Raw genomic sequence first — 57,671 nt, 5'->3', positions numbered from 1 at the left:
GCATCAAAGATGTTCCGGCCTATTTGGCATGATGGCTGCTTCCATGTTCTATAGACAGAAAGCTGCCATAGATAGGAAAGTTGCTATAGATCGAAAGCAATATTGCATTGATGTAATAAGTTAACGGAACAAAAAAGCAAAGGGGATTTATCAGTCTGAGCCCTTTGCTTTAGGTCATCACAATTGAGCGGTATGTTGCCCGGGCATTACCATTGTAAGCGGTCAGATACAGAGCCGTGATTTGGGTGACGATAGAAAAAAAAGCCAGCAAGATGCTGGCTTTTCTATATGGTGGAGGGGGACGGATTCGAACCATCGAAGGCAGTGCCGGCAGATTTACAGTCTGCTCCCTTTGGCCACTCGGGAACCCCTCCAGAGTTTTGTTCATGGTTGAATTATTTAATCAGACCATTGCATGGAATCAAATAATTCAACCATGTTGAATATGGTGGAGGGGGACGGATTCGAACCATCGAAGGCGGAGCCGGCAGATTTACAGTCTGCTCCCTTTGGCCACTCGGGAACCCCTCCAGGGTGTGCACTTTATTGTGAAGAAATATTCCCGATTCATCTCTTCGGTGCGGGGCGCATCATAGCAAACCTATGCAGCCTGTAAAGCCTTTTCTAATAATTTATGACTGAATGATGTCTTTTTGGACAAATGTGCTATTTCTTGTTCAACATCCGGTTATGTAAGACAAAATCCACCGCGCTGTGTCATTTATGGTGAACCGTATAAGTAACAGAATATCGGGATGGTTTATGATTCATCGCCAGAACAATGTTAAGTACGGCTGCGCTGAGGATTGAAACAGCAATGATCTCCGGGGATAAATAAAATAATGATGCACAGACAATTGAGGTATCAATACATAGTTGTGTTTTACCGACAGAAATCCCGCATTTATCCTGAATAAACAGACAGAAGACATTGAATCCCCCTAAGCTTGAACGATGACGGAAAAGGATCAGCATTCCCAGCCCCATGAAGAGCCCTCCTGTGATTGCACCGTAAGTCTCATTGACGTGTGTTAACTGAATGAAGTGTGAGAATAGATCGGTAAACAGGGAGACCAGTAATCCGGAAATCAAACTGTTCAGCGCGAACCAGCGACCAAACCGTTTCCAGGCGAGCCAATAAAAAGGGGCATTACATAGCAGGTATAACACGCCAAAAGAATAGGGGGTGAACTGATTGAGTAATAATGCTAATCCTGCCGTCCCACCGGTAATGGCATGTGCTGCTTGCAGAAACATAATTCCCTGAGCAACCAAAAAAGTTCCGGTAATCATGGCTATGAGGTCTTCCTGAAAAGTGTGCTTTTCCATCGATCATTAAAGTATTGGGATAATTTGCGGAGATACTAAAGAAAAGGTGACGTTTCCGGTAGCTAGAAGCAGCAAATTCAGGTAAACCTATGTCTTAAGTAATTTACATCATGTAAACCTGAAAGTTGACACTTGTGATTGCTATCGTGGTGTGACTTTTCGGTATCATGAAAAAACTGCATGATATTTTGTATATTTGGGCTTTATGACATAAGTCAATTTAGGTAGAATACGCGCCAAATTAAGTGACGAAAACGTTTGCGTTAAGTCAAAATGTAGTTTTATTAAACTTTCCAGTCAATCTGAGTCAGGAGATACAGATGCTTAAGCGTGATATGAATATCGCTGATTATGATGCGGATCTTTTCGCAGCCATTCAAGAAGAAACTCTTCGTCAGGAAGAACACATTGAACTTATTGCTTCAGAAAACTACACCAGCCCACGCGTCATGGAAGCTCAAGGTTCTCAGCTGACCAATAAGTATGCTGAAGGCTATCCCGGTAAGCGCTATTATGGTGGTTGCGAGTATGTCGATAAAGTTGAAACATTAGCGATTGAACGCGCATGTAAACTGTTTAACTGTGAATACGCAAACGTTCAGCCTCACTCAGGTTCTCAGGCGAACAGTGCGGTATACATGGCATTGTTGAATCCCGGTGATACCGTTTTAGGGATGAGTCTGGCTCATGGTGGTCACTTAACTCACGGTTCTCCGGTCAATTTCTCTGGTAAACACTATCATGTGATTCCTTATGGGATTGATGAAAGTGGCCAGATTAACTACGACGAAATGGAATCTCTGGCTGTCGAACATAAACCGAAAATGATTATCGGTGGATTCTCTGCTTATTCTCAGGTTGTGGATTGGGCGCGGATGCGTGAAATCGCTGATAAAGTCGGTGCTTACCTGTTTGTCGATATGGCACATGTAGCCGGTTTGATTGCTGCCGGTGTTTATCCGACACCTGTTCCTCATGCGCATGTCGTGACAACAACAACGCACAAAACATTGGCTGGCCCTCGTGGCGGTTTGATTTTGTCAAACGCGGGTGAAGAGATGTACAAAAAACTGAACTCTGCGGTATTCCCCGGTGGTCAGGGTGGTCCTCTGATGCATGTGATTGCGGCAAAAGCGGTAGCGTTCAAAGAAGCGATGGAGCCTGAATTTAAATCTTATCAGGAACGTGTGGTGCAAAATGCCAAAGCGATGGTTGCTCAGTTTCAGGCGCGTGGATATCAAATTGTTTCTAACAGTACCGAAAACCACCTTTTCTTGGTTGATCTGATCGACAAAGATATCACAGGTAAAGAAGCGGATGCAGCTCTCGGTGCAGCGAATATTACCGTGAATAAGAACTCTGTGCCAAATGACCCGCGTAGTCCGTTTGTGACTTCAGGGATTCGTGTCGGCACGCCTGCGATTACTCGACGTGGTTTCACTGCTGAAGATGCAAAAGAGTTGGCTAACTGGATGTGTGATGTGCTGGATAACATCAATGACCCAAGCGTGATTGACGCGACGAAAGCAAAAGTTCTTGAAGTTTGTAAGCGTCTGCCTGTCTACGCATAAGCTATCTTATCTGCATTGCGATGATAAAAATAAACCCGCTTTTAAGCGGGTTTGTTGTTTTGAGATAAGGTGCATTCACAACCAAGCAAGAGATTCAAAAGTGCTAGTGAAACAGTAAAGTGCCAGAAAATATCACATCATCTCAAACGCGGGGATTAATCTTTAGAGATACTTAGTGTGGTACCTGACTTACATTTGAATAGGTAGTAGCTTTCACTCTCAGTAAACTTACCTAACCCTTCACCGTCACAGTAGTCAATATTGATCCCACGCATCACTTCGAGTGTGTCTTCTGATTTGAGTGCAAATTTAGAGCCGTCAGCACAAACGATACGAACGCGTCCCGCATTATCCAGTGAGTAGACTTTCACGTCGGTATTACAAAGTTCGAAAGATGCTTCACGGTAGTTATCTTCTTTGGTATTCGAAGCACAGCCTGCGAGTGTGACCGAGAGTCCGATAATGCCCCAGATAGTGGCCGTTTTCATCATATATATCCTTACATCGACAGTGAGTTCAAGTTGTTCTCTAGCCTATAGAACAACCATCATAGATTCAATATTACAACTCAAATTATGGCAATTGTTTCACATTTGCTATCGGGAGAGGGGAGCCAAAGCATTGATATGAGAGATAGTGCCGCAGAGCTGAATCAGGCCGGTGCAATGCACCGGCAATCCGGGTTATTTTACTTCAACGCCTTTAGCCTGCAGATCGGCATGATAGGATGAACGAACAAACGGCCCACATGCGGCATGGGTGAAGCCTAGCTCAAGCGCAATATCTTTCAGTTCATCAAATTCTTCCGGTGGCACATACCGTTCAACGGGCAGGTGATGACGACTCGGTGCCAGATATTGGCCCAAAGTCAGCATGGTGACACCATGTGCTCGTAGATCTTTAAGCACTTCGACAATCTCTTCTTTGGTTTCACCCAGTCCCATCATCAGGCCTGATTTGGTTGGGATATCCGGGTGTTGCTGCTTGAATTTTTGGAGCAATTCAAGCGACCATTTGTAGTTTGCTCCGGGTCTGACTTTTCGGTACAGACGAGGGGCGGTTTCCAGATTGTGATTAAACACATCTGGCGGGTTATCTTTCAGGATATCCAGAGCTGTATCCATCCGGCCTCTAAAATCAGGCACCAGCGTTTCGATACGAATATCAGGGTTGAGTGCCCGGATCTCCCGGTTACAGTCCACAAAATGTTGAGCGCCGCCATCACGTAAATCATCCCGGTCAACTGATGTGATGACCACATATCTGAGCTTCATGTCCCGGATAGTCTGGGCAAGTTTGTGGGGTTCTTGCGCATCCGGTGTTAAAGGACGCCCATGAGCAACATCACAGAACGGGCAGCGACGGGTACAGATGGCTCCCAGAATCATGAAAGTCGCGGTGCCATGATTAAAACATTCTGCCAGATTCGGGCAGGATGCTTCTTCACAGACCGAGTGCAGATTATTCTTACGCATGGCGGATTTTATATCCTGAATGCGCTGGCTATCTGCCGGCAGCTTAATCTTCATCCACTCGGGTTTACGCAGTTGCTCTTTCTGTTCGGTCGGCATATTTTTGACCGGAATCAGCGCCATTTTGTCAGCGTCACGGTATTTGACGCCTTTTTCCATTTGAATTGGTTTGCTCATGATATTGCTTCTGTCTTGAATTCTGTATGCTCGTAACCCAGTGTTGTTACAAGCGTTTTGATAAGTTGTTCTTCGACGGTGTGGATATCGGACGGACCACCGAGCTCGCTGACCTGAACCATCTCCATACCTTGATAACCACAAGGATTAATTCTTAAAAATGGTGATAAATCCATATTGACATTCAGGGCCAGCCCATGAAAAGAGCAGCCTCTGCGAATCCGCAGACCCAGAGAACAGATTTTTTTATTTTCGACATACACTCCGGGCGCATCAGCTCTGGCCTGTGACTGAATCTCAAATGCATTCAGGGTTTCGATGACGATATTTTCAATGTGTGTGACGAGTTCTCTGACGCCAAGCTTTTTCCGTTTTAAATCGAGCAGGAAATAAACGACCAGTTGTCCGGGACCATGATAGGTGACTTGTCCGCCGCGGTCACTTTGAAAGACGGGGATGTCACCCGGGTTGAGAATATGTTCTGCTTTTCCGGCTTGACCCTGAGTAAAAACAGGATTGTGTTCAACCAGCCAGACTTCATCACAGGTTTCATTCGTTCGCTGGTCGGTAAAATCGTGCATCGCTTGCCAGATAGGCTGATAGTCTTGTTGACCGAGTCGTTTAATAACGAGTTGGTTCTTCATAGGTATGACTCATCCGCGATAAATAAAGTATTTGGATTATAAACTGCTTCGAGCTATGGAACTACTGAATGATGATAAAAAATGGCCCCACCTTCGGGGAAGCCATTTTAACGATTTGATTAATAAGGAAAGATTATCGTTGTTATCTTTCAAAAAAAATTGAATTTATCAAAATTTTATAGAATTTGGGGTGATGCCGTTATTTGTACCGTTTACAGAACCATGCGTACAATATCGATCTCACCGAGCTCTTTGTAGAGTGTCTCGACCTGTTCGATCGATGTTGCGGTGATATTGACGGAAACTGAATGATAGTTTCCTTTGGCGCTGGGTTTCACGGTCGGGCTGTAATCACCGGGAGCATGACGCTGAATGACCTCAAGAACCAGCTCTGGTAATTCCGGTTTCGCATGGCCCATAACCTTGTAAGTAAATGAACAAGGAAATTCAAGCAAGTCTTTCAATTTAGCATCTGAGTTTATTGTCAACATAAGCGCAACTCCGGCTGAGGTCGGTAGATAGGGGGGCATAATACTGATTAATGACACGGATCTCAAGATACACTTTCATGCACAAATTGTGTGCATTTGTGTGGTTTATCGCAAACTTTAGCGGTTTATTGAATGATTTTAGTTATATAAAGTGAGTTGATATTCTTATTATGAATTTACCTGAATGGTGTATGTGTGAAGGGAGTGGTTCTGGAGAAAAAATAAATGTATAAAGATTAATATGTTAGTGAAATGCCATGCAGATGAGGGTGTTCGAGCGCGGTAAGTTTTATATTGAGCATATCGTTTATGCAACTGATTGGTATATGCTGAAACTGCATCTTGGGGTTATTCTGGTAGAGATGACATTGATTTTGTCGTGAGTTTAGTAGGTTAAGAAATAATGCAGCAGGTTGCTAAAAACGCTCATCGTAAAAGATTTCGGATTAAAGAAACGTGGAAGTTTGTTCTGTTCAGTTGTGTGTATGTGATTTCCTGTATTTCTTTTGTGGCATATCTTTATGTACAAGCAAAGCAGTCGATTGAAGATGATCTGAACAATCGGCTCTATCATGGTGCTCTGGTTGCCTCTGCGGTGTTGGGAGAGCATTACCATGATGGATTAGTCGATAAGCACTCCAAAACAGAAGCGGAAGATTGGCATGCTATCGAGCGATTAACCGAATATAGCAGAAAGATGGATCTGACTTATATTTATACGGTGATTGAGCGACATGGGCAGGCGGTACTCGTTTCATCCAGTGCGTCCGAAGATGAGTTGAAAAATAATACTTATGTCCGCTTCTTCGATCCCTATCCTGATGCCAGTCATCAATTACTGACTGCATTACACGAAAATCGAATTATATGGGCGGATTATGATGACCATTGGGGCGATTTTCGCGCTGTTTTCGTCCCGATGCGTTCTGCTGATGGTTCGCGTTATATTGCGGCAGCCGAGATGTCGATGCGAGAGTATTACGCACACCAGAAAGAAGAGGAAGGAGAGACCCGACTTCGGTTGGCCGGATTTTCTATTTTCCTCTTTATCAATTTCAGTATTCTGGTGGGTGTTTATTTAACCTACATCCGACATAATTTAATGCAGTTACGCCGCAGTACTGCTGCGCTTCAGGCCGCCAGAAAAGCTGCGGAGTCCGCCAATCGGGCCAAAAGTAAGTTTGTCGCGGTGATGAGTCATGAAATAAGAACACCACTGAATGGTATTCTCGGTGCAACCGAGTTGTTGAGTCACTCTCGTCTGGATGCGAAGCAGCAGGAGTTTCTCAATATTATTGAGTCTGGTGGGAGTTCATTACTGGCGATTGTCAATGATATCCTTGATCTGTCGAAAATCGAGGCGGATAAAATTACCTTTGAGCCTGACAATTTCGAGCTTCGTCCACTGATATCGACGGTGATTGATTTAATTCGTCCGCAACTGAAATCTCCGGAGATTCAACTGAGCTACGATATTGGTGATGATGTTCCCCAATACATCCGCAGTGATCCCAAAAAATTGCAGCAGATTTTGATCAATTTGTTAGGCAATGCCGCCAAGTTCACTTATCACGGTGAAATTCACCTCATTGTTAGTTTAGCGTGCGATGCCAGCGATCCCCGCCTTGTGTTTAAGATTAAAGATTCAGGGGTTGGCATCGAACAGGAACACCTGAAACGTCTTTTTCAACCATTTATGCAAGTTGGATCCCATGTCGGAGGCACAGGGTTAGGACTTTCGATTTGTAAGAGTTTTGTTGAAATGATGGGGGGAGATATTCAGGTTGAGAGTATGCCCGGGTTCGGTGCAACATTTTGGTTTGAGATTCCCTATCAGGTTGTCGAGCCGGTCAGTGACCCATCCGGTAACGACGGACAGCCGATTCGGCATTGTACGCCACTGAATATTCTGGTGGTTGATGATAGTTCACTGAATCAATCATTAGCACGGTTCATGCTGGAAAAGTTAGGTCACCGGGTTTACACCATCGAAGACGGCACTTTGGTGTTGAAGACCGTACAAAACAGTCATTACGATGTGATCTTAATGGACATCTACATGAGTAAGATGAATGGTATGGAAGCAACCCGTGAAATTCGCCGTCAGACGGAGATGAAGCAGCCTTATATCGTTGCTTATACGGCTAATACCAGTGAGGACGATATTGAGCAGTACAAAATATGCGGCATGGATGATGTACTGCCCAAACCTGCGCAGCTTAAAGATATCGAAAGAGTTTTGCGTCGTGAGTCATTACTCTGGCCAAAACGGTTGTCCGCGCGGGGTGAGCAATCAACAACCAGTATATAGCTTTGGGGGAAATTGCTCGATAGAACGGAGATGCGGATGGTACCAAAATGAAAAAGTCCGCCAAAATAAAAAGCCTGATATTAAATCAGGCTTTTTATTGGCAGTGAATGCTACATCACATGATGAACCGGATTAGAATAATCCTTTAAATAACAAGATGATATAGTCCCATAAGCGACTGAAAATACCACCTTTCTGGACATCTTCCAGTGCGATTAACGGATATTGAGCCACATCTTTACCTTCGAGCTGATAGTAAAGCTTACCGACGACATCACCTTTTTTAATCGGTGCTTCCAGCTCTTTCTCTAAAACGAAACTGGCTTTCAGGTTTTTCGCTTGTCCTCTTGGTAACGTGACATAAGTATCTTTATCAACACCGAGGGCGACCGTGTCTTTGTTACCCATCCAGATACGTTCGTTAATGAAAGTTTCTCCGGCTTTATGCGGTGCGACAGTTTCAAAGAAGCGGAAGCCGTAGCTCAGCAGTTTTTTACTTTCGGATTTACGTGCATTGGCACTTTTGGTGCCCATTACTACAGCAATCAAACGCATGTTGCCTTCGGTTGCTGAACTCACGAGGCTGTAGCCTGCATGGCTGGTGTGGCCTGTTTTGATGCCATCAACATTCATGCTCTTATCCCAGAGCAAGCCATTCCGGTTATATTGGGTAATCCCGTTATAGGTAAATTTCTTTTCAGAATATAGTTTATATTCGTTCGGCACATCGCGAATCAGTGCTTGCGCCAAAATTGCCATATCATAAGGGGTTGAATAGTGATTGCCGTGATCCAGCCCATGCACGTTTTCAAAATGGGTATTCTTCATACCGATGGTGTTGGCCCAGGCATTCATCAAATCGACAAACGCATCCTCAGACCCTGCAACATGTTCAGCCATCGCAACACAAGCATCATTGCCGGATTGGATAATGATACCGCGGTTCAGGTCTTTCACTTTGACGGTTGTCCCGACTTCAATGAACATTTTGGAGGAGTCCGGGAAGTTTTTCGCCCAGGCGTTTTTACTGATAACCACATCGTCATCAGGGGAGATGTTGCCACGAGCCAGCTCTTGGCCGATGACATAACTGGTCATCATTTTAGTCAAGCTGGCTGGCGGCAGCTTGGTGTTCATCTCTTTTTCTGCAAGGACTTTACCTGAATGATAATCCATCAGAACATAGCCTCTGGCTGCAATTTGAGGTGCATCCGGAACCACAATAGGAGAGGCTGAAGCAGTGAATGTAAATATCGCCGCTAAGGCAATAAAAGGAGTAGAAATCGACTTCAAAAATATTTTTTTATTCATGATAAATGCAGAATTTTACAATTAGTTATGTATATCTTAACAGAAACTCATTTTCTCAAGCCAGACCCAAAGGGCGATTCGGCCAGATTTTCCGGTTTTTATTGTGTCTGCCGGTGTTTCCTGATAAAGGCGGTGCTGTAGCCAAGTTGTTTTACCTGTTCCAGAGTCTGTTGAGTCTGGGAGTAGTCATGAAACGGGCCAAGAAAAACCCGATGGCTACCGTTTAGGCTATCGATATAACTGGTTACAGATAACTTCTGACTCAAATCTTGCGATAAAGTTCGGGTTCTTTCCAAATGTGCTGAAGAAGAAACTTGAATGACGTAGTCAGATTGATGCTTTTTCGGGGGAGCCGCCACCGTCACGGTTGGGCGGTCATAAGTGAGTACCTCTATTTTTACTGGGGCTGTACCGGTTCGGATGACGTCAAGCTTGTATGCTGCGGCATAGCTTAAATCAATAATTCTCCCGGTGTGGAAAGGTCCGCGGTCATTGACACGCACAATCGCTGTCTTACCATTATTGGTGTTTGTGACCCTGACATAACTGGGAATGGGTAAGGTTTTATGCGCTGCGGTCATGGAATACATGTCATAAATCTCACCATTGGAGGTTTGATGACCATGGAATTTTTTGCCATACCATGAGGCAAGCCCTTGTTCCCGGAATCCTTTGGGATTTTTGATGATATGATATTTCTTGCCTCGCACGGTATAGTCTTTGTTTCCGCCAAGACTATACGGTTCGTACTTTGGATGGGCATCCTCGATATTATCAACGGAGATGGGTTGTCTGGGGGCCACATCATCACGAATATCATAACGGCCGGAAGAGCTACAGCCAGCCATGGATAAAAGGATTGCGCTATAATAAAGAAGCAGTCGAATGCTCATCAGATTGCCTTTGAAAATGCTTTTCGGTGAGTATGAATTGACATCAGAATGCCAAAGCCTGCCATGAGAGTAACCATGGATGTCCCACCATAACTGATTAATGGCAGCGGAACGCCAACAACAGGTAAAATTCCACTCACCATACCAATATTGACAAACACATAGACAAAAAAGCTGAGTACGATACTGCCCGCCATCATTTTTCCGAAAGCGGTTTGGGCATTACTGGCGAGATAGAGACCACGACCGATAATAAACAGATAAACGGACAGCAAAGCAACAATGCCAATCAGTCCCCACTCTTCAGCGATAACGGCAAAGATGAAGTCGGTATGGCGCTCCGGTAAAAATTCAAGCTGTGACTGGGTGCCGTGTAACCAGCCTTTGCCTAAAATGCCGCCTGAACCGATGGCGATCTTACTCTGGATAATGTGATAGCCGGCACCTAACGGGTCAGATTCCGGGTTGAATAATGTCCGGACACGTACTTTTTGGTACTCACGCATTAAAAAGAACCACAGGATCGGCACAAAAGCCCCTGTGGCAAAGAGGGCTGCAAAAATGATACGCCAGCTGATACCGGCGAGGAAAATCACAAAAATACCGGAAGCTGCGATGAGAATCGAGGTGCCTAAATCGGGTTGTTTGGCGATGAGAATCGTGGGTACAAAGACCATGACCAATGAAACACCGAGAGTTTTGATCGATGGGGGAAGCGGATGTTTACCGATATAGCGTGCGACCATCAAGGGCACGGCCAATTTGAGCAATTCTGACGGCTGAAACCGGATCACACCGATATCGAGCCAGCGTTGCGCACCTTTTGATACTTCACCGGCAAGCAAAACCCCGAAGAGTAATAAGACACCACAGAAAAACAGGAAAGGTGCTAAAGATTCATAACTTCGTGGGGATAGCTGAGCAAGGATAACCATAATGGTCAGCGCTAAAACCATCCGCATTGCTTGACGCTCCATCATTGCCATATTCTGGCCACTGGCACTGTACATGACGACCAGTCCAAATCCCATGACCAGCAGCAGACCGAGTAATAACGGAAGATCAATATGCAAACGTTCAAAGAATGCCCGGCTTTGGCCTGTAGATGGATCAAATTCCATTAGTCTTTCTTCTCTTGTTGGTCTTCATCTAGAATTATATGATCAAATATTTTGCGCACAACCGGAGCGCCATGACTGGAACCGCCTCCCGCATTTTCCAATACGATTGTCACAATGGCTTGCGGATGTTCGACGGGGGCAAATCCGGTAAACAGTGCATGGTCACGCAAATGTTCTGCGAGTTCGTCTGCATTATATTCTTCCCCTTCTGCGAGCCCGAAGACCTGCGCGGTTCCTGATTTTCCGGCACTTTTGTATTTAAGGTTCTTAAATGCATGACGAGCGGTTCCCCGGGGGCCATGATTAACCAGATACATCCCGTTGATTGCGATATTCCAGTATTTATCAGGTACGCCGGTGATAGGCGGATAGGTTTCAACTTCAGCTATCTGCTGTTTATCAAACGGCTCACCATTTTCAATCGTTGCCCGGAGAAAATGCGGTGCCAGCACTTTTCCGTGATGAACTAACACCGAGATCGCTTTGGAAATTTGCATTGGGGTTGCAGTCCAATAGCCCTGACCGATACCGACGGGAATTGTATCTCCCTGATACCAAGGCGTGCGGTGGCGAGCCATCTTCCACTCTCTGGTCGGCATATTGGCTTTACTTTCTTCGAAGATATCAATCCCGGTATATTCCCCGTAACCGAACCGTTTCATCCAGTGAGAGAGACGATCAATACCCATATCGTAAGCAACCTGATAGAAGAAGGTATCGACAGACTCTTCCAGTGCTTTTGTGATATTGACTTTACCGTGTCCCCATCTTAACCAATCCCGGAAAGGTTTGGTTTTGGAGTTGGGAATGCGCCAGTAGCCCGGATCATTGCGAGTCGTCGTCGGGGTGATAACGCCTTCTTGTAATGCGGAGACTGCAATTAATGGTTTGACGGTAGATGCCGGTGGGTAAATCCCTAGGGTGGCGCGATTGACCAGCGGGTGATCTTTATCATTCAGCAGTGCCTGGTAATCTTTGGTGGTGATACCATGAACAAAAGCATTGGGGTCGTAGCTGGGGCTGGAAACCATTGCCAGTACGCCATTATCTTTGGGGTCGAGGACGACAGCGGAACCTCTTTTTCCGTCAAGCAGGTGATAAACGTAACGCTGAAGGTTGATATCTATATTCAGCACCAGATCCTTGCCCGGCACCGGAGGGACATATTTAAGGGTGCGGATGACCCGTCCGCGGCTGTTGACTTCAACCTCCTGATAACCCGGCATTCCGTGCAGAATATCTTCGTAATAGCGTTCAATTCCTAATTTACCGATATCACGGGTTGCCTGATAGTTCGCTTCTTTTGCTTCGCGCTTGAGCCGTTCAATGTCCCGGTCATTGATCCGAGAGACATAGCCGATCACATGAGTCAGCATTTTACCGAAAGGATAGTAACGTTTCAGGCGTGCTGTCACTGCAACACCGGGATATTTGTACTGATTGACCGAAAATTTAGCAACTTCTTCCGGCGTCAGTTGGGTCAGAATCGGCACGGAGTTGAAACGACGGGTCTGGCGTAATTCTTTACGGAAAGATGCGACTTGTTCCGGTGAAATATCAATGATTTGTCTTAAACGCTGGATGGTCGCATTCATATCATCGACTTGTTCCGGTGTAATCTCCAAATCGAAAATCGGACGATTTTCTGCCAGCAAGACCCCATTGCGATCATAAATCAGCCCGCGGTTCGGAGCGATGGGAACAATTTTAATCCGGTTATCGTTCGAGCGGGTTCTGTAATCCTGAAATTGAACGACCTGAAGGGTATACAGGTTTGCGATTAGCACACCAACCAGAATGATAATCGCTAAAAACGAAATAATAGCCCTGTTTCGAAACAGATTGTCTTCTGACTTGTAGTCTCGGATCTGACTGCGTTTGCGAAGCATCTCTTACTATTCTCGATGATAAGGATGGTTGGTTGTGACGCTCCAGGCCCGGTATAAACTTTCAGCCATCACGATGCGGACTAGGGGATGAGGGAGCGTGAGAGGTGATAAAGACCAGCTTTGCTCTGCGGCTTGTTTACAGGCCGGTGATAATCCTTCGGGGCCACCGATCAAGATAGAGACATTGCGCCCGTCTAATTTCCAGCTTTCCATCTGCTGTGCCAATTGATGGGTATCCCAGCGCTTTCCCGGAATATCGAGTGTGACAATCCGATGTCCTTTCGGAATTGCAGCAAGCATCGCTTCCCCTTCTTTATCCAGTATTCTGGGGATATCTGCGTTTTTACCACGCTTTCCCGCGGGGATCTCAATCAGTTCTAAAGGCATATCATGCGGGAAGCGACGTTGATATTCGTTGAATCCCTGTTCAACCCATTGGGGCATTTTCGTGCCTACAGCCACTAGCTGAATCTTCACACCTTAGCTCCAGAGTTTTTCAAGCTGATAGAGCGAGCGTTGTTCTTCCTGCATGACGTGCAACATCGATGTGCCCATATCCAGAACGACCCATTCTCCCTCTGATTCACCTTCAATTCCGAGGGGGGACATGCCTAATTTTTTGGCTTCGCTGGCGACATGGTTCGCAATCGATGACACATGACGTTTTGATGTGCCGGTACAGATCACCATATAGTCCGTGACACTTGAGATCCCGGTTACATGAAGTGCGGTAATATTTTCAGCCTTCATATCATCTGCTTTATCAACTAAAAAATTTTTCAGCTCTTCGTGTTGCAATGAAATTTCCTCTCACTTGTTCTTTTTTAAACGATTTATTTTTATCGGCAGATTTGAATCACTCAAGTTTTTCAAACCTATTTAAAGTATATCATGCTTTTAATCAGGCAAAGCGGGTGTCAAACCGGCTTGGGTAAATTGCAAACTGAATGCTTGCAGTAACGGCCACGGATTGACGTCATAACGCGTTTTTACTGACAGTTCAATATGACTTAGGGTTTGGATCAGCATGTATAGTTGATCTGCACTGAGTCGGTTTAATGCATTCACATACAGCGAACGCTTATTTTTCCAGATTCGATGTTTATCCATCAGTGTATGCAGCGATGCGTCTTGCTGTTGCGCATGAAGGGTCGTCAGTAAACGCAATTCTTTCTGCACTGAACGTAACAGTAATACCGGCTCAGTCCCTTCGGCTTCGAGCTGACGCAAAATGCGCTGACACCGGTTGGATTTGCCGTCCAGTAAAGCATCCGTCCAGTTGTAGACGGTGAAATGGTTATGCCGGGACAGGGAAGCTTCGACTCGGATTAGTGTCAGCTGACCATCCGGATAGAGTAGTGCCAGTTTTTCCAGACTCTGAGCAAGCGCCAGCAGATTTCCCTCATGCCATTGTGCCAACATTTGTAAGGCTTCCGGGTCGGGAGTCAGTTTTAGCTTCCGGCAGCGTTGCATGACAAATTGCGGCAGACGGTTGAGATCAGGTGTCAGGCAGTTGACCAGACAACCTTGTGTGGCTAGTGCTTTAAACCATTTGGTATTTTCTTGTGCTTTGGTGAGTTTATTGCCGATCACTACCAGAATCGTATCCGGATGTAGCATATCTCCCAGCGCCAGCAGCTGTCCCGTTAATTGGGCGTTCATATTGCCGTCCGGGAGTGTCAACTCGACCAATTGCTGGTTTGAAAACAGACTAAACGCCTGAAAATGATCAAAGACTTGCTGCCAGTCCAGAGTACTGTCCGCCTGATAGCGGTAGATTTCAGTAAATCCTAGTGCTTTGGCTTTCTGAGCAATTGAGAGCCGGGATTCTTGCAATAATAACGGTTCATTTCCGAATAGGAGATAAACAGGCATCAATTGATGTTGAAGATGTTCCGGCAATTTTTCCGCAAATATACGCATCAAAATCTCAGTCAAACTCTATTGGCTTATCGTGTGTTGTTCCGTTGCAACCTCAGTGGTTGATACATGACTATTGCTGTGATCACTCTGCTTAGACATGTTACGTGAACGCTCTGACCGTTCAGATAATGTCAGGTCTGGTTTTAACCTTGCCATGAGGCGAATAATCTGAGATGAAGCCAGTTGACGCATCTCATCAATGAGCATCGAGCTTTCCATCGATTTCGCCAAGGCGGTTAACGGGTTGTCCAGATAACTCCGGGTGACCGTTGTAGTAAACGTCTTGGTGCCAACTTCGGGCACGGTAACCCGGAAAGTAGCATTGAGTGTCAGTTCTTTTTCCGCAGCGATGGTATTCTGATAAATCGAGAGTGTTCTCGATGAGATCGTTTCACTGACCAGATGTAAATTAGGAATGTCTTCAGCCGGTTCTACAATCTCAATCTCATTCAGTCTCAGACGGTTTTTAACCATTCGGGTAAACTGACTGTATTGGTCATAACTGGTTACAGAGAGTTTATCTAAAGCTTCCGGAACATCATAATCTCCCCGTAAATGAAAACCGCAGGCAGTCAACGAGACTGTCAGCAATGTCAGGAAAATATGGCGTAGTAATGAGGGATGAAGTGAACGCATTCGAGTCCTATTTTAATCAATTGAACAGAGATAGTTTCAGACTATCACACCACGGCGATAAACCATCGCAGATATGAAATACCCTATCCTTGAATCACCAGAGTCAGTAAACATCATCAATGTCTGTTTACTGACTCGCATTCAGTGATTTAGTTCATCACAAATGAAGATGCGGCGTTATTCTCTGAGAGCGCCCATCTCTTTGGTCATGTACAGTTATGGTAACTTAGTCGCATTTACAAAGTGCAGTGGTTAACCAGCGAATTCATTTATAACATGCAACTCGCGGTTAACCTACAGCCTGATTAGTTTGCCACAATGCTCAGTAGTTTACCCGGAACATAGATCACTTTCCGGATCGTCAAACCATCCGTAAATTTCTGTACATTTTCGTCCTGAAGTCCCAATGCTTCAACTTGTTCCTGGGGTGCGTCCGCGGCAACGGTCAGTTTGCCACGTACCTTGCCATTGACTTGCAGAACAATCAGTTTTTCATCTTCGACCAGCGCTTTGTCATCGTAAGTCGGCCAAGGGGCATGATCGAGATCTGCTCCCCCTAAAGCTTGCCACATTTCGAAGCAGATATGCGGTGTAATTGGTGACAGCATCACGACAATTGCTTTGAGTGCTTCATCCAGTATGGCGCGATCCTGAGAACTTTCCTGAGGTGCTTTGCCTAACTTATTCATCAATTCCATAATTGCGGCAATCGCGGTATTGAAAGTTTGGCGGCGCTCGACATCGTCAGTGACTTTTGCGATCGTTTTATGGACTTCCCGGCGGAGTGCTTTCTGTTCATTATTCAGAGATTGCGGCTCAACAGCAGCGGCTTCCCCCTGATTGGTGTGCTCAAGTACCAGTTTCCAGACACGCTTCAAGAAGCGGTTTGCCCCTTCAACGCCCGATTCCTGCCATTCCAGCGTCATATCAGCAGGGGAGGCAAACATCATAAACAGCCGAACCGTGTCTGCACCGTATTTATCAACCATTTCTTGAGGATCGATACCGTTGTTTTTCGATTTCGACATTTTAACCATGCCGGAGTGTTCTACCTGGCGCCCTTTGGCATCGACAGCGGAGGTGATACGGCCTTTACCGTCACGCTCAATTTTAACCTCTGTGGGTGAAACCCACTCTTTGCCGCCTTTTTCATTCTGGTAGCTGAATGCGTCAGCCAGAACCATCCCTTGGCACAACAATTTCTTAAATGGTTCATCAGAAGTGATATAACCGGCGTCACGCAACAGTTTATGGAAGAAACGCGAATAAAGCAGGTGCATACAGGCATGTTCAATCCCACCGACGTATTGATCGACAGGTAACCAATAGTTGGCTTGATCTGTATCTACAATTTGATCTGCTTGCGGTGAACAGTAACGGGCGTAATACCATGAGGATTCCATAAAGGTATCAAACGTATCGGTTTCACGGAGTGCCGGTTGACCGTTATAAGTTGTTTCAGCCCATGTTTTGTCTGCTTTAATTGGGCTGGTTACCCCATCCATCACTACATCTTCCGGGAGCAGTACGGGTAATTGATCAGCCGGTACCGGGTGAACTTCGCCGTCTTGCGTGGTGACCATCGGAATTGGAGCCCCCCAGTAACGCTGGCGAGAAACCCCCCAGTCACGTAAGCGGAAGTTAACCGTCTTATGACCTTTACCTTGTGATTCGAGTTTGGCCGCAATGGCATTCAGTGCTTGGTCGAAGTCCAGTCCGTCAAATTCACCGGAATTAAACAAAATGCCTTTTTCGGTATAGGCGGCTTCGGTCACATCAAGAGCGCTTCCGTCAGCAGGTTGAATTACCGGCTGGATATCCAGACCATATTTGGTCGCAAATTCGAAGTCACGCTGATCGTGTGCCGGAACAGCCATAACTGCCCCCGTGCCGTAATCCATCAGGACGAAATTGGCAATGTAGACGGGGACTTCACGTCCGTTGAGCGGATGAATGGCTTTGAGACCCGTGTCGATCCCTTTCTTCTCCATGGTTGCCAGCTCGGCTTCTGCAACTTTGGTGTTTTTACATTCTTCAATGAATTGTTCAATTGCCGGGTTATTCTGAGCGGCAATAGCAGCGAGCGGGTGACCAGCAGCGATACCGACATAGGTGACACCCATCAAGGTATCCGGACGAGTGGTGTAGACTTCCAGTGCACCATAGTTTGGCACATCAAACTGTAGTTCAACCCCTTCCGAGCGGCCAATCCAGTTACGCTGCATGGTTTTTACCATTTCCGGCCAGCCGTCCAGATTGTCCAGATCGTCAAGCAGTTCCTGCGCGTAAGCGGTGATTTTGATAAACCATTGCGGGATTTCTTTCTGTTCGACCGGGGTATCACAACGCCAGCAACAACCGTTCTCGACCTGCTCATTTGCCAGAACAGTCTGATCGGTCGGGCACCAGTTCACCGACGAAGTCTTTTTATATACCAAACCTTGCTCATATAGTTTGGTGAAGAATTCTTGTTCCCAGCGATAGTATTCAGGGCGGCAGGTCGCAAATTCCCGGTTCCAGTCATACCCGAATCCCAGTAATTTTAACTGGTTCTTCATGTATTCGATGTTTTCATAGGTCCATGGCGCCGGGGCGGTTTTATTCTTGACTGCTGCATTTTCAGCCGGAAGACCGAATGCGTCCCATCCGATTGGCTGCATGACATTTTTGCCTTGCAGGCGTTGAAAGCGGGAAATCACATCACCGATCGTGTAATTACGTACATGTCCCATGTGCAGTCGGCCACTTGGATACGGAAACATAGATAAACAGTAAAATTTTTCTTTGCTAGGATCTTCTGTAACAGTGAAGGTTTTGTTACTTTCCCAATACGCTTGAACTTTGGGCTCAATTTCTTGTGGATTATATTGTTCTTGCATCGATGGTGTCCGATTATCTTGGAATTTGTGAGTTCAGTTAGAACAGGTACGAATAGATCGACATAGAATACCTAAAGCGAGAGTACACAACAATAGTCAATCGAGTCTGGAAGAGGTTTGTCATGTCAAAACATAAATCGGGATATGAAACTCTGTTACAAGAAGTGGTCGAAACCGTCAAGCAGAGCCCGGAAGGGTTGCAAAATGCCATAGAAACATCGGAAAAAGTCGTCCAGGCAGCATCCGATATGACGAAAGATGAATTGGCACTGATTTCTGCCTATATGAAAGCTGATTTGCATGAATTTGCTGAGCATTACGAGGAAAGCAAAAGTGGTCCTTTTTCTGTGATGATCTCTAATTCAGTCTGGGAAGCGCTGGCATCGGTGACTGACAGAACGGCTGTTGAGTGGGCGGAGCTGCATCATGAACTGGAGCATCAGGGGACATACCAAGCCGGTGATGTGATAGGACTTGGGGTTCTGGTTTGTGATCGGTGTGGTCATAAAATGGAATACAACCACCCGACAGAAATTATCCCTTGCATGAGTTGTGGTCATGATCAATTCAGCCGCGTTTCTGTTCATTCAAAGGCGTAAATGAAGGCTGAACTATGTTCACTCGTCGCGTGAGCGGCGGGTGAGTAATCCTAAACATAAGCTCAATGCTATCCAGCCATACAGGGGCCATGAGCCCAACCGGCGGTAAGGTGTTTCCCCTTGGGTCGGTGTCAATGTTGCTTTGAGAACCCCGGCTTCAAATTGCGGCAACCGATAAGTGATCTTTCCCCGGTAGTCGGTAATGGCAGTCACGCCATTATTGGTTGAACGAATCAGGGGGATTCCCAATTCCAGAGCCCGCATTCTGGCGATTTCCATATGCTGGAGCGGACCGATAGAGCGGCCGAACCAGGCATCGTTGGATAAAGTCAGCAGAAAGTCGGTCTGATCGGTGATGTTTTCCCGGATCTGTTCATTAAATACGATTTCATAACATAATGCTGCAACGAAGAAGCGACCATTAGCCTGAATATTGGGTTGAATATACGGCCCCGGAGAAAATGAAGACATCGGCAGATTGAACAAGGGTGCCAATGGTCTTAGCCATTGTTCAAACGGAACAAACTCACCAAATGGCAGCAGGTGGTGTTTCTCATATTTAGGTCTGTTGGCGCTGGGGTATGCCGGCGTTCCCTGACCGAGTGCCAGAATACTGTTATAGAAGGTTTGCTTATCGGGGCGGGATAATATCCCTGTAAGCAGCGCTGAGTGATTTTCTCTGGCAAGTCCATCCAGAGTGCTGAGATATTCCGGTAATTCGTGCTCAAAAGCCGGAATCGCCGCTTCCGGCCAGATAATAATATCTGCATCCCAATTTTCTTGCGTGTAATCCGCATATTTCATCAGTGTCGGCCAGCGCTCGCTGGGACGCCATTTGAGGGCTTGATCGATATTGCCTTGAACAAGCGCAACGGTTGTCTGGCGAGCGGGCTGCGGTGACACCCACTGAACAGCATTGAGGCACACAGCAACCCCGTAAATTCCGAATGGAATGAGTAGGGCAAGCCATTGCCGTTGCAAGGTGAGATATGTCATTGCAGCGGAGATAACTGCAATTGCCAGTGTGACCAGTTCAACGCCACCGATGGGGGCATAATTTGCCAAAGGCGTATCAATTTGACTGTACCCCAGCCAAAGCCACGGAAATCCGGTAAACACCCAGCCCCGTAGCCATTCACTGATGAGCCACAGGGCAGGGATGACCAATAAATAGCGCTGCGCAGATGCCCGAGGAAAGTATCGGTTTAAAACGCAACCAAATAGCGCCGGATAAAGTGCCAGATAAGCAGAAAGCAATCCCATCAGCAAGATACTAACGACCTTCGGCACACCGCCAAACGTATCAATACTGACATGAATCCAGTAGACCCCGTGGCCGAAAAAACCGAGCCCCCAGAATAATCCGGTGAGAAACGCTTGTTTGGCCGAGCGTTGATGCAACAGGAGAAATAAAAAATACAGGGAGAAAAATGCTAGTGGCCACCAAGCGTAGGGCGCAAAAGAAAATGAGCCGATAGCACCAGAAAAAACGGCCATCAGCGGCCGTGTAAAACGAGAATAGTTTGAATGAGACATCAGCTTATTATTATTTTGCTCGCGGGAGAATGATTACTGATTATATTACTATTCTTGAAACTCTTCTGAAACGGTTTCAATGTCAGGAATTGTGACTTGTAGCTGGACAACACGCCGATTATCCGCACTGGTCACTTTGAACTGATAGTCAGCCAGTTGCACTACTTCTCCGCGTTCAGGGAGGTGGCCGAATGCAGTCATGACCAGCCCGCCAACGGTGTCTACTTCCTCATCACTGAAGTTTGCACCGAATGTCTGATTAAAATCTTCAATTGTCGTCAGTGCATTGATAGAGAAAGTATGCTTACTGAGTTTACGGATATCCTGCTGTTCTTCATCATCGGTTTCATCTTCGATATCTCCGACAATTTCTTCCAGTATATCTTCGATGGTCACAAGCCCGGACACGCCACCAAATTCATCGACAACAATCGCCATGTGGTAGCGTTCTTCCCGGAACTCTTTCAATAACCGGTCAACACGCTTACTTTCAGGTACGATGACTGCAGGGCGGATGACCTCATCAATATGGAATGGTGTACATGTGGAACCGAGATATTTGAGCAGATCTTTTGCCAGCAAAATACCATCGACATGGTCTTTATCTTCACTAATGATTGGATACCGTGAGTGCTGGGCATCGGTGATTAAGGTGATGAGTTTGTCGAGAGAGGCATCTCTGTCAATCGTCACCATTTGGTAGCGGGGGATCATGATATCCCGAACCCGCATTTCAGATATCTGAATGACCCCTTCCAACATTGCTTTTGTGTCGTGGTCGATCAGGTCATTGATTTCCGAATCTCGGATAACTTCTACTAATTCCTGTCGATCTTTGGGGTCGCCCTGAAAAAGCTGACCTAAACGTCCGAAAAAGGACTTCCTACTCGGACCTTCAGAATTCTGCGAATTGTCTTCGTTCATTGTTACTCTATTCAGTCACGCTATCAGACGTGTGATAGCACACATCGTAGAACAGGGGGGTGTGGATGGCCTGTTCTACTGTTTCTCTGTTAAATATGGGTCTTGATATCCCAATTTCAACATGATTTCTGTTTCGAGTGACTCCATTTCTACAGCTTCGTCATCGTCGATATGATCATAACCTAACAGATGAAGGCTACCATGTACAACCATATGCGCCCAATGAGCGGGCAACGGCTTATGCTGCTCATCGGATTCTTGTTCAACAACTTCGCGGCAAATGACCAGATCGCCTAACAGATCCAGTGTCACACCCGGTGGTGATTCAAACGGAAATGACAGTACATTGGTCGGTTTGTCTTTCCCACGATATTGATAGTTTAGCTGCTGACTTTCAGCATGGTCAACAATCCGAATTGTGACCTCTGCCTCTGTCTGAAAAGGGGAGACCGCAGCCGTGAGCCAACGGGAAAAATCCGCTTCAGAGGGAATGGTTTCCGGATGTTCTACTGCAACTTGTAAATCAAGCACAATACTCATGACTGGTCAGACTCCGGTACGGTTGGTGACGTGTTTTGTTGCTCTTCCGCTGCGCGGTTTTGTTGTGCTTCGCGACGTCTTTTTTCGTACTCTTTGCGCTCTTTCTGATCCTGTGTTTCCCATTTTTCATAAGCATTGATGATTCGGGCAACAACCGGATGACGAACCACATCATCAGCCTGGAAGAAATTAAAGCTGATTTCATTGACATCATTGAGCACTTCTACCGCATGGCGTAGCCCTGATTTGGCACCACGAGGCAAGTCAATCTGAGTGACATCTCCGGTAATGACGGCTCTTGAATTGAAACCAATACGGGTCAGAAACATTTTCATCTGTTCGATCGTGGTATTCTGACTTTCATCTAAAATAATAAATGCATCATTGAGTGTCCGACCACGCATATAAGCGAGTGGTGCAACTTCAATTACATTTCTTTCAATCAGCTTCTCGACTCGCTCAAAGCCAAGCATTTCAAACAAAGCATCGTACAATGGGCGAAGGTATGGATCGACTTTCTGGCTGAGATCCCCCGGGAGAAAACCGAGTTTTTCACCGGCTTCAACTGCTGGACGGGTGAGCAGTATACGACGAATTTCTTGTCGTTCGAGTGCATCAACGGCAGCGGCAACGGCAAGATACGTTTTTCCTGTCCCGGCCGGACCAACCCCAAAAGTAATATCATGGGTCACCATGTTCATCAGATATTGTGCCTGATTCGGTGTTCTGGGTTTGATCATTCCTTTCTTCGTCTTGACGAAGACTTCTTTCCCGTGCTCGAAGGAAGGCTCGGCATTCTGTTCTAAAATACCGGACTCTTTGATTGCCAGATGAATCTGCTCCGGCTCAATATCGGGAATGTTCCCCCTGACCGGGGCGCTATTCACATAAAGTGTCTTGAGAATCTCGATGGCTGCCGTCGTGGTATGTGGTTTACCGACGACAGTGAAATGCTGGTTGCGGTAATTGATTTCAACGCCCAAACGACGTTCAAGTTGTTTGATATTATCGTCAAACGGTCCACACAGACTTGCAAGGCGACGGTTATCGGATGGTTCCAGGCTGATTTCCAGTGTGATAATTTTATTACTCAATGTGACCTCTCATGATGCCATCCCCGGGTTTCCGATTTGGACCGGAAACCGGATGGTGAATAGTTCGAGACTAAGGGGTAAAAGTCGCAACTCCCAGTTCATTTTCCCGACGTGTCTTTTGGATCATCTCCAGCGGAGATGTCACTATACGTAGATCCATTTCCTGCTCGGTACGGATTAACTCACCGCGCAGAGAGTTCGGGAAAACATCTACAATTTTGACATCAACAAACTGACCGATGAGGTCTGCGGAGCCTTCAAAATTCACGACACGATTATTTTCTGTTCTACCCCGTAATTCCATCAAATTCTTTTTCGATGGGCCTTCGACCAGAATACGTTGCTCAGTATCTAACATCAGCCGTGAGTAGCGCATCGCCTGGCTATTAATGGTTTGTTGTAACTCATACAAGCGTTCTTTCTTCACTTCTTCACTCAGATCACAAGGGTAATCTGCTGCCGGTGTACCCGGACGGGGAGAGAAGATGAAACTGAAACTCATATCAAAGTCTACATCCCGAATCAGTTTCATTGTGTCCTGAAAGTCTTTATCTGACTCCCCGGGGAAGCCAACAATAAAGTCAGAGCTGATTTGAATGTTCGGACGTGCTTTACGCAGTTTTCGAATGATAGATTTATATTCAATCGCCGTGTGTGGACGTTTCATCATGGTCAAAATGCGATCAGAACCACTTTGCACAGGAAGGTGCAAGAAACTCACTAATTCCGGCGTATCTTCGTAAACAGCAATAATATCGTCGGTAAATTCCAACGGATGACTGGTCGTGAAGCGGATCCGGTCGATACCGTCAATTGATGCGACCAAACGCAATAGTTCTGCAAATGAACAAATTTCACCATCATGTGTTGCACCGCGATAGGCATTGACGTTCTGGCCAAGCAGATTGACTTCACGTACACCCTGGTCGGCAAGTTGCGCAATTTCATACAGGACATCATCCATCGGGCGACTGACTTCTTCACCACGCGTGTATGGCACAACACAGTAAGTGCAATATTTTGAGCAACCTTCCATGATCGAAACATAAGCGGTTGCGCCATCAGCCCTTGGTTCCGGCAGACGGTCGAATTTTTCAATTTCTGGGAATGAAATGTCCATAACGGGCGCTTCGGCAGCTTGGGACTGCTTAATCATTTCCGGCAGGCGATGCAGGGTCTGTGGCCCGAATATCACGTCAACGAATGGGGCTCGTTCACGGATATGATCCCCTTCCTGAGTTGCGACACATCCGCCAACACCAATGACAACCCCTGGCTTTTTATCTTTTAAATTTTTCCAGCGACCTAATTGATGAAATACTTTCTCTTGAGCTTTTTCTCGGATTGAACAGGTATTCAATAGTAGGACATCTGCTTCCTCTGGTTCTTCTGTTAACTCATAGCCATTTGCTGCATTGAGTAGGTCGGCCATTTTGGATGAATCATATTCATTCATTTGGCAGCCCCAGGTTTTAATTAGCAGTTTCTTACTCATCTCACTTTCGCTCGTTTTGTCTGTCTGAATGCTTTGGAGCCTATGCCCCTAGTATATACCGAAATTACCGTACTGACGGTAAGCGGCGTATTGTACTGTTTTCAAAACCTGCTGACCAGTATTTAACACTGATCACAATATACAATGAAAACAGCCCCTCGTTGTTTGGCATGATTTCTTGTTAAATCATTCGTCATATCTTGGTCTTACAGAGTGAATGAGACAAAATCAGTTCTCAAGATGATTGTGAATCCGTACAATCACAGATGTCAAAATTAGTCATAAGTAGTCAGCATTATGGAAACATATCAAGTTGCTGTTGTCGGTGGTGGCATGGTCGGTGCGGCCTTAGCCTTGGGGCTGGCAAAGCAGGGTAAAAAAGTTGTTTTACTGGAAAGCCATCAGCCACAGCCTTTTGATGCCGCTCAGCCTATGGATGTTCGTGTGTCCGCTATCTCGATGGCTTCGGTCAAATTGCTCGAATCACTGGACGTGTGGGCACACATTGAATCCATGCGGGTCTGTCCCTACCGTCGGCTTGAAACGTGGGAATCTGTAGCGTGTCGAACCTGTTTTGATGCCGGTGACATCGGATTGATGCAACTGGGATACATGGTTGAGAATCGTATCATCCAGCTTGGTATATGGCAGGCTTTTCAGCAATATCCTAACCTGACGGTACAGTGTCCGAGTCGGTTAAAGCATATTGATTTTGGTGAGCAGGCGAATGACTTACACCTTGATAATGGTCAGAAGATTCAGGCTCAGTGGGTCATCGGTGCGGATGGTGCCCATTCTCAGGTGCGTGATTTTGCTCGTATCGGAGTCACCGCATGGGATTATCGTCAACACTGTATGCTGATTCATGTCAAGACGGCACTGCCACAACAGGATATCACCTGGCAACGCTTCTATCCCTCCGGTCCTCGTTCATTTTTACCGCTGAACGGACAGCAGGCGTCGCTTGTTTGGTACGACACTCCGCAACGGATTCGTCAGTTAAGTCAGTTACCTTCCATGCAACTGGCACAGGAAATCCATGCGCATTTTCCGGAAGAACTCGGTGAGATTGAAGTGGTTCAGCATGGCTCCTTTGCTTTAACACGACGACATGCACAGCAGTATGTTGCCAGGCGGTGTGCTTTGATTGGTGATGCCGCACATACCATCCATCCGCTTGCCGGACAAGGGGTCAATCTTGGTTTTAAAGATGTCATATGTTTGCTTGAACTGCTCTCAGAATCGAGTTCACCCGACGAAAGAGCTTTTGTGCGTTACGAACAGCGCAGAAGGCCGGATAATTTACTGATGCAAACAGGAATGGATATATTCTATAAAACTTTTAGCAATAGCCATACACCAGTCAAAATCGTTAGAAATGCCGCTTTAAAACTGGCAAATCATTCCGGGATGCTTAAAAAACAAGTGTTGCGTTATGCGATAGGTCTGTCGTGACAAGCAGAATCAGATATCGAGAGACATGACATATAAAAAACGCTGCTTTTGGGGCAGCGTTTAATGAATGAACATTCTCATTATGTTGTTGAGTTTATTTGGTCACACGTAGTACTGGTGTTTCACCAACAACAACTGAACCAGAGAGTTTGTTCAGTTCTTTGATTTCATCCATGTTTGAGATCACAACAGGCGTTAGCGTTGATTTTGCTTTCTCTTCTAGCAGAGCAAGATCAAATTCAATCACAGTGTCACCCGCTTTTACAGGTTGACCTTCTTCTGCGATACGCTTGAAACCTTCGCCTTTCAGTTCAACAGTATCGATACCGAAGTGAACGAACAACTCGACACCATCTTCTGATTCAATAGAAAATGCATGATTGGTTTCGAAGATTTTACCAATTGTGCCGTTCACAGGAGCGACCATCTTATCTCCAGATGGTTTGATAGCAATGCCATCTCCAACGATTTTTTCAGCGAAAACGACATCAGGCACATCTTCAATATTTACGATTTCACCGGATAGCGGTGCAATAATTTCAATTGCGCCTGTGTCAGCACTGTCGTCAGATACTAACTTTTTAAGTTTGTCAAACAGCCCCATTGTGTCAGCTCCTAAAGTTTGAATTTATTCTTTCGGGTTATATTATACTAATGATATGCAGTAGGCGACCACTTTTGTTCGCCCACTGCAAATGCTTATATCATGATTGTGACTTTTCTGAGATAAACTTCTCTACACAAGCATCAATTTCCTCAGCAGTAGGGAGAGAAAGTGCTTCTTCCGCCATCGCTTTGACTGCTTGATAGTCTACTTCACGGATCACTTTTTTCACTTTCGGGATAGAGATTCCGCTCATTGAGAATTCATCAAGTCCCATACCCAAAAGAAGTAATGTTGCCCGTTCATCACCGGCTAGCTCACCACACATTCCCGTCCATTTGCCTTCAGCGTGAGAAGCATCAATCACTTGCTTAATCACATTCAGTACTGCCGGAGACAGAGGGTTATATAAGTGAGAAATCATTTCGTTGCCACGGTCAACGGCCAGCGTATATTGGGTCAGGTCGTTGGTACCGATGGAGAAAAATGCAACTTCTTTCGCCAGATGGTGAGCAATGGCTGCCGCAGCAGGGGTTTCAACCATCACGCCGATTTCGATCGATTCATCGAAATCATACTCTTCTTCACGTAGCTCAGCTTTATAGGTTTCAATCGCATCTTTCAGTTCGCGGATTTCTTCAACAGAAATAATCATCGGGAACATGATGCGTAGTTTACCGTGAGCGGATGCCCGCAGAATCGCACGAAGCTGATCGCGTAAAATTTCACGACGATCCAGACTGATTCGAATTGCACGCCAGCCAAGGAATGGGTTCATCTCTTTTGGCAAGTCCATATATGGCAAATCTTTGTCGCCACCGATATCCATAGTACGGATAATAACTGGCTCGCCATGCATGGATTCTGCAACTTCTTTATAGGCTTCGTACTGCTCTTGCTCGGTTGGCAGAGATGTGCGATCCATGAACAGGAATTCAGTCCGGTACAATCCGACACCTTCACCACCGTTACGTATCACACCGTCGCAGTCTTTCACTGTCCCGATGTTGCCGCAGACTTCAACGCGGTGTCCGTCGAGGGTTTCTGCAGGCAGATCTTTCAGTTTGGCCAGTTCTTCTTTTTCAGCAAAGAACTTTTCACGGACGTTTTTCGCTTCAGTCAATTCATCTTCTGAAGGATTAATGACGATCTTGTTGTTGATCGCATCGAGAATGAGCGTGTCGCCATTCTTAACATGTGTGGTGATATCATTGGTACCGACAACAGCGGGCAGTTCAAGTGAACGAGCCATGATCGATGTATGCGATGTTCTGCCACCGATGTCCGTTGCAAAACCTAACACGTAATCAAGGTTGATTTGTGCTGTTTCTGAAGGCGTCAGATCGTAGGCAACAAGGATAACTTGTTCATTGATCGCGCTCAGATTAACAATATGGATACCCAATGCATTTTTTACAAAGCGGCTACCGATATCGCGAATGTCTGTCGCTCGCTCTTTCAAATATTCGTCATCTAATGATTCCAGAGCCGTAGCCTGTTCTTCGATAACGGTATGAATTGCGTTGTCAGCATGGAGTTTATCATTTTTGATGAGGGCTAAAATTTCTTCTTCCAGCTCTTCATCTTCAAGCAGCATGATGTGGCCTTCGAAAATAGCTTCTTTTTCTTCGCCAAATGTCTCAAGCGCTTTTTGTTTAATCACTTCCAGCTGCGCTTTGGATTTATCGCGTGCGTCGTAGAATTTTTGTACCTCAGTTTCTACTTGTGCGTCTGAGATAGTGTTGGTGTTAAGGACGATTTCGTCTTCTTGAAGTAGTAATGCTTTACCGATAGCAATACCAGGAGATGCTAGGATGCCTGAAATCATAGCCATACCTTAAACTGGTCAATTTTATTGAGAGATTACAAAACTAAATGCTAACAGTATCGTTAGCATTTGTCATATATCGTGAACAAAAGCCATTCTACAATGATAGTAAAATGGCTCCAAAATTCAGTGCTTCGAATTATTCAAGGTGATCCATCAAAGCAACGAGGTGATCAACAGCTTGTTTCGCTTGAGCACCTTCAGCAGAGATGGTAACAACAGTACCTTTGACAAGGCCGAGTGTTTGTAGTTTGAATAGGCTTTTCGCACTGGCGCTTTTACCGTTTGAAGTGACTGTGATTTCAGCGTCAAATTCTTTTGCTTCTTTCACGAACTGTGCAGCAGGACGGGTGTGAAGGCCGTTTTCAGCAGTGATTTCTACTTGCTTCTCGTACATTGTATATACCCCAATTAAATTTATTTTTTTCTTAGTTTAGAACCAAATGAAGCTTAGCTGTTGTCATCTCATTCCGCTAGTTTGCGATCTGGGAGGAGTAGCCGTACTTCTTGTGTTCTTTATTTCGAACCTAAAAATAAAGCAAGTCTGATATTACCAAAGGCTGGGCAAGGATCAACAAAAAAGCCCCGATTCGGGGCTTTTTTCATAGAAAAATTGATTTCACCACATATTATTGTTGGTTCTCTTTCTCGGTAAATATCCCGGCAAATAGTGCGGTACTGAGGTAACGTTCACCAGAGCTTGGCAGAACTACAACGATAGTTTTTCCTTCAAATTCAGGAAGTTCTGCCAGACGATTAGCGGCAACAACTGCTGCACCGGAAGAGATTCCTGCAAGAATTCCTTCTTCTTCCATCAGGCGACGCGCCATGTCGATTGCATCTTCAGACGTAACGCGTTCAACACGGTCAATCAGCGATAAATCGAGGTTACCCGGAATAAAACCAGCCCCGATACCCTGAATTTTATGCGGTGCCGGTTTGATTTCTTCGCCGGCTAACGCCTGAGTAATTACGGGTGACTCTTCAGGTTCAACCGCAACGGAGATAATAGCTTTACCTTTCTCTCCTTTGATGTAGCGGCTGGTTCCTGTCAGTGTTCCGCCTGTGCCGACACCGGCAACGAATACATCCACTTCACCGTCGGTCGCATCCCAGATTTCCGGGCCAGTGGTTTTTTCATGAATTTCTGGGTTAGCCGGGTTATCAAACTGTTGCAGCAGCAAATATTTATCCGGATTACCGGCAACAATCTCTTCCGCTTTATTGATTGCACCTTTCATCCCTTTTGCTGCTTCGGTTAACTCGAGGTTTGCACCGAGTGCTTTTAGCAGTTTGCGACGTTCTAAACTCATCGACTCCGGCATTGTCAGGGTCAGTTTGTAACCCCGTGCAGCAGCAACAAACGCGAGTGCAATACCGGTATTACCGCTGGTTGGTTCAACAAGTTCAACACCCGGCTTGAGTTTGCCGGACTTTTCAGCTTCCCAGATCATGTTCGCACCGATACGACATTTGACGCTGAAACTTGGGTTACGGGATTCTATCTTAGCAAGTACGTTACCCTGACTAACTTTGTTCAGACGGACGAGCGGGGTGTTACCGATGGTCAGAGAGTTGTCTTCGAAAATCTTACTCATTGTTATATTCCTTTATTGCACATTTTCGTGTTGTTTTATCGAACGAAAACACGTTTTTTGTGGAGACCTGTAGAGCATAGGATGTCCGCTAATATGATGAAAGGATTAAAAAGTTATATCTTATAGGGGTTGATGAACTTTGCGGTTCAAGCAACATCACTTGGCTTGAAGGAATCACAATGTTCAATGTTCCGACCTATTTTGCTGCAATCATCCATTTGGTTATCATCCCTGTCGTTTTATCTCCGTCATTTGAGTGTTTCAGCTTTAAATTCATTGACCCACATGGCCGTCGCGCCGCAGACCGCTGCCGGCATGACAATTAAGTTGATAATCGGAATGGTAGTAAATACCGTAACCAGCATACCGAATCCGTAAGCGCGACCCTGTTTGCCTTTTAGTTGCATCCGCATGGTATTAAAGCTGACTTTGTGATTATCAAAAGGATAGTCACAATACTGGATTGCGAGCATCCAAGCCGTAAAAATGAACCAGACCAATGGTCCAATCGTTTGCCCGATTCCGGGAATCAACAGCAGAATAAACAAGCCAATCATCTTTGGAATGGTATAACGCAGCTTGCGCCATTCACGGGCAAAGACACGGGGAATATCTTTGAGAAAACTCCAGAAGCCTTCATTGTCTACGGAATGGCCATCGAGCAGCTTTTCAACTTTTTCAGCCAATAAGCCGTTGAACGGGGAAGCAATAATATTGGCAATCGCGCTGAAGAAATACATCGTTACAAAAAGTATCGACAGCACTGCCAGCGGCCAAATGATGTAATTCAGCCATGACAGAAAATCAGGCACATAAGACATCAGATGATCGAGCCAGGTTCCCATTTGTGTCAACACATAGTAGAGCGCGCCTCCGAGCAGGAGAATATTTGCCAGCAGCGGAAGTATCACAAATCTTCTGATCCCCGGGGTAACTGCCAGTTGCAAACCGAAGAAGAAATAGCCAAATCCTGAACGCTTTTTTAACGTCATTCTGTTTCCCTGTGTTGTTGTTGAAAATAAAGTGAGGCGTTTGGATGTATTCTAACTGACCCAACATAGAATGAAAGTCAGAAAAATCCCGCAGTTCTAACATTAATTTGTTCAAATGTAGGGGTGACTTTTGCTAAAGTGTGTGGATCAGTGGAGAGAATCTCTGAGCATGACATTCTTACTTAAGCGATTCTGTTCAGAAGCAAGTTATCGGGAAGACTGAGAGTTAAAGATGCAAGAATTGCGATTCGTACTCATCATCGTTGGCGCACTCGCCATCGCCGCATTACTTTTTCATGGGCTGTGGACCAGCCGGAAAGAGAGTAAATCGAAATTTGGAGATAAGCCATTAGGCAAAATAGAGGAACAAGCATCATCGATAAAAAATACCCGAGCTTTTCAGCAGGATAGCGAGCACAAGAAATCGCGTAAGGAACCGGACTTTTCACTGGACGATAATACGGCTGACCCATTCATGGATGATTATACGCATCATGATAAAGTCGACCCGCTATTTTCCGGATATGACTCTGAAGATGATAACCGGGTATATGACCTGGAAAATCAGACTATCGCTGACATCGAAGCTGAGAGTGACCCCGATATTGGTGAGCAATTGCAGATACGCCCGCAGCATGATGAGCAAACTGAAGACATTCAACCAGCCGAACCGGTGCAATCTACTGACGGTGATGAGCCGGATTATCAGGTGATTGTACTGAATGTGCATTGTGCAGGCAGCGAGTCTTTTGTGGGTACCAAGCTGTTTGACAGTTTACAACAAAACGGTTTGCTTTATGGTGAAATGGACATTTATCATCGACATGCTGATTTATCAGGAACGGGAAAAGTGTTGTTCAGTGTTGCTAATATTATGCAACCCGGTACGTTGAAGCATGATGATCCGGACGAGTTTGCGACCAAGGGGATCTCATTTTTTATGACCTTGCCTTGTTACGGTGATCCGGAACAGAATTTTAAGTTAATGCTGAAAACAGCGCAGCAAATCGCTGATGATTTAGGCGGTAATGTGCTTGATGATCAACGTTTATTGATGACACCAGACAAACTGGCAGATTATCGGCGTCAGATTCAGGCATTTAAAGCCCAAGCAGTTTAATTGTATAGAGATACCCAAACAGCCGTGTGATTAAGCTGTTTGAGTATCTGGTGAGGAGGCTCCGGCATGGAGCCTTTTTTCATGAATCCGAGAAGTAAACATGCAGACCATAGAACAAAAAATTCAAGAATTGCGGGATACGCTCCATCACCACTCTATTTTATATTACGTTGAAGATAACCCGTCGATTCCCGACGCAGAATATGATCGTCTGATGAGAGAACTCATCGCCTTGGAAGAAGCGAATCCTGAACTGATTACTCCGGATTCGCCTTCACAGCGGGTCGGTGGAATGCCGCTCGATGGGTTTGAAACGGTTCAGCATGAGATCCCGATGCTGTCGCTGGACAATGCTTTTGACGATCAAGAATTGGACAGTTTTTCGCGGCGTATGAATGAACGTTTAGCCGGACAGCGTATTGCACTGTTCTGTTGTGAACCGAAATTAGATGGTCTGGCCGTGAGTCTGCTTTATGAGAATGGTGTTTTGGTGCGGGCTGCAACCCGGGGTGATGGAACCACCGGGGAGAATATCACCGAAAATGTGAAAACGATTCGGGCGATTCCGCTAAAACTCAGAGGAGATGACTGGCCGGTTCGTATTGAAGTTCGCGGTGAAGTCTTTATGCCCAAAGCCGGATTTGCAGCACTCAATGAAGCTGCAATGAAGAAAGGTGAAAAAACGTTTGTCAACCCGAGAAATGCAGCCGCCGGGAGCCTGAGACAGCTTGACTCGCGAATTACAGCAAAACGTCCGCTCAGTTTTTACGCTTACGGGATTGGTGTGATTGAAGGCGCAACACTGGCATCTTCACATTATGAGCGGCTGACCCAGCTAAAACAGTGGGGGCTGCCGATGTGTCCGGAAACCGCTCAGGTCGCGAATCTGGACATGGTGAAAATGTACTATCAGGACATATTGCAGCGCCGGGAAGCACTGGCTTATGAGATTGATGGTGTGGTCATTAAAGTCGATGACCTCGCGCTTCAGGAACAGCTCGGCTTTATTTCCAAAGCGCCACGTTGGGCCATTGCCTATAAGTTTCCCGCGCAAGAAGAAATGACCCGGTTGAAAGATGTTGAATTTCAGGTCGGCAGAACGGGAGCGATTACGCCAGTTGCCAAACTGGAGCCGGTATTCGTCGGTGGTGTGACGGTGAGTAATGCCACATTACATAATGCGGATGAAATTGAACGGTTAGGTGTACGTATCGGTGATACGGTGGTGATTCGGCGCGCTGGTGATGTGATTCCGCAGATTGTGTCAGTTGTGATCGAACAGCGGCCTGATGATTGTCGGGAGATTGTTTTTCCGTCGCAGTGTCCGATTTGCCATTCTGATGTTGAACGCATTGAAGGAGAAGCCGTAACACGCTGTACCGGTGGTTTGGTGTGTCAGGCGCAGCGAAAAGAGGCGCTGAAGCATTTTGTCTCTCGTAAAGCGATGGATGTCGATGGCTTGGGGGATAAGGTGATTGAGCAACTGGTGGATAAAGAGATGATCAAAACACCGGCTGATTTATATCGTCTTTCCGCCGGTCAGTTAACCATTCTTGATCGGATGGGGCCGAAGTCGGCACAGAATGTCGTACAAGCGTTGCAACAATCGAAGTCAACCACCTTACCTCGCTTTCTATATTCACTTGGTATCCGGGAAGTCGGTGAGGCGACGGCCAACAATCTGGCGCGGCATTTCCTGACGTTAGAAAATGTTCGTCACGCAACGCATGAGTCGTTGATTGAAATAAACGATATCGGGTCAATTGTGGCGAGTCATATTATTGCTTTTTTCTCAGAGGAGAATAATCAGCACGTTGTGGATGATTTGCTGTCAATGGGGATTACATGGCCGGATATTGTTGCTGCTGAAGCTCCGGATGCCTTACCGCTGGCCGGAAAAACGGTTGTTTTGACCGGTACACTGACCGAGTTATCTCGTCAGGATGCAAAAGCTGCTCTTGAAGCGATGGGCGCGAAGGTCACGGGTAGTGTGTCTAAAAATACAGATATGCTATTTGCAGGTGACAATGCCGGATCTAAACTGACCAAAGCACAGGAACTTGGTATCGAGGTGAAATCAGAACAAGATCTCATGGCTTTGATTGAATCAGGTTCCTGATCATCAATATATATCATGCCGTTGGCTGAATCTGACGGCATCGGGAGGGGTTCGGTGAATATCAGTGAAGTGTCCAAGCTGACAGGTTTGACTGCTAAATCAATCCGTCTTTATGAAGAAAAAGGGATATTGTCACCGCCACTGCGCGGAGAGAATGGCTATCGGGTTTATCAGCAGTCACATATTGATGATTTACAGTTGATTGCCCGGGCAAAAAGGGTGGGGTTCAACCTTGAAGAGTGTAAGTTATTGGTGCATCTGGCAAATGATCCGAGCCGTAAAAGTTGTGCGGTGAAATCTGAAGCCCGGAAAAAACTGACTCAAGTGACCCGTAAACTGAATGAGTTACAGCTCATTCAGTCGCAGTTGGAACAATGGATTGCTGAATGTCCCGGTGATGATAACAGTGACTGCCCGATTATTGATGATTTAAAAGGGCAGTCTACCCATCGGTGAACTTTGCGTATTCACCGATGGGTCACACGTTGCGAAGTGTGACTGATCAGTAGAGCAGAGAATAGAGTTTGCGCCGATACTGGCTTGCCAACGGATTCCCTTGCCCGAGAGCGTTGAGTATATCCATGAATATTTTTTTCATTTCCCCGTCATGTGCATTGAGATCTGAACTCAGAAATGACCAGAGAACGGCCAGCGCTTCTTCATCCCGCTGAACCTGATGGTATTGGGCGGCCAATTCGCAAGCGAGTTTCATATCTTGAGGTGAACGTTGAAATGCCTCTTCCAGTGCAACAATTTCCGGACTGTTGGCAGCTTGATGATGTAATTCCAATTTTGCGAGTAAACTCTTGTACTCACCATCCTGATATTCTAAAGGAATATGTTGCAACAGCGTTTCCGCGGCTTCGAACTGCTGGGTTTCCAACAGGCAATTTGTTAAGGCCAGTTTAACTTCGCCTCTATTTTTCAGCGTTTCAGGGAGCGCTTGTAACAATGTCAGCGCCTGAGCATATTCCTGTTGTTCAACCATTGTCAGAGCTTGTTGTAAATCCATTTCATCTTGGCTGGGGAGATGCTTTTCAAGCATGGCTGTGACTGACTCGATGGTTTGTGGCCCCCCTAATCCGTCGACAGGACGCCCTTGAGAGAATAGCGCCAGTGTTGGAATCGATTGAATGCCAAATTGTGCCGCGATGGCTTGCTCTTCCTGACAGTTCAGTAAAGCCAGAGTAAAAGCTCCCTGATATTTCTGCGCCAGTCCTTGTAAGGGTTGGATCAGTGCTGCACTGGATTCGTCCATCGGTGCCCAAAAATAAAATAGGATCGGTGCGGAAAAAGAGCCCTCTAACAGTTCTCGGATATTTTCTTGGGTGACATCAACGTGAAGTGGTGTATGCATACGGTGAACTTCCTGAATTCAATGGGCGTTAGGGTATAAGTATGGGCAGGTTATTAAAAATCAAGTGAACCCGGGCAGATCCATTGATAAATATGTAGTGGTCAGCGCTGAGCCTGATGCATTCGGAGCTCTTGTACTTGACCTGAAAAAGGGCATTAAAAGATGATGAGAAAAATAACAACAACGCAAATACTTAGCCAGTTTAACTGATTGAGACTCATTTTTACCTATTCCGGAAGAAGTGGAGTTCTCGGCCGAGAACCATGAGTATATTAGAAGGCGATTATGAAATAATCATGACAGCCTTCTTCTCTTCATTGTTTATTTTCAGCTTTTAAGCGGCTTTGTTGAGTATGGTATCAAGCCAGCGAGTCGGCAGTAAACGTTTCAAAACTGCGAACACTTGCGTCGGTCCGGTAATTCGATATCGAATCTTGGGGGTGGGGCTTTCTAAGGCATGAAGAATCGAAGGCAGACAGTCTTCCGGTGGCAGCGTGAAGCGATTGTTGGATTTTTCTTGGTTCAGGCGCTCAATTTGTTGTTGATACGCTTGTGCATGAACACTGTCTTGCGGTGATACCCAACGTAAGAAGGCAGCCAGTGCATTTTCACGAAAGTGCGTCTCTATCGGCCCGGGTTCGAGAATGCTGATATGAATATCGGTCTGCTTCAGTTCGAGACGCAGCGTATCACTCCAGCCTTCGAGTGCAAATTTTGAAGCGTTATAGGCACCACGATATTTCATGGCAGCGAATCCAAGTACCGAGCTGTTCTGAATGATTCTGCCATGACCTTGACGGCGAAATTGCGGAAGCAGTTTGGTCGTGAGATCGTGCCAGCCAAAAAAATTGGTTTCGAATTGCTCTCTCATTGCCTGAGTGGGTAAATCTTCCAGTGCACCGGGCTGACCATAAGCACCGTTATTAAACAGGGCATCGAGATGATGATTGGTCAGTGACATCACTTCCGCTATTGCGGTATCAACCATTGCCGGATTGGTGACATCAAGATGAATCGCTGTCAGGCCTTCGTCTTGAAGTTTTTGCACATCTGCAATATCTCGGCATGAGGCAATCACTCGATAGCCTTTTTGATGCAAAGCATGAGCCGTGACGTAACCGATGCCTGACGAGCATCCGGTGATCAGTATAGTTTTAGACATGGTTTCCTCGCGGGTATGCCATTATTGCTGCACGAACGATTGCTGTTATCGCTATGCCTGCAAAATCTGTTTGAGTGCCGGTTCCAGATGAGAATACTGAAATTTAAATCCGAGTTCAGTTAATTTTTTGGGTTTAGCACGGGTGCTATCGAGCAGTAGTGCGGATGACTCTCCCATAAGCAGACGAATGGCCCACGCAGGAACTGAAAAAACATGGGGTTTGTGCAGTGTTTTTGCGAGAGTTTGGCTGAAAATTTTATTGGGGACCGGGTGGGGGGCACAAAGGTTAAATGGCCCGTGTGCGTAGGTGGTTGTCAATAAGAACTGAATTCCCTGAACCATATCATGAATGTGAATCCAGGGAAGATACTGATTGCCTGAGCCGATCGGCCCACCCACGCCGAGCCGATAGGGCAACAGCATTTTTTGTAACGCACCACCATCCGGAGCCAGAACAACCCCGGTTCTGAGCAGACAAACCCGGGTGTGTTCAGATTCGGCTTTTTTGGCAATGTTTTCCCAGGTGACGCATACCGAGTGAGAAAACTCATGACTCTGAACCTGAAGGCTCTCATCAATCGGGTGATCCTGTTGATCACCATAAAAGCCGACGGCAGAACCACTGATGAATACTGCTGGCGGAGATGAACTGGCATGAATGAGTTCAACCAGCTTTTCGGTGATTTGCCAGCGGCTCTGGCAAATTGCTTGTTTCTGCGTGTCCGTCCAGCGTCGGTCGGCAATTGGTTCTCCGGCGAGGTTAATAACAGCATCGAAATGATTGAGATCATGAAGGCTGTCTAAGCCGGTGATGAATTCAAGTGGATAATGGTTGAGATGATTGAGCCTTTCTCTGGTGCGTTTTTTTGAGCGGGTCAAGACAACAATTTCATGTTCATGGGTGATAAGCTGTTTGATCAATTCACTACCGATGAGTCCCGAACCGCCGGTGATAAGTATTTTCATATCCTGCCCATTTGATGTTGATTGAATATACCTGTGATGGTTTGAGGTGATTCTGGCCGTTGGTTTTATTCATCCCATGTCATCATATATAGAATAATCATAAATGATTTCAGAGAGTAGAGACACGAGGTTCGTAGGGTGTTCGTGTTATATTTTTGTGACTGATTCTTGGTTTTAGCCGATGAATTTAGCGAAGTCACACGCAATTTTGTCTGGATCTGTCATCATATAATCAAGTTGTTCCATACCATGCAGGCAAGTAAAGATACCTGTTACCAAGACCTTCTCCGCTTACGGACAGAGGGTGTCAGTTTACAGTGAGGAGAAATGAAAACATTCATTGCGTTACTCAGAGTAATGCTAGGTAGTTTTAAAGACCTGCTCCCGATTATTTTGGTGATTGCATTTTTTCAGTTGCTGATTTTGCAACAACCGCTTCCGGACTTGATTTCAATTTTAGGTGGGTTGATCCTCGTTGTTCTCGGTTTGACGTTCTTTATTTTTGGCCTGGAAATGGGACTGTTTCCGATTGGTGAAAGCATGGCACAGGCATTTGCCAAGAAAGGGAGCTTAGCGGGATTATTAGGGTTTGCTTTTTGTCTGGGATTTGGAACCACGATTGCTGAGCCCGCGCTGACTGCCGTTGCTGCTGAGGCTGCTAAAGTTGCAGCTTCTGGTGGTGTGATTGAGATGACCGAGCAAGCTATGAAAGATTATACCGTCGGATTACGCTTAACTGTGGCTCTGTCGGTTGGTCTTGCCATTGTCTTAGGGGTTTTGAGAATCTTGAAGGGGTGGTCGATTCACTTGATGATCATCTTTGGCTATTTATGCGTCATGATCCTGACTATTTTTGCGCCCGAAACCATTATCGGGATTGCTTATGACTCAGGCGGTGTAACCACATCGACGATTACGGTTCCTTTAGTGACCGCGTTAGGCGTTGGGCTTGCCTCTTCAATTAAAGGGCGGAATCCAATGGTGGATGGGTTTGGACTAATTGCGTTCGCATCACTGCTTCCGATGATTTTCGTGATGATTTTTGGGATGACGATAGCATGATAACCATTAGCCATTTTTTTCAGGTTCTCTGGACCACCGTTCAGGCTGTGATGCCAATAGCGGCCATTCTGTTTGTGTTCCAGCTGGTTGTATTACGTAAGCCCGTCGCTCGTTTACCGTATGTGATTCTTGGATTCGGATACGTCATTCTGGGATTGTCTCTTTTCCTGATGGGACTGGATGCTGCACTGTTCCCGCTAGGGGAAATGATGGCACAGCAGTTGACCGCACCCTCATTTCTTGCTCAGGTTCGTCTCAATGATGCAGACCCTCAACATTGGATCAATTACTATTGGGTTTATCTGTTTGCATTTTGTATCGGCTTTAGTACGACGATTGCAGAACCGTCGTTAATTGCCGTTGCAATAAAAGCCAACAAAGTGTCTGGTGGCTCTATTGGTGTGAATGGTTTGCGAGTCGCTGTCGCTTTAGGGGCGGCATTCGGTATTACGTTGGGGAGTTACCGAATTGTTGTAGGTGACCCGCTGCACTATTACATCATTATTGGTTATCTATTGGTTGTGATTCAGACATTTTATGCCCCCAAAATGATTGTTCCTTTAGCTTATGATTCCGGAGGTGTCACCACATCAACGGTTACTGTGCCTGTTGTTGCGGCGCTGGGGTTAGGACTCGCATCAACGGTTCCGGGGCGGAGTCCGTTGATTGATGGATTTGGTTTAATCGCATTTGCCTGCCTTTTTCCGATGATATCTGTCATGGGATATGCGCAAATGACACAGTGGTTAAACCGTAAACGCTCTCTGATGGAGAAAAAAGACAATGCGCTTTAAATTAATCGTTGCCTTTGTTGAAGATAGCAAAACAGACCAAGTATTAGACGCTGCCAGACAGGCAGGTGCGACTGGTGCGACTGTAATCAATAATGCCAGAGGAGAAGGACTCAATCAAAAAACCACCTTTTTTGGCCTGACACTGGAGGTACAGAAGGATATGGTGCTTTTTGTCGTTGAAGAGCATTTGTCGCGCCAGATTTTGGAAACCATTAATGAAGTCGGAGAGTTTGAAACCGAATCCGGGCAGGGAATCGCCTTTCAGATTGATATTGAAGATGTGGTTGGCATCTCTCATCAGGTTGAAAAGTTAACCAAATACGTTGAGGACGAATTATGAATAGACATGATAGCGTGAGAGTCCGTGATGTGATGACCGATACCTACGCCCTTGTTGATGGTTTGATGACGGTTTATGAAGCGATTCGCATTGCGAAGCAGCAACAGGTCAAAGCTCTGATTGTCAATAAGCGTCACGATGATGATGAATTCGGGATTGTATTGATGAATGATATTGCTAAAAAAGTGCTCGCCAGTAATCGTTCGTCAAAGCGAACCAATATTTATGAGATCATGACTAAACCTGCATTGTCAGTCGATCCTGAAATGAAGGTTAAATATTGTGCCCGTTTGTTTGAGCGATTTGGTATCAGCCGGGCGCCTGTGATTGAGCATGGAAAAGTGATCGGCATGGTGAGCTACAATAATATTGTCGTCAATGGGATGCTCGAAGAAGACGATCTCGAGTAAGAGAAGAGACTGCCCGAGAGCAGTCTATCGATCAATATGACCTAGATTTCGTTCGGGATCGAACACATCCCGAACGCGTTGCTTCAAGGTTTTAGCATCGGGGAATCCTTGATCCTTCTGGCGCTCCCAAATCTGAATATCATTACAGAAGATTTCAAAACGACCGCCGGTATCCGGGCAGAGTGAAACGTGCTCGATCTCTTCGCTGAATGTATGGAGTAGCTCTTGTGCTAACCAAGATGCGCGTAGCATCCAATTACATTGACGGCAGTAGTAAATACGAATATTAATTTTTTGCACGAATGTTACTCCCAAATTGGATGATGGGGTGAATATAACCGAATACAAAGACATCTAAAAAAAGCAAAAATTTTGTCGCTGACTTTACTCAGCTGTTATTTGCCATCCGTTGAATGTGTCAGGAGACGTTGAATCAAAGTCTCCTGACTTTATTTAGTTTTCAAACAATATGATTTAGTTTTTAAACAGGATGATTTAGTTTTTAAATAGGATAGTTGAATCGTGATTTAAGCTGGTGAGCAGAAGTGTTTTACTATCAATGACATCAACACGTCTGCTCTGCTGTGCATCCATTTTAAAAAACTGCTTGATCAGATTTAATTGCTTCGGCGTAAAATCTTTACTCTCACTGGAAGAAACATCTTTAAATTCTGTCGGGGAGATCAGTAGATAGTTTTCACTGAGTTCCCAAGAACCGGTTTCTGAGATGTCGATTTTACTCTCCGGTTCTTTTCCGTTGGCGTATAACTGAATCACAGAGACGCGGATATACGTTTTGTTGGGGAGATATTTTACATTCGACAGCACATCGACCCGACGCAGCGGGCCAACCGATGCAACTTCATTCTTACTTTCGATTAAAGTGACGACTTTTGACTGCCATTCACTGGATGTCAGTAGTTGTTTGAGTTTGAGATCACTACCCCAGTATAGCCAAGCACTTAAAGTTATGGATGCAAGCAGTGTGATCACCGCAATGCGTTGGTTCATTTTTTTCACTGGCATACCTTCGTAAGATCCTCTTGGTTGACAACAATATTCAAGGTGACATTTTTATCACTATTTTCAATAGGATAGATATAGTTCAATATCATTTTGTTGTCTTGGCCGTTGGTGGCGATCACCTGACTCGGCGGCGCCTCCGACGAATGTGCTGCCCGGTATTTTTTCACACAGAGTTCGATTGATGGCAACCATGAATTCAAATCAGGATGATTTTTTGGGGTGTTAACCGGGATGTCATCAATCACTGTTAAATTACGAAACTGAGAGTGAGTTGGTCCATTATATGTAACTGCAATGATGGGTAAAATAAATGCAATCAGGAAACACAGCTTTGTTTTCCAGCTCATCTTTTGAGCAGGTGGCTGCGTTGTCGTTACCGTTTCCTGAGCGGAAACCACATCAAGTGAATTCTTTTCAAACTCAGCGACAGCATGAGCCGATTCAATTAATGCTTCTTCCTGAAGTGTCAGCGATTCCTCTGACTGAGCCTGAGGCTCATCTTTATCGGATGCACCCTGATTAGCCGCAGGAAGCGGTTCTACACTGGCGATCAGCTGATAACCGCGCTTAGGTACGGTTTTGATATAGCGTGGTGACTTGGTGGAGTCATTCAGCATTTTTCTGAGTGTCGAGATTGCTTGTGTGAGACTAGAATCATCGACTTCAAAGCCTTGCTTACGCCACACAAAATCATGAAGTTCATTACGACGAATGACCTCATTGGGGTGCTGGGCAAGCATCAACAGAATTCTACTTTCGTTACTGCCTAGCCGAATCGTCTCATTATCGTTTTCTTTATCGACTAATGAGTTATTGTTGGGAACGAATGTAAAACGTTCAGCCAGGATGAACTTTGAGCTTATGGTATTCATCAATGTCTTCTTTTTATGTATTGAATACTGACGATTTGTTTAGTGATTATCTCAATGTCTGAGTTAAGGACGAGTTAAATTTGCTTAGTTCCATTTAGATATATTGAGATTTCTTGAGCACAGGATAATAAAATTTTTAGAAAAAAACACTGTTTTTAGGTTGGCTAACCTTGAATTCACTGTCATGACCCATATTTTACTAGCAAGCAAGAATATTTGTATACCTTATGAATCGGTATGAATGCATTAAGTCATGGAGCTAGTATGAGCGAAACGATTACAAACAACAAAGAAACTCGTGGTTTTCAGTCAGAAGTAAAGCAGTTGCTGAACCTGATGATCCATTCTCTTTATTCAAATAAAGAGATATTTTTACGGGAATTGATCTCTAATGCATCTGATGCGGCTGATAAGTTACGCTTTCAGGCGCTGTCTCAGCCTGAACTCTATCAAGGCGATGCTGACCTTGCCGTGCGTCTGTCTTTCGATAAAGAAGCGAAGACGCTAACGATATCAGACAATGGTATCGGGATGAGCCGGGACAGTGTGATTGATAACCTCGGGACGATTGCGAAATCCGGAACAAAAGAGTTTTTTTCCAAACTATCTGATGATCAAGTCAAAGACTCACAGTTAATTGGTCAATTTGGTGTCGGTTTCTATTCAGCTTTCATTGTTGCTGATGCCGTCACTGTCCGGACTCGTGACGCCAACCTTTCTGCGGATGAAGGGGTTTTATGGCACTCTCAGGGAGAAGGGGAATATACACTGGAAACGATTCATAAGGAGAATCGTGGTACTGATATTATCCTGCACCTGCGTGAAGAGGGTGAAGAGTTCTTATCTGAATGGCGTCTGAAAGAACTGGTTTCCAAGTATTCTGACCATATTGGTATTCCGGTTTATATTCAAACGGCAAAAACCGATGAAGAAGGCAAGGAGACCGGGGAGACTGAGTGGGAAAAAGTCAATAAAGCAGAAGCGCTGTGGACACAACCTAAATCTGAAATCAGTGAAGAAGAGTACAAAGCGTTTTACAAACATGTGTCACATGACTTTGCTGATCCGTTAGTCTGGAGTCATAACAAAGTTGAAGGGAAAAATGATTATACCAGTTTGCTGTATATCCCTTCTAAAGCTCCGTGGGACATGATGAACCGTGATCATAAAAGCGGTTTGAAGCTCTATGTCCAGCGCGTGTTCATTATGGATGATGCTTCTCAGTTTATGCCTTCTTATCTGCGTTTTGTCCGTGGTTTGATTGATTCAAATGACTTGCCGCTGAACGTATCCCGTGAAATTTTGCAGGATAATAAAGTGACTCAGTCACTGCGTAGTGCATGTACCAAGCGCGTATTATCGATGCTGGAGCGGATGTCCAGCGATGAAGAAAAGTACCAGACATTCTGGAAAGAATTTGGTCTGGTGATGAAAGAAGGGCCTGCTGAAGATTTTTCAAATCGTGAGAAAATTGCCGGTTTACTACGATTCGCCTCAACACACACCGACAGTTCCGAGCAGAATGTTGCGCTGAAAGCATATGTTGAGCGGATGAAAGAAGGTCAGGATAAGATCTATTACCTGACAGCCGATAGCTATGCGGCAGCGAAGAATAGCCCTCACTTAGAACAGTTTAAGTCGAAAGGTATTGAAGTCATTCTGATGTATGACCGCATTGATGAATGGCTGATGAACTATCTGACTGAGTTTGACGGCAAACAGTTCCAGTCCATCACTAAAGCCGGGCTTGATTTGAGCCAGTTCGAGAACGAAGCTGAGAAAGAAAAACATAAAGAGACTGAAGAAGCATTCAAGACCGTTGTTGAGAGAACACAGTCTTATTTAGGGGATCGCGTCAAAGAAGTCCGTACAACCTTTAAACTTGCTTCAACACCTGCGGTTGTTGTGACCGATGATTATGAAATCGGCACACAAATGGCGAAGTTATTAGAAGCTGCGGGTCAGGCTGCGCCGGAAGTGAAATATATTCTGGAGTTGAACCCGGAACATGATCTGGTTAAGAAAATGGCAGATGAGCCTGATGAAGAACAGTTTGGCCGTTGGGTTGAGATTCTGTTAGGTCAGGCGATGCTGGCAGAAAGAGGCTCTATGGAAGATCCTGCTCAATTCCTGAGTGCGGTTAACCGGCTCTTGACTAAGGTTCAATAAGTTCTTTGCTATTGAATAAGCCCGTAATGCGGGCTTATTTTTTTCATTGATGTAAGTTGATGAAAATAATTGATATTTTGTATCATATTTGTCACAGATCTTCAGATAACTATTAATCTTTAGTCGTACCTGACGTTCACAAATGAATCCTTATGATAGAATCGCAGACTTGAATGTCTTGGGGAAGGCGTGTATTTTGCTCGCCTATTGAATGGTCTGATGACTTGAATTTCACGCTTATACCGAAACTTTCCGTGATAACACGAATGCAGTGAGTTTCGGTATAATTCATCATTTTCTAAAGAGGATTAAACATGCGCATCATTCTTCTGGGTGCTCCAGGTGCAGGTAAAGGGACACAAGCTCAGTTCATTATGGAGAAATATGGGATTCCACAAATTTCTACCGGTGACATGCTTCGTGCTGCAATTAAAGCCGGCACTGAACTTGGTAAGCAAGCCAAAGCAGTTATCGATGCTGGTCAGTTAGTTTCTGATGATATTATTCTGGGATTGATTCAAGAACGTATTGCTCAACCTGATTGTGAGAAAGGTTTCTTGCTTGATGGTTTTCCCCGGACAATTCCGCAAGCGGATGGTCTGAAAGCAATGGGGATTGAGATTGATTACGTGATCGAGTTCGATGTGGCAGATAAAGTGATTGTAGAGCGCATGGCTGGCCGTCGGGCTCACCTGGCCTCAGGCCGGACTTATCATGTGGTATATAACCCGCCCAAAGTTGAAGGGAAAGATGATGTGACCGGTGAAGATCTGGTGATTCGTGATGACGACAAAGAAGAAACCGTTCGTTCACGTCTGGCTGTGTATCATGAACAGACGGCACCACTGATTGAGTACTACAGCAAAGAAGCGGCAGCAGGGAAAACCCAATATCTGAAATTGGATGGGACGAAACAAGTTGCGCAAGTAAGTGCCGATATTGAAAAAGCATTAGGATGATCCCCTCTGATTTATCGCTGACTGATAGTCATCGATAACGGGATAACGGGATAGCTTGACAGATAAAAATCCAGAGTCTTTCGAGGCTCTGGATTTTTTTATCCAGTCGCTGCTCTCGCTAAAAATCGTGATAGAGTATAGCCTGTAGTATTGTTGATGATTATTTGACTGAATAGGTGAAATCTGACGTGATATATCCAGCAAAAAAACAAGGTGTACTGTTAGTGAATTTGGGAACACCGGCAGCAGCAACACCAGCCGCGGTGAAAGCATTTTTGGCTGAATTCCTTTCTGACTCGCGTGTTATTGATCTTTCTCCTTGGGTCTGGCGTCCGTTATTACACGGAGTCATTCTACCCATTCGTTCACCGAAAGTTGCGCGGTTATACCAACAAATCTGGATGGATGGTGGCTCACCGTTAATGGTGTACTCAATGCGCCAGCGCGATAAATTGGCGAAATTGCTTGATATGCCGGTTGAGGTTGGGATGACCTACGGTCAGCCAAGTGTTCGGGATGGATTGCAACGTTTAATGGCACAGCAGGTTGAATCTGTGACGGTATTACCGCTTTATCCGCAATACTCAGGAACCACGACAGCAGCGGTTTATGACGCCGTCGCCAATGCATTGAAGTCATTTCCGGTTGTCCCTGAACTGCATATCATTCGCGATCATTATCATCATCCTCTGTATATCCGGGCACTCGCTGAAAAAGTCCGGCAGTCTTGGGAAACGCATGGGCGGGGAGATTACCTGCTCTGTTCCTATCATGGCATTCCGCAGCGCTATGCAGATAACGGTGATGTTTATCCACAGCATTGTATTGAGACAACCCGGCTACTTGCTGCTGAACTGGGATTAGAGACACATCAAATCGGTACAGCGTATCAATCCCGTTTCGGCAAAGAAGTGTGGTTGCAACCTTATACCGATAAGACATTAGAAAATCTTCCCCGGAATGGTATCAAGAACCTGGACATCATTTCTCCGGCATTCGCGGTGGATTGTCTGGAAACGCTGGAAGAAATCGCGCAAGAGGGCAAAGAGACTTTTCTGCATGCTGGTGGAGAGGTTTACAACTTCATTGGCTGTCTGAACGATTCAGATACCTATGTGTCTTTATTCGCCGAATTGGTGAAACATTCGACAAACAAACATGAATAAGTGTTTATACATGTACCTTCTGTAAAACTGTTGCTAGGGTTTATATATGAGGGAGAAAAATGGTTGTCAGAATATGAAACAATGGTATTTACTGTATTGTAAGCGTGGAGAGCAGCAACGAGCCAAATGCCATTTGGAAAACCAGGGCGTTGAGTGTTATTACCCTGAAATTAAAGTCGAGAAAATTCTTCGGGGAAAAAAGCAGACGTTGCTTGAGCCGCTGTTTCCTTCTTATATGTTTGTCCATTTTGACTATGAAATTGGTCCCAGTTTTGTTTCTGTCCGTTCGACAAGAGGTGTGACTGATTTCATTCGTTTCGGGCAACATCCGAAGCAAGTCAGCGCTGAGTTGGTTGAGTATTTAAAAGCGTTGGAGTCTGACTCTCAGTCCCTGCAACAGAGTATGCCACAACGCGGGCAGGTGATTCGGGTGAAAGGCGGACAATTTGCCGGAATTGAAGCGATCTATCAGGAAGCTGATGGAGAAAAGCGTTCGATCATGCTGGTGAAAATGATTAGTCAGACGGTTGCGATGAGCTTCGATAACCGGGATCTGGAACTGTCTTAACGAACGGTCTCATTCAATGACCGTTTTTAAGCAGGTATGTGCGATTACGATTCAATAAAAACAGCAGGATATCTCCTGCTGTTTTTTTGTGATAACTCGTTTTGAATCAAAGCTTAATAAGCTTCCTGATGAACGTTTTTCACAGCGCGCCCGGATGGGTCAATACAGTTTTTAAACGATTCGTCCCATTCAATGGCTTTTGCTGATGAACAGGCAACGGATGGGCCTCCCGGTACACATTTTGCTGCTGATTCCAGCGGGAATAGCTCCTCAAAAATTTCCCGGTATACATAACCTTCTTTGGTTGTCGGTGTGTTGTAAGGGAAGCGGAACTGCGCTGTTTCCATCTGCTGGTCGGTGATTTTTTCTTCTGCGACTGCTTTGAGGGTATCAATCCAGCCATAGCCGACACCATCTGAAAACTGTTCTTTCTGCCGCCAGGCAATGGAATCAGGCAGGTAGTGTTCAAAGCATTCACGCAAGATATGTTTTTCCATTTTGCCGTTGCCGCACATCTTATCTTTCGGGTTTAGACGCATAGCAATATCGATAAACTCTTTATCTAAGAATGGGACGCGTCCTTCAACACCCCAAGCGGCCAGAGATTTGTTGGCGCGTGCACAGTCGAACATATTTAACGCCAGTAGCTTACGAACGGTTTCCTCATGGAACTCACGGGCGTTCGGAGCTTTGTGGAAATAAAGATATCCCCCGAAAATTTCATCAGCACCTTCACCGGAAAGCACCATTTTAATCCCCATCGCTTTGATTTTTCGCCCCATCAAAAACATTGGTGTTGATGCACGGATGGTTGTTACATCATATGTTTCGATGTGGTAAATGACATCACGAATCGCATCCAGACCTTCCTGAATGGTATAGGTCATCTCATGGTGAACCGTGCCGATTTTAGTCGCAACTTCCCGGGCGGCTTTGAGATCCGGTGCACCTTCCAGACCAATTGCAAATGAGTGTAACTGAGGCCACCAAGCTGCTGATTGTTCATCATCTTCAATCCGCATCGCAGCGAAGCGTTTCGCGATAGCTGAAGTAATCGATGAATCCAACCCACCGGATAACAGTACGCCGTAAGGAACGTCGGTCATCAGTTGCCGCTTAACCGCGGCTTCCAAGGCTTCGGTCAGTTGCGCTTTATCGGTGACATTATCTTCAACGGCACTATAGTCGTTCCAGTCTCGCATATAGTAGCGAACGGGTTCTTGATCGGTGGAACCGTAATAGCAGCCCGGAGGAAATTCACTAATCGTTTTACAGACCGGAACCAACGCTTTCATTTCTGAGGCGATATAGTAGTTTCCATGTTCATCGGTGCCTTGATAGAGCGGGATGATACCAATGTGATCACGACCAACCAAATACTGGTTTTTTTCCTCATCGTACAGAATAAAAGCGAAGATGCCGTTGAGTTCTTCAAGTAAATCAGCGCCCATCTCCTGATAAAGAGCCAGAATGACTTCACAGTCAGAATCGGTCTGGAAATCATACTTGCCTTCGTAACGGGCTCTGATTTCTTTGTGGTTATAGATTTCACCATTGACGGCGAGTATATGTTTTTTATTCGGGCTGTAGATTGGCTGAGCACCACTATTCAGGCCCACGATGGCCAGTCTTTCATGTGCCAGAATTGCATGATCCGATGCATAAATACCCGACCAGTCCGGACCACGGTGACGAAGTTTTTTGGACATTTCCAATGCCAGCGGCCGTAGCTTCGATGCATCGCTTTTTATATCTAAGATGCCAAATATAGAACACATACTCATTCCCTTATGATTTTCTGCTTTGGTTGTTAATGTGCCACTTTTTTCAGAAAAGACAACCCTTGTCTGTATCGGTTTCTATTAAAAGTGCACTTAAGGTGAATTTAATTTATTTATTTCGTTATTTGATTAAATTATTTCTAATTTATGATGTGTTGTGGTTGTTATTTGTTCAATATTGGTCGGTTGATATCGGGAGTCGGGGAGGGGGAAATCGACCAAGGCAACCGGATTGGTTACCTTGGCGCATCAATACAGTGATTACTCTTCAAGAAGTTTTTGGAGTAAAACACCATTTAACATGGCTCGTTTGATCATGGCAAAAGCGGCAATCGGCGGCTGCTTATAAACTTGTGAGGCCACAATCGGGAGGTTTTTATAGAATGCTTTCAGCGATTGATTCTGCACATTGCGTTCGATAGCCGGAAAAATCAGATCTTGTGCTGTAGTTATATCCCCGGCAATGATAATTTTTTGCGGATTAAACAAGTTGACGGTAATGGCAACGGCCTTACCTAAATGGTCACCCACTTTTATCAGGGTCTGACGTGCCAGTTCATCGCCCTGATTGGCATGATCGCAAATATCGTTAATCGTAATCTGTTCCAGTTCAGCCAGCGTTGACTGATAGCCCTGGTCAAGAAACTGTCTGACCCGCTTCACGATTGCAGGGTTTGATGCCACTGTTTCCAGACAGCCGAAATTACCGCATTGGCACTGGGCACCCAGAGGATCGATCTGAATATGCCCGATTTCTCCGACGTTGCGGTTAAATCCGAGAAAAATCCGGCCATTGACGATCATCCCGGCTCCTGTTCCCCGGCCGACACTAATCAAAATCGAATCCTGACAATCCTGACTTGAACCAAAATAATGTTCTGCGAGGGCGAGCCCCCGGATATCATTGCCGATGAAACATTCGACGCCAAAGTGATCTTTGATGATATCTCCCATTGCGAGTTCATCGACATCGACATTGTGCATGTATTCAACCACGCCTGTTTCTGGATTAACCAGCCCGGGGAGAACCACCCCAATGGCAATCAGTTGTTGAATATAAGCCTGTTTTTCCCGGATAAAATGACGAATGTAATGCAGTAATCCTTCGATCAGTTCTTTTTGATGCAGATATTGAAACTCATGATAATCGGAAACAATTTCGTTGCCGCCCAGATCATAAAGACTGATCTGAATATAGTCGCGACCTAGTCTGACAGCGACGGAATGAAACGGAAGCACTTCAGTTTCAAGAGAAATAGCCCGGCGCCCACCGGTCGAGGCCTGTTGTGCCACTTCTTTAATGAGGCCTTTTTCCAACAGTTGACGGGTGATCTTTGTGACACTGGCAGGTGCTAACTGACTGATATCTGCAACCTGAATGCGAGAGATCGGACCCTGTTGATCGATGAGCCGATACACAGCGGCACTATTAAGTTGTTTGACTAAATCTACATTACCTTTTTGCGTATCATTCATTGCTTATGCTGCTCGTGTTGCCCATTTTTTAATCTTGTCATCGGATTGTAAAATTTTTTATCGATGATAGCCTGCCCACATTGCTACTATATTTATTGTGTCGATTTGGTTACGTGATGTCTACGGTACTTTTCGCTATACCGGCAGACGGCGTACATTTACTGAGTTTATTTGTACGGTGATGGCTGGTGTTTAAGGCAGTCTCTTGTCTGACTGAGTCCAGAATATCCTGCCAAAGCGGTAATATACTGCCTTATCGCTAAAAATAAAGTCCTCTCCAGCCGCAGCTGTAGGAGCTGTGGCATTGGTCACTAATCTTTTGCCATCCCAGTCTACTTTTTCGCAAGATTTGCTGAATATAAATGCGAATTATGATGGCGCTCTTGATGTGCAATCCCGCAGTAAAAGTCAGAAATACCGTTTTATCGATGTAAAATGATCGATCTCAGGAAATAATCTGAAGAATATCCCGGAATCATATTGTGTAATCACAAAGAATTGTGGATCATTAGGGGTGTTAATTTTTATATCCTAACAGCAAAATTATTCATGGTGTACTTGTCTGGATTCCAGCAGATGAGTCACGGTCCTGAGAATACAAAATTATTGAGGTGTTATAGATGAGTGAAGCTGAGGCTCGTCCATCGAACTTTATCCGTCAGATTATTGATAAAGATTTGGCTGAAGGCAAACATACCAGTGTGCATACCCGATTCCCACCGGAGCCGAACGGCTATCTTCATATCGGACATGCGAAATCAATTTGTTTGAATTTCGGTATTGCTCAGGATTATCAGGGCCAGTGTAACTTACGTTTTGATGATACAAATCCAGAAAAAGAGAACATCGAATATGTTGAGTCGATTAAAAAAGACGTCAACTGGTTAGGTTTTCAATGGGCTGGCGAGGTATGTTATTCCTCTGATTATTTTGATCAACTGTATCGTTATGCAGTTGAGTTGATTGAGAAAGGTCTGGCTTACGTTGAAGAACTGACACCGGAACAAATCCGTGAGTACCGGGGAACCTTGACTCAGCCGGGCAAAGAAAGTCCTTACCGTGATCGCAGTGTTGAAGAAAATCTCGCGTTGTTTGAAAAAATGCGCAGTGGTGGCTTTCAGGAAGGTGAAGCCTGTTTACGTGCCAAAATCGATATGGCTTCTTCTTTTATCGTCTTGCGTGATCCGGTTTTATACCGAGTCCGTTTTGCCGAGCATCACCAGACAGGTAATCAATGGTGTATTTATCCGATGTACGATTTTACTCACTGTATTTCGGATGCATTGGAAGGGATTACTCACTCGCTGTGTACGCTAGAGTTTCAGGATAACCGACGATTGTATGATTGGGTATTGGATAATATTACGGTTCCCTGCCATCCGAGACAGTATGAATTCAGCCGTTTAAATCTTGAATATACGGTGATGTCGAAGCGCAAACTCAATCAATTGGTGTCTGAACAGTTGGTTTCAGGGTGGGATGACCCACGGATGCCGACCATTTCTGGTCTGCGTCGGCGCGGGTTTACACCGGCATCGATTCGCGAGTTCTGTAAACGCATCGGTGTGACGAAGCAAGACAATATGATTGAATTTGGTTCGTTGGAATCCTGTATTCGTGATGACCTGAATGAAAATGCGCCCAGAGCAATGGCAGTATTGGATCCCGTCAAAATTGTGATTGAAAATTATGCTGCTGATACGGTGGAAATGCTGGACGTTGCCAACCATCCGAACCAGCCTGAGATGGGAAGTCGCCAAGTTGCCTTTAGCCGGGAAGTTTGGATTGAGCGTGAAGATTTTCGTGAAGAAGCGAACAAGAAATATAAACGCCTTGTGTTGGGTAAAGAAGTCCGTTTACGTGGCGCTTATGTGATTAAAGCGGAACGGATTGAAAAAGACAGCGCTGGTGAAATCACAACCATTTACTGTACTTATGACCCTGATACCTTGGGGAAAAACCCAGCAGATGGCCGCAAAGTTAAAGGTGTTATTCACTGGGTTTCCGTCAGTCAAGGTGTTCCCGCTGAATTCCGACTGTATGATCGACTCTTCTCGGTTGCTAACCCGGCAGCAGAGGAAGATTTTACTCAAGTTTTAAATCCTGATTCTCTGATTCGTAAGCACGGTTTTGTGGAAGCGAGTTTAACCGAAGCACAACCAGAATTCGGTTATCAGTTTGAACGCTTAGGTTATTTTTGTGTCGATAACCGAGATTCTTCTCCTGAATCATTAGTGTTTAACCGGACTGTCGGTTTAAGAGATACATGGGCGAAAATTGAAGCGGCCTGATTGACTTTGATGAGTAATAAAAAGCCAGCAAATTGCTGGCTTTTTTACTGTTCAAATCATGGTCTTGTGAAGAGAATAACTGATTTTATCCGATGCTGTTTGGATATGTGAGGGGCTCTGAGTGACCCAGAAAAGTGGAAAATGTGTGAGATGCGCGCAATTATTGTAGGCAAAACAGTTTTTTTCCGGATAACCTATAGTTTTGCTGGTGTAATCCGATATATTTAACAGATTATTGAATTCACTATTACCTAAGCACATAGCTGAGCTTTATATGCGTCAATTTTTAAAACGTCTGTTGTTACCTCTTACAATAGCAGCCGTGGGTCAGATTTTTCTTGTTCATGCAGAAGGTATTCGTCTGCTTGGGCCGACAGGTCAGGTGCAGTCATCACCCCAATACAGTGAAGCGGTGAGGTCTTCTGCTGCACAGTCAAATAATGAGCCTTCAAAATTTTATGGCCCCACTTCCGAAACAGAAACACTATGGTCGATTGCCTCAAAACTCCGACCGTCAAATCAAGTGACCGTTCAGCAAACGCTGCTTGCACTCTATCAGTTAAATCCTGAATCGTTTGAACAACAGAATATACACAGTTTAATTCCGGGAAGCCGCTTACGCATTCCATCACTCGTTCAGATTCGCAGTGTCACCACAGAAGAAGCAACGCGGGTCATGCAGGCTCATCAGCAACGGTTAGATCAGGCCAGTCGTCTTGCATCAACGGGCTCGGCCTCTACGGCAGGTTCACGCACTGTGAAACCGGCAGAACCTGTGTCTGCTAAAGCCGAAACACCACCGGCAACACAACCTGATACAAAGCCTACACAACAGGCTGAACCGCAGCAAGAGAGCCCACCGGCAGAAAAAATTATCCCGTCAGAGCAACCCGCTCAGACAGAAGCGCCACAGTCAGTGTTGTCATTCTCATCATCAGATGCGACAGGTGCAGACTCAGAAATTCTGGCGCTTGAAGAAAAAAACCATCGTTTAACACTCATGTTGTCAAAAGTTCAGGCAGAAGTGAGTGATCTGAAGAATGAACTGGGTGATGAGAACAAAGTCCGTACTGAAGTTGAAAAGTTACTGGCTGAAGAGCGCCTCAAGCGTGCTGAGGCTGAGCGGATGGCGCCTACATCACTAGACAAGCTGTTGTCCAACGGATGGGCGGTGGGAGCTCTCGCTCTGATTCCCGGATTACTTATCGCTCTACTGGTTATGTGGTTGGTTGGCCGGAAAAAATCATCAGATACACAATCTGATGTGGCAACTGAGCCGAAGGATGTGAGTGATAAACCGGTTAGTATCGGAGATACCGCTTATGGTGGTGATGATGAACTCGACGATTTGTCACTTGACGATGATCTCTTCAGTACGACAAACCCTGAAGCCGAAGAAAATGAGACTCAGGACGAAGCAGATACAGATGATGTGTTTGCAGAACTGGATGATGTTGATCTTGATTTGGATCTGGGGGATGAAAGTGAGGAAGATCTGTTTGCCAGCATCGATGACGATGGTGATTTAGTCGATACTGATCTTGATAGTGACTTCTCTGAAGGGCCGAATGGCATCAGTGTTAACGGTGAAGATAAAGCTGTTGGTCTGGAAGAGATGGAGCGCGCGCTTGAGGATGCATCTCTCGCTTCTGACGATGAAGAGCCAGCTGAACATGAAGATTTCGATCTTTCCGGTGACGATCAGATTGGTATGTCTCAGGACGATATTGAAGCACTGCTGGATGGTGATGGACTTGAAGATGATTTGGAAACGGATGATCTTGATCAGTCGATGCTCGATGACCTGCTGGCCGGAGAACAAGATGATGAATTCGATCTGGGAAATGCCGGGGTTGCTTCTGATAGCGATCTGGAAGCTTTATTTGACAGTATCGAACAACAGGCCGACTTGGAGCAGTTAGAAGCCAATAGTCAGGATGATTCATTTTTAGATGAAGCATTCGATGTACCAGAGACATCTGAAGATGAAACAGAAAGTGCTACAGATGAAAGTACCGCATTGCTGGATGAGCTATTGGATGAATCGGATGATTTAGATGACGATGAGCTTAATTGGGATAAAGAATTAGAAGATCTGGGCGGCTTAGATTTAGCGGATGATAGTGATGATACGTTTGATTTTGAAACCTTTGATCTTGATGAAGACTTCGATGCCGATACTGAGCTGGATGAAGATACGACTCCGATTGATGACGGAACCGAGTTATTTGATGAATTACTAGAAATTGAACAGCATAGTGCCGAGGAAGATGACGATTTTAACCGTGAAGGGTTTATTGATGATCTGATAAGTTCTGCACCGGATAAAGACCCATTATTAGATGAAGTTGATTTTGAAGCACCTGCTTCAGCCGATGCGGAAGAGGGCTCTGACGATTTTGATTTCAACCCAGAAATTGAAGGAAGTGATCAGGTTGATGAAGATGAGCCTGTTCCAGCGAATGAATTTGGAGTGCCGCAAGATACGGATTGGGATCTGACTGAAGAGCCAGAAGAAGAGCCAGAACCGTCTCCTTCATCGACCACAGATGACGAGGACGTCACAACATCTGAACTGTCTGAGTTAGATGAGCTGGCAGCCCTGAGCGACGCTGATGAACCGGCTGTACTGAATGAGTCCGATGCAGTTCAGGATGATGATGAACCAGTCCAAAGTGACTCAGAGCTAACGCCTGAGGCTGATTCAGCATCTGAAGCGCAGCCAAGCGAGACACCGGAATCATCCACAGCAGAGACTCCTATCGCAGCCGATGATACCCCTGAAGCCGACATCGATACTGAGCAAACCATCGAGCCGGAAGCGATGCAAGCAGAAGCCGCGCCCGAGCAACCGGAGCCTGATGACTTATCTGATTTTATCGATGATGACGCATTACCTGAATTCGATGAAACAGCGGCATTGGATGAGTCTGATGCAGTTCAGGATGATACCGATGAGCCAGTCCAAAGCGATTCAGATCTAACGCCTGAGGTTGATTCAGTATCTGAAGCACAGCCAAGCGAGACACCGGAATCGTCCACAGCTGAGACTCCTGTCGCGGCCGATGATGCCCCTGAAGCCGACATCGATGCTGAGCAAACCATCGAGCCGGAAGCAACGCAAGCAGAAGCCGCGCCCGAGCAACCGGAGCCTGACGACTTATCTGATTTTATCGATGATGATGCGTTGCCTGAATTCGATGAAACGGCGGCATTGGATGAGTCCGATGTAGTTCAGGATGATACCGATGAGCCAGAACAAAGCGATTCAGATCTAACGGCTGAGGTTGATTCAGCATCTGAAGCGCAGCCAAGTGAGACACCGGAATCATCCACAGCAGAGAGTCCTGTCGCGGCTGATGAGGCCCCTGAAACCGACATCGATGCTGAGCAATCCATCGAGCCGGAAGCGACGCAAGCAGAAGCTGCGACCGAGCAACCGGAGCCTGATGACTTATCTGATTTTATCGCGGATGATGTGTTGCCTGAATTCGATGAAACGGCGGCATTGGATGAGTCTGATGCAGTTCAGGATGATACCGATGAACCAGTCCAAAGCGATTCAAATCTAACGCCTGAGGCTGATTCAGCACTTGAAGCACAGCCGGAATCATCCACAGCAGAGAGTCCTGTCGAGGCCGATGATACCCCTGAAACCGACATCGATGCTGAGCAAACCATCGAGCCGGAAGCGACGCAAGCAGAAGCCGCGACCGAGCAACCGGAGCCTGATGACTTATCTGATTTTATCGCGGATGATGCGTTGCCTGAATTCGATGAAACGGCGGCATTGGATGAGTCTGATACAGTTCAGGATGACACCGATGAGCCAGAACAAAGCGATTCAGATCTAACGGGTGAGGTTGATTCAGCATCTGAAGCGCAGCCAAGCGAGACACCGGAATCATCCACAGCAGAGAGTCCTGTCGCGGCTGATGATGCCCCTGAAACCGACATCGATGCTGAGCAATCCATCGAGCCGGAAGCAACGCAAGCAGAAGCCGCGCCCGAGCAACCGGAGCCTGACGACTTATCTGATTTTATCGCGGATGATGCGTTGCCTGAATTCGATGAAACAGCGGCACTGGATGAGTCCGATGTAGTTCAGGATGATACCGATGAGCCAGAACAAAGCGATTCAGATCTAACGGCTGAGGTTAATTCAGTATCTGAAGCGCAGCCAAGCGAGGAACCGGAATCGTCCGCAGCAGAGACTCCTGTCGCAGCCGATGATACTCCTGAAACCGATATCGATGCTGAGCAACCCATCGAGCCGGAAGCAACGCAAGCAGAAGCCGCGCCCGGGCAACCGGAGCCTGACGACTTATCTGATTTCATTGATGATGACGCATTACCTGAATTTGATGAACTTGCAGCGCTGAACGAATCTGATGTGCCGCAGACTGATGCAGATGAGCCAGCGCCCGAACAACCGGAGCCTGACGACTTATCTGATTTCATTGATGATGACGCATTACCTGAATTCGATGAACTTGCAGCGCTGAACGAATCTGATGTGCCGCAGACTGATGCAGATGAGCCAGCGCCCGAACAACCGGAGCCTGACGACTTATCTGATTTTATCGCTGATGACGCATTACCTGAATTTGATGAACTTGCAGCGCTGAACGAATCTGATGTGCCGCAGACTGATGCAGATGAGCCAGCGCCCGAACAACCGGAGCCTGACGACTTATCTGATTTTATCGCTGATGACGCAT

General features: G+C 45.7%; 50 protein-coding genes and 2 tRNA genes (1 of these 52 running past the window's edge). 18 read left to right on the top strand and 34 right to left on the bottom strand.

All coding sequences use genetic code 11. The annotated features are described in order from the left end of the window. On the top strand, positions 1-32 hold the 3' end of the coding sequence (gmhB, locus tag VR7878_RS01485) for a D-glycero-beta-D-manno-heptose 1,7-bisphosphate 7-phosphatase (protein ID WP_077332753.1). The gene continues 517 nt to the left of window position 1, outside the view; 32 of the gene's 549 nt are visible here — the last part of the coding sequence; its start codon lies off the left edge, out of view; the stop codon is at positions 30-32. Positions 33-289: 257 nt separating this feature from the next. Here gmhB and VR7878_RS01480 read toward each other — a convergent pair. From VR7878_RS01480 to VR7878_RS01470, 3 genes are all read right to left on the bottom strand, one after another. Continuing rightward, positions 290-374: transfer RNA gene (locus VR7878_RS01480), tRNA-Tyr, on the bottom strand. A 72-nt stretch (positions 375-446) separates the two neighbouring features. Then, positions 447-531, bottom strand: a tRNA-Tyr gene (locus tag VR7878_RS01475). A 186-nt stretch (positions 532-717) separates the two neighbouring features. Then, the gene (locus VR7878_RS01470; protein ID WP_077332751.1) at positions 718-1,329 is read right to left on the bottom strand and encodes a YitT family protein; all 612 of its coding nucleotides are present in this window, start codon (positions 1,327-1,329) and stop codon (positions 718-720) included. A gap of 320 nt (positions 1,330-1,649) precedes the next feature. Here VR7878_RS01470 and glyA point away from each other — a divergent pair, with 320 nt between their 5' ends. Continuing rightward, positions 1,650-2,900, top strand: coding sequence for a serine hydroxymethyltransferase (gene glyA / locus VR7878_RS01465; RefSeq protein ID WP_077332749.1), 1,251 nt, complete (start codon positions 1,650-1,652; stop codon positions 2,898-2,900). Between the two features lie 155 nt (positions 2,901-3,055). Here the strand turns inward: glyA and VR7878_RS01460 are convergent, their stop codons facing one another. From VR7878_RS01460 to ybeD, 4 genes are all read right to left on the bottom strand, one after another. Continuing rightward, complete coding sequence (locus VR7878_RS01460) at positions 3,056-3,388, bottom strand: hypothetical protein (RefSeq protein ID WP_077332747.1); 333 nt, start codon at positions 3,386-3,388, stop codon at positions 3,056-3,058. A gap of 195 nt (positions 3,389-3,583) precedes the next feature. Continuing rightward, complete coding sequence (gene lipA / locus VR7878_RS01455; protein WP_077332745.1) at positions 3,584-4,549, bottom strand: lipoyl synthase; 966 nt, start codon at positions 4,547-4,549, stop codon at positions 3,584-3,586. Further along, positions 4,546-5,193, bottom strand: a complete 648-nt coding sequence (gene lipB / locus VR7878_RS01450) for a lipoyl(octanoyl) transferase LipB (protein WP_077332743.1) — start codon at positions 5,191-5,193, stop codon at positions 4,546-4,548. Before lipB ends, lipA begins: the two co-directional genes overlap by 4 nt. A gap of 212 nt (positions 5,194-5,405) precedes the next feature. Beyond that, on the bottom strand, positions 5,406-5,684 hold the full coding sequence (ybeD, locus tag VR7878_RS01445) for a DUF493 family protein YbeD (RefSeq protein WP_077332741.1): 279 nt from the start codon (positions 5,682-5,684) through the stop codon (positions 5,406-5,408). A 403-nt stretch (positions 5,685-6,087) separates the two neighbouring features. Here ybeD and VR7878_RS01440 point away from each other — a divergent pair, with 403 nt between their 5' ends. After that, on the top strand, positions 6,088-7,995 hold the full coding sequence (locus tag VR7878_RS01440) for an ATP-binding protein (RefSeq protein WP_077332739.1): 1,908 nt from the start codon (positions 6,088-6,090) through the stop codon (positions 7,993-7,995). A 132-nt stretch (positions 7,996-8,127) separates the two neighbouring features. Here VR7878_RS01440 and VR7878_RS01435 read toward each other — a convergent pair whose 3' ends face one another. The 9 genes from VR7878_RS01435 to leuS all read right to left on the bottom strand — a co-directional run bounded on the left by VR7878_RS01435 (position 8,128) and on the right by leuS (position 18,647). Continuing rightward, the gene (locus tag VR7878_RS01435) at positions 8,128-9,306 is read right to left on the bottom strand and encodes a serine hydrolase (RefSeq protein WP_077332737.1); all 1,179 of its coding nucleotides are present in this window, start codon (positions 9,304-9,306) and stop codon (positions 8,128-8,130) included. Between the two features lie 98 nt (positions 9,307-9,404). Further along, positions 9,405-10,199, bottom strand: coding sequence for a septal ring lytic transglycosylase RlpA family protein (locus VR7878_RS01430; protein WP_077332735.1), 795 nt, complete (start codon positions 10,197-10,199; stop codon positions 9,405-9,407). Next, the gene (rodA, locus tag VR7878_RS01425; protein ID WP_077332733.1) at positions 10,199-11,320 is read right to left on the bottom strand and encodes a rod shape-determining protein RodA; all 1,122 of its coding nucleotides are present in this window, start codon (positions 11,318-11,320) and stop codon (positions 10,199-10,201) included. Before rodA ends, VR7878_RS01430 begins: the two co-directional genes overlap by 1 nt. Then, the gene (gene mrdA, locus VR7878_RS01420) at positions 11,320-13,209 is read right to left on the bottom strand and encodes a penicillin-binding protein 2 (protein WP_077332732.1); all 1,890 of its coding nucleotides are present in this window, start codon (positions 13,207-13,209) and stop codon (positions 11,320-11,322) included. Before mrdA ends, rodA begins: the two co-directional genes overlap by 1 nt. Before the next feature lie 6 nt (positions 13,210-13,215). Then, complete coding sequence (gene rlmH / locus VR7878_RS01415; RefSeq protein WP_059120268.1) at positions 13,216-13,686, bottom strand: 23S rRNA (pseudouridine(1915)-N(3))-methyltransferase RlmH; 471 nt, start codon at positions 13,684-13,686, stop codon at positions 13,216-13,218. 3 nt (positions 13,687-13,689) lie between these two features. Continuing rightward, entirely contained in the window at positions 13,690-14,007 is a 318-nt protein-coding gene (gene rsfS, locus VR7878_RS01410) for a ribosome silencing factor (RefSeq protein ID WP_077332730.1), read from the bottom strand. A gap of 99 nt (positions 14,008-14,106) precedes the next feature. Further along, positions 14,107-15,132 (bottom strand): DNA polymerase III subunit delta, encoded by a 1,026-nt coding sequence (holA, locus tag VR7878_RS01405; protein WP_077332728.1) that lies wholly within the window; start codon positions 15,130-15,132, stop codon positions 14,107-14,109. 18 nt (positions 15,133-15,150) lie between these two features. Next, entirely contained in the window at positions 15,151-15,768 is a 618-nt protein-coding gene (locus VR7878_RS01400) for an LPS-assembly lipoprotein LptE (RefSeq protein WP_077332726.1), read from the bottom strand. A 305-nt stretch (positions 15,769-16,073) separates the two neighbouring features. Next, positions 16,074-18,647, bottom strand: a complete 2,574-nt coding sequence (gene leuS / locus VR7878_RS01395; protein WP_077332724.1) for a leucine--tRNA ligase — start codon at positions 18,645-18,647, stop codon at positions 16,074-16,076. Positions 18,648-18,769: 122 nt separating this feature from the next. Here leuS and VR7878_RS01390 point away from each other — a divergent pair, with 122 nt between their 5' ends. Beyond that, the gene (locus VR7878_RS01390; protein WP_077332722.1) at positions 18,770-19,246 is read left to right on the top strand and encodes a zinc ribbon-containing protein; all 477 of its coding nucleotides are present in this window, start codon (positions 18,770-18,772) and stop codon (positions 19,244-19,246) included. 18 nt (positions 19,247-19,264) lie between these two features. On the opposite strand, the gene lnt is transcribed toward VR7878_RS01390, so the two are convergent. The 5 genes from lnt to miaB all read right to left on the bottom strand — a co-directional run bounded on the left by lnt (position 19,265) and on the right by miaB (position 24,835). After that, positions 19,265-20,782 (bottom strand): apolipoprotein N-acyltransferase, encoded by a 1,518-nt coding sequence (gene lnt / locus VR7878_RS01385; RefSeq protein WP_077332720.1) that lies wholly within the window; start codon positions 20,780-20,782, stop codon positions 19,265-19,267. A 48-nt stretch (positions 20,783-20,830) separates the two neighbouring features. Then, a complete protein-coding gene (gene corC / locus VR7878_RS01380; protein ID WP_077332718.1) occupies positions 20,831-21,706 on the bottom strand; it encodes a CNNM family magnesium/cobalt transport protein CorC in 876 nt (291 codons plus the stop codon). A 75-nt stretch (positions 21,707-21,781) separates the two neighbouring features. Further along, a complete protein-coding gene (ybeY, locus tag VR7878_RS01375; protein ID WP_077332716.1) occupies positions 21,782-22,246 on the bottom strand; it encodes an rRNA maturation RNase YbeY in 465 nt (154 codons plus the stop codon). Next, positions 22,243-23,340, bottom strand: a complete 1,098-nt coding sequence (locus tag VR7878_RS01370) for a PhoH family protein (protein WP_077332714.1) — start codon at positions 23,338-23,340, stop codon at positions 22,243-22,245. The genes ybeY and VR7878_RS01370 overlap by 4 nt, the downstream gene beginning before the upstream one ends. A gap of 70 nt (positions 23,341-23,410) precedes the next feature. Then, entirely contained in the window at positions 23,411-24,835 is a 1,425-nt protein-coding gene (gene miaB, locus VR7878_RS01365) for a tRNA (N6-isopentenyl adenosine(37)-C2)-methylthiotransferase MiaB (protein WP_077332712.1), read from the bottom strand. Positions 24,836-25,132: 297 nt separating this feature from the next. On the opposite strand from miaB, the gene VR7878_RS01360 reads away from it, so the two are divergent. Further along, complete coding sequence (locus VR7878_RS01360) at positions 25,133-26,290, top strand: 2-octaprenyl-3-methyl-6-methoxy-1,4-benzoquinol hydroxylase (protein ID WP_077332710.1); 1,158 nt, start codon at positions 25,133-25,135, stop codon at positions 26,288-26,290. 94 nt (positions 26,291-26,384) lie between these two features. Here VR7878_RS01360 and crr read toward each other — a convergent pair whose 3' ends face one another. The 5 genes from crr to cysZ all read right to left on the bottom strand — a co-directional run bounded on the left by crr (position 26,385) and on the right by cysZ (position 31,312). Next, a complete protein-coding gene (crr, locus tag VR7878_RS01355) occupies positions 26,385-26,894 on the bottom strand; it encodes a PTS glucose transporter subunit IIA (RefSeq protein WP_059120279.1) in 510 nt (169 codons plus the stop codon). A 100-nt stretch (positions 26,895-26,994) separates the two neighbouring features. Further along, positions 26,995-28,722, bottom strand: coding sequence for a phosphoenolpyruvate-protein phosphotransferase PtsI (ptsI, locus tag VR7878_RS01350; protein WP_077332708.1), 1,728 nt, complete (start codon positions 28,720-28,722; stop codon positions 26,995-26,997). 139 nt (positions 28,723-28,861) lie between these two features. Next, positions 28,862-29,119 carry an HPr family phosphocarrier protein gene (locus VR7878_RS01345; protein ID WP_021019443.1) on the bottom strand — a complete coding sequence of 86 codons (258 nt, stop codon included), beginning with the start codon at positions 29,117-29,119 and terminating at the stop codon, positions 28,862-28,864. 232 nt (positions 29,120-29,351) lie between these two features. Further along, positions 29,352-30,320 carry a cysteine synthase A gene (gene cysK, locus VR7878_RS01340; RefSeq protein ID WP_077332706.1) on the bottom strand — a complete coding sequence of 323 codons (969 nt, stop codon included), beginning with the start codon at positions 30,318-30,320 and terminating at the stop codon, positions 29,352-29,354. A 248-nt stretch (positions 30,321-30,568) separates the two neighbouring features. After that, positions 30,569-31,312: a sulfate transporter CysZ gene (gene cysZ, locus VR7878_RS01335; RefSeq protein WP_077332704.1), complete on the bottom strand. Its 744-nt coding sequence runs from the start codon at positions 31,310-31,312 to the stop codon at positions 30,569-30,571. A gap of 232 nt (positions 31,313-31,544) precedes the next feature. Here cysZ and zipA point away from each other — a divergent pair, with 232 nt between their 5' ends. The 3 genes from zipA (at position 31,545) to cueR (ending at position 35,007) form a co-directional block, all read left to right on the top strand. Then, positions 31,545-32,432: a cell division protein ZipA gene (gene zipA / locus VR7878_RS01330; protein WP_077332702.1), complete on the top strand. Its 888-nt coding sequence runs from the start codon at positions 31,545-31,547 to the stop codon at positions 32,430-32,432. 100 nt (positions 32,433-32,532) lie between these two features. Continuing rightward, positions 32,533-34,551, top strand: coding sequence for an NAD-dependent DNA ligase LigA (gene ligA / locus VR7878_RS01325; protein ID WP_077332700.1), 2,019 nt, complete (start codon positions 32,533-32,535; stop codon positions 34,549-34,551). 54 nt (positions 34,552-34,605) lie between these two features. Next, positions 34,606-35,007: a Cu(I)-responsive transcriptional regulator gene (gene cueR / locus VR7878_RS01320; protein WP_077332842.1), complete on the top strand. Its 402-nt coding sequence runs from the start codon at positions 34,606-34,608 to the stop codon at positions 35,005-35,007. A 46-nt stretch (positions 35,008-35,053) separates the two neighbouring features. Here cueR and VR7878_RS01315 read toward each other — a convergent pair whose 3' ends face one another. The 3 genes from VR7878_RS01315 to VR7878_RS01305 all read right to left on the bottom strand — a co-directional run bounded on the left by VR7878_RS01315 (position 35,054) and on the right by VR7878_RS01305 (position 38,036). After that, the gene (locus tag VR7878_RS01315; RefSeq protein ID WP_077332698.1) at positions 35,054-35,908 is read right to left on the bottom strand and encodes a co-chaperone YbbN; all 855 of its coding nucleotides are present in this window, start codon (positions 35,906-35,908) and stop codon (positions 35,054-35,056) included. 334 nt (positions 35,909-36,242) lie between these two features. Continuing rightward, a complete protein-coding gene (locus VR7878_RS01310) occupies positions 36,243-37,070 on the bottom strand; it encodes an SDR family oxidoreductase (RefSeq protein WP_077332697.1) in 828 nt (275 codons plus the stop codon). A 51-nt stretch (positions 37,071-37,121) separates the two neighbouring features. Then, positions 37,122-38,036: a TIGR01777 family oxidoreductase gene (locus tag VR7878_RS01305; protein WP_077332695.1), complete on the bottom strand. Its 915-nt coding sequence runs from the start codon at positions 38,034-38,036 to the stop codon at positions 37,122-37,124. A gap of 327 nt (positions 38,037-38,363) precedes the next feature. Here VR7878_RS01305 and VR7878_RS01300 point away from each other — a divergent pair, with 327 nt between their 5' ends. Genes VR7878_RS01300 through VR7878_RS01285 form a run of 4 tightly spaced genes read left to right on the top strand, consistent with a single transcriptional unit; the run spans position 38,364 to position 40,642 of the window. After that, positions 38,364-39,098 (top strand): DUF1538 domain-containing protein, encoded by a 735-nt coding sequence (locus tag VR7878_RS01300; RefSeq protein WP_077332693.1) that lies wholly within the window; start codon positions 38,364-38,366, stop codon positions 39,096-39,098. Then, positions 39,095-39,892 (top strand): DUF1538 domain-containing protein, encoded by a 798-nt coding sequence (locus VR7878_RS01295; RefSeq protein ID WP_077332691.1) that lies wholly within the window; start codon positions 39,095-39,097, stop codon positions 39,890-39,892. Before VR7878_RS01300 ends, VR7878_RS01295 begins: the two co-directional genes overlap by 4 nt. Beyond that, positions 39,882-40,232, top strand: coding sequence for a P-II family nitrogen regulator (locus VR7878_RS01290; protein WP_077332689.1), 351 nt, complete (start codon positions 39,882-39,884; stop codon positions 40,230-40,232). The genes VR7878_RS01295 and VR7878_RS01290 overlap by 11 nt, the downstream gene beginning before the upstream one ends. Then, entirely contained in the window at positions 40,229-40,642 is a 414-nt protein-coding gene (locus VR7878_RS01285) for a CBS domain-containing protein (protein ID WP_077332687.1), read from the top strand. The genes VR7878_RS01290 and VR7878_RS01285 overlap by 4 nt, the downstream gene beginning before the upstream one ends. Positions 40,643-40,666: 24 nt before the next feature. Here VR7878_RS01285 and VR7878_RS01280 read toward each other — a convergent pair whose 3' ends face one another. The 3 genes from VR7878_RS01280 to VR7878_RS01270 all read right to left on the bottom strand — a co-directional run bounded on the left by VR7878_RS01280 (position 40,667) and on the right by VR7878_RS01270 (position 42,540). Then, entirely contained in the window at positions 40,667-40,942 is a 276-nt protein-coding gene (locus VR7878_RS01280) for an Rdx family protein (protein WP_077332685.1), read from the bottom strand. Between the two features lie 195 nt (positions 40,943-41,137). After that, the gene (locus tag VR7878_RS01275; RefSeq protein ID WP_077332840.1) at positions 41,138-41,653 is read right to left on the bottom strand and encodes a regulatory protein ToxS; all 516 of its coding nucleotides are present in this window, start codon (positions 41,651-41,653) and stop codon (positions 41,138-41,140) included. A gap of 5 nt (positions 41,654-41,658) precedes the next feature. Further along, a complete protein-coding gene (locus VR7878_RS01270; protein WP_077332683.1) occupies positions 41,659-42,540 on the bottom strand; it encodes a transcriptional regulator in 882 nt (293 codons plus the stop codon). Positions 42,541-42,804: 264 nt separating this feature from the next. Between VR7878_RS01270 and htpG the strand changes: the two genes are divergently transcribed. From htpG to rfaH, 4 genes are all read left to right on the top strand, one after another. Further along, on the top strand, positions 42,805-44,709 hold the full coding sequence (gene htpG, locus VR7878_RS01265) for a molecular chaperone HtpG (protein WP_077332681.1): 1,905 nt from the start codon (positions 42,805-42,807) through the stop codon (positions 44,707-44,709). Between the two features lie 314 nt (positions 44,710-45,023). Beyond that, positions 45,024-45,668, top strand: a complete 645-nt coding sequence (gene adk / locus VR7878_RS01260; protein WP_077332679.1) for an adenylate kinase — start codon at positions 45,024-45,026, stop codon at positions 45,666-45,668. A gap of 191 nt (positions 45,669-45,859) precedes the next feature. Beyond that, complete coding sequence (gene hemH, locus VR7878_RS01255) at positions 45,860-46,834, top strand: ferrochelatase (RefSeq protein WP_077332838.1); 975 nt, start codon at positions 45,860-45,862, stop codon at positions 46,832-46,834. A gap of 73 nt (positions 46,835-46,907) precedes the next feature. Then, positions 46,908-47,402: a transcription/translation regulatory transformer protein RfaH gene (rfaH, locus tag VR7878_RS01250; RefSeq protein ID WP_077332677.1), complete on the top strand. Its 495-nt coding sequence runs from the start codon at positions 46,908-46,910 to the stop codon at positions 47,400-47,402. 113 nt (positions 47,403-47,515) lie between these two features. Here rfaH and asnB read toward each other — a convergent pair whose 3' ends face one another. Both asnB and nagC read right to left on the bottom strand, forming a co-directional pair. Further along, positions 47,516-49,180, bottom strand: coding sequence for an asparagine synthase B (gene asnB / locus VR7878_RS01245; RefSeq protein WP_077332676.1), 1,665 nt, complete (start codon positions 49,178-49,180; stop codon positions 47,516-47,518). A 264-nt stretch (positions 49,181-49,444) separates the two neighbouring features. Beyond that, positions 49,445-50,659, bottom strand: coding sequence for a DNA-binding transcriptional regulator NagC (nagC, locus tag VR7878_RS01240; RefSeq protein WP_077332674.1), 1,215 nt, complete (start codon positions 50,657-50,659; stop codon positions 49,445-49,447). 620 nt (positions 50,660-51,279) lie between these two features. Between nagC and glnS the strand changes: the two genes are divergently transcribed. After that, positions 51,280-52,950, top strand: a complete 1,671-nt coding sequence (gene glnS / locus VR7878_RS01235) for a glutamine--tRNA ligase (protein WP_077332672.1) — start codon at positions 51,280-51,282, stop codon at positions 52,948-52,950. A 274-nt stretch (positions 52,951-53,224) separates the two neighbouring features. Beyond that, on the top strand, positions 53,225-57,671 hold a 4,447-nt coding region (locus VR7878_RS01230; RefSeq protein WP_077332670.1), incomplete at its 3' end, for a FimV/HubP family polar landmark protein.

It is taken from the genome of Vibrio ruber DSM 16370 (assembly GCF_900163965.1).
In the GTDB taxonomy this organism is placed as follows: Bacteria; Pseudomonadota; Gammaproteobacteria; order Enterobacterales; family Vibrionaceae; genus Vibrio; species Vibrio ruber.
Note: the sequence above shows the minus strand (reverse complement) of the source record. Positions and strands in the feature narration are given on the sequence as shown.

What these genes read in the sequence shown, in the direction of transcription:
- VR7878_RS01470 (WP_077332751.1), bottom strand. Translation starts at nt 1,329, where the DNA reads ATGGAAAAGCACACTTTTCAGGAAGACCTCATAGCCATGATTACCGGA.
- glyA (WP_077332749.1), top strand. Translation starts at nt 1,650, where the DNA reads ATGCTTAAGCGTGATATGAATATCGCTGATTATGATGCGGATCTTTTC.
- VR7878_RS01460 (WP_077332747.1), bottom strand. Translation starts at nt 3,388, where the DNA reads ATGAAAACGGCCACTATCTGGGGCATTATCGGACTCTCGGTCACACTC.
- lipA (WP_077332745.1), bottom strand. Translation starts at nt 4,549, where the DNA reads ATGAGCAAACCAATTCAAATGGAAAAAGGCGTCAAATACCGTGACGCT.
- lipB (WP_077332743.1), bottom strand. Translation starts at nt 5,193, where the DNA reads ATGAAGAACCAACTCGTTATTAAACGACTCGGTCAACAAGACTATCAG.
- ybeD (WP_077332741.1), bottom strand. Translation starts at nt 5,684, where the DNA reads ATGTTGACAATAAACTCAGATGCTAAATTGAAAGACTTGCTTGAATTT.
- VR7878_RS01440 (WP_077332739.1), top strand. Translation starts at nt 6,088, where the DNA reads ATGCAGCAGGTTGCTAAAAACGCTCATCGTAAAAGATTTCGGATTAAA.
- VR7878_RS01435 (WP_077332737.1), bottom strand. Translation starts at nt 9,306, where the DNA reads ATGAATAAAAAAATATTTTTGAAGTCGATTTCTACTCCTTTTATTGCC.
- VR7878_RS01430 (WP_077332735.1), bottom strand. Translation starts at nt 10,199, where the DNA reads ATGAGCATTCGACTGCTTCTTTATTATAGCGCAATCCTTTTATCCATG.
- rodA (WP_077332733.1), bottom strand. Translation starts at nt 11,320, where the DNA reads ATGGAATTTGATCCATCTACAGGCCAAAGCCGGGCATTCTTTGAACGT.
- mrdA (WP_077332732.1), bottom strand. Translation starts at nt 13,209, where the DNA reads ATGCTTCGCAAACGCAGTCAGATCCGAGACTACAAGTCAGAAGACAAT.
- holA (WP_077332728.1), bottom strand. Translation starts at nt 15,132, where the DNA reads ATGCGTATATTTGCGGAAAAATTGCCGGAACATCTTCAACATCAATTG.
- VR7878_RS01400 (WP_077332726.1), bottom strand. Translation starts at nt 15,768, where the DNA reads ATGCGTTCACTTCATCCCTCATTACTACGCCATATTTTCCTGACATTG.
- leuS (WP_077332724.1), bottom strand. Translation starts at nt 18,647, where the DNA reads ATGCAAGAACAATATAATCCACAAGAAATTGAGCCCAAAGTTCAAGCG.
- VR7878_RS01390 (WP_077332722.1), top strand. Translation starts at nt 18,770, where the DNA reads ATGTCAAAACATAAATCGGGATATGAAACTCTGTTACAAGAAGTGGTC.
- lnt (WP_077332720.1), bottom strand. Translation starts at nt 20,782, where the DNA reads ATGTCTCATTCAAACTATTCTCGTTTTACACGGCCGCTGATGGCCGTT.
- corC (WP_077332718.1), bottom strand. Translation starts at nt 21,706, where the DNA reads ATGAACGAAGACAATTCGCAGAATTCTGAAGGTCCGAGTAGGAAGTCC.
- ybeY (WP_077332716.1), bottom strand. Translation starts at nt 22,246, where the DNA reads ATGAGTATTGTGCTTGATTTACAAGTTGCAGTAGAACATCCGGAAACC.
- miaB (WP_077332712.1), bottom strand. Translation starts at nt 24,835, where the DNA reads ATGAGTAAGAAACTGCTAATTAAAACCTGGGGCTGCCAAATGAATGAA.
- VR7878_RS01360 (WP_077332710.1), top strand. Translation starts at nt 25,133, where the DNA reads ATGGAAACATATCAAGTTGCTGTTGTCGGTGGTGGCATGGTCGGTGCG.
- crr (WP_059120279.1), bottom strand. Translation starts at nt 26,894, where the DNA reads ATGGGGCTGTTTGACAAACTTAAAAAGTTAGTATCTGACGACAGTGCT.
- ptsI (WP_077332708.1), bottom strand. Translation starts at nt 28,722, where the DNA reads ATGATTTCAGGCATCCTAGCATCTCCTGGTATTGCTATCGGTAAAGCA.
- VR7878_RS01345 (WP_021019443.1), bottom strand. Translation starts at nt 29,119, where the DNA reads ATGTACGAGAAGCAAGTAGAAATCACTGCTGAAAACGGCCTTCACACC.
- cysK (WP_077332706.1), bottom strand. Translation starts at nt 30,320, where the DNA reads ATGAGTAAGATTTTCGAAGACAACTCTCTGACCATCGGTAACACCCCG.
- cysZ (WP_077332704.1), bottom strand. Translation starts at nt 31,312, where the DNA reads ATGACGTTAAAAAAGCGTTCAGGATTTGGCTATTTCTTCTTCGGTTTG.
- zipA (WP_077332702.1), top strand. Translation starts at nt 31,545, where the DNA reads ATGCAAGAATTGCGATTCGTACTCATCATCGTTGGCGCACTCGCCATC.
- ligA (WP_077332700.1), top strand. Translation starts at nt 32,533, where the DNA reads ATGCAGACCATAGAACAAAAAATTCAAGAATTGCGGGATACGCTCCAT.
- VR7878_RS01315 (WP_077332698.1), bottom strand. Translation starts at nt 35,908, where the DNA reads ATGCATACACCACTTCACGTTGATGTCACCCAAGAAAATATCCGAGAA.
- VR7878_RS01310 (WP_077332697.1), bottom strand. Translation starts at nt 37,070, where the DNA reads ATGTCTAAAACTATACTGATCACCGGATGCTCGTCAGGCATCGGTTAC.
- VR7878_RS01305 (WP_077332695.1), bottom strand. Translation starts at nt 38,036, where the DNA reads ATGAAAATACTTATCACCGGCGGTTCGGGACTCATCGGTAGTGAATTG.
- VR7878_RS01300 (WP_077332693.1), top strand. Translation starts at nt 38,364, where the DNA reads ATGAAAACATTCATTGCGTTACTCAGAGTAATGCTAGGTAGTTTTAAA.
- VR7878_RS01295 (WP_077332691.1), top strand. Translation starts at nt 39,095, where the DNA reads ATGATAACCATTAGCCATTTTTTTCAGGTTCTCTGGACCACCGTTCAG.
- VR7878_RS01290 (WP_077332689.1), top strand. Translation starts at nt 39,882, where the DNA reads ATGCGCTTTAAATTAATCGTTGCCTTTGTTGAAGATAGCAAAACAGAC.
- VR7878_RS01285 (WP_077332687.1), top strand. Translation starts at nt 40,229, where the DNA reads ATGAATAGACATGATAGCGTGAGAGTCCGTGATGTGATGACCGATACC.
- VR7878_RS01275 (WP_077332840.1), bottom strand. Translation starts at nt 41,653, where the DNA reads ATGAACCAACGCATTGCGGTGATCACACTGCTTGCATCCATAACTTTA.
- VR7878_RS01270 (WP_077332683.1), bottom strand. Translation starts at nt 42,540, where the DNA reads ATGAATACCATAAGCTCAAAGTTCATCCTGGCTGAACGTTTTACATTC.
- htpG (WP_077332681.1), top strand. Translation starts at nt 42,805, where the DNA reads ATGAGCGAAACGATTACAAACAACAAAGAAACTCGTGGTTTTCAGTCA.
- adk (WP_077332679.1), top strand. Translation starts at nt 45,024, where the DNA reads ATGCGCATCATTCTTCTGGGTGCTCCAGGTGCAGGTAAAGGGACACAA.
- rfaH (WP_077332677.1), top strand. Translation starts at nt 46,908, where the DNA reads ATGAAACAATGGTATTTACTGTATTGTAAGCGTGGAGAGCAGCAACGA.
- asnB (WP_077332676.1), bottom strand. Translation starts at nt 49,180, where the DNA reads ATGTGTTCTATATTTGGCATCTTAGATATAAAAAGCGATGCATCGAAG.
- nagC (WP_077332674.1), bottom strand. Translation starts at nt 50,659, where the DNA reads ATGAATGATACGCAAAAAGGTAATGTAGATTTAGTCAAACAACTTAAT.
- glnS (WP_077332672.1), top strand. Translation starts at nt 51,280, where the DNA reads ATGAGTGAAGCTGAGGCTCGTCCATCGAACTTTATCCGTCAGATTATT.